Source organism: Asaia sp. VD9 (assembly GCF_037150015.1).
Classification (GTDB): domain Bacteria; phylum Pseudomonadota; class Alphaproteobacteria; order Acetobacterales; family Acetobacteraceae; genus Asaia.
Genome location: NZ_JBBCQM010000013.1, coordinates 56,104 through 100,278, shown reverse-complemented (window position 1 = coordinate 100,278; position 44,175 = coordinate 56,104). Strand labels below are relative to the sequence as shown.

Genomic DNA, 44,175 nt, shown 5'->3' with positions numbered 1-44,175 from the left:
CGATGGAGTTGCCGCCCAGGATCGTGACTGTATCCGAGGAATTCTCCACGCCATCGATGGTATCCTTGCCCTCGGAAGCGACGAAGTTCGCACCGGCTCCGAGCTGGATCAGGTTGCTGCCATCGCCCGCGCGAATGTTGTTGACACCGTCCGAACCGATGATGGTGTCGTCACCATCGCCGGTTGCGATCGTCCAGTCGCCCTTCTGACCCTGGGCGTTGAACAGGTTATTACCCATCGTCGAGACGAACTTGCCGTCATAGCTGCCAGCGTAGAAGCTGACACCCGCCGTATTGCCAGCGAGAATGGACAGGCTGCTGCCCGTCATGCCTGCGCCATTGACCGTAACCGGGGAGGAGAGCGGCGGGACAGGCGTGTCCTGAGCCGCACCGTCGACTGCGCCACCCTGGGCGCCAATCACGAGATTCGTGTAGTTGCCGCTCAGCGCAAAAGCGCCCCCAGTGGTGATGACACCCTGGACAAGCGAATTCGTGCCCGTAGGCTCGTTATTCCCGCCTGCAACAAGATCAACCGAAGAGAGGTCACCGGTCGCGACTGCACCCAGGATCTGCTGTGCATAACTCGAGGCAAGAGTCTGCATCCGGGCACCTTCAACGGTGACCTGCACAGTCATGCCAGACGTACCAACTATCGTTACGATCGCCATGCGACCAGCTCCTTAATTCCTGAAGGCTTCTGACACAAACCGTTACGCCGCACCTGCGGACGAGACTGATGTCCCGTCGCTTGGCCGTGCCGTCAACCAAAACCCCATTTGGGAATTCAACAATTTATAGATGTCTTAACCTTTTCTTGGAGTCAATAAATCAAAGGTATTGGAAATCATTCGATATCGTTCTGCCGCACAAGGACATCGATCCCACAGCAAAGGGAGTCAGAAATCCTTTGTCATGGAAGTTGTGGAAGAAAATGTCGGGATTCTCTCGCTTTGAGCGCCCCTGTATCTCATGATGTGGGTATTCTTCTCCTCACATTTCGGAGAGGTTTACTTTGCACCAACAATCCTTTGCGTCAAACATTGCTGTTTTTTCATGTTGGAGAGGCAAGTAAAGGGCTCGAATTATGGTCCTTCCAGTGCCGGGATCGGTTACGTAAGGATAAATATCCCGGAAAAGATCAGGTTTGTGTGAGAGGCGGACCGAAGGCGGCGCCTGATTCGTAGAGATAAATTCCTGCAGGATAAGCGATCATACGGGTCGAAAATCGCATTACCGAAAGTAATGACATTGCTTTGTTAAGGATATCACAGTAATTGTGTGTCACTAAGTTCACAAATCTGGAAGCGCCTCTTCTGGCTCTTTTCTCGCCAGCACGTAGCTTTTCGAGCCTTGGGTGGCATTCCGTCGCCGCCGTCTGGCGCTTAATGATCAGAACGGCACGCTGCGCCTGCCAGATCGCGCGCCCTTGAATTCATGCATGGCTGACTTGCAGCTGCGACATGTATGCCAGCCGTCTTCGCGGGGTTTTGCAGCGACGCATTGCGTGCCGGAAGCCGCCACGAGCTGGTTGGATCGGTAAGGCTGCATCGTCGATCGAGAGACTGCGCCGGTAGCACCGGTCCGGAACAGGGTCCGCCAGGGATACTGCAGCGAGATTCCCAAGTTGTGCAGAAAACGGCATCGAGCCTGTACTCGCAAGGGAGCATCAACTCGATTTTGTCATCGGTATCGGGCCGCGCTCCGTAAACTCCTCAGGGATGAGTCAGAAAACGAGCGCGTCGAGTTCCTGCAGCCATACATCGGCGGTGCCGTCTGAGGGCGCGCGCCATTCCCCCCTTGGGGACAGGCTGCCGCCCGGAGAAAGCTTGGGTCCGTTAGGCATCGCGGAGCGTTTGAACTGACTGAACCCGAAGAAGCGTCTCAGAAACACGCCAAGCCAGTGGCGGATCGTTTGCGCGTCATAGGCTTGCTTGCGGTCTTGCGGGTAGTGCGCAGGCCAGACGCCCTTCGTTTCATCTTCCCAGGCCATCAGGGCCAGGAAGAGGATCTTGCTGGGGCGAAACCCGTAGCGCAGCACATAAAACAAGGTGAAATCCTGAAGGGCATAAGGCCCGATCTTGTCCTCGGTCTTCTGTACCCCCGAGGAGTCGGCGGGAACCAGCTCCGGCGTGATTTCGGCAGAGACGATGCTCTCCAGAACCGGGGCGATACCCTCGCCAAGCTGCCCTTTCTGGGCGAGCCAGCGTATCAGATGCTGGATCAGGGTCTTGGGCATGCCAGCATTGACGTTGTAATGCGCCATCTGATCGCCAACGCCATAGGTGCACCATCCAAGGGCGAGTTCGGAAAGATCGCCGGTGCCGATCACGATCCCATCGCGCTGATTGGCGAGACGGAACAGAAAGTCCGTACGTAATCCGGCCTGCACGTTCTCGAATGTCACATCATGGACAGGAGTGCCGGAAGCAAAGGGATGCCCGATCGTCTCGAGCATCTGCATGGCTGTGGGGCGTATATCGAGCTCATGGGCAGCCACACCGAGTGTTCTCATCAGGTCATGGGCCAGGCCCAGACTGGTCTCCCCCGTGGCGAAACCCGGCATGGTATAAGCATCAACCTGGTCGCGTTGCCATCCCAGCTCATCGGCTGCCCGTGCGGCTACCAGCAAGGCAAGAGTCGAATCGAGTCCTCCGGAGACGCCGATCACGGCGCGTTTGACACCGCTGGTCTGGAGCCGCTGGGTGAGGGCCCGCACCTGAATGGTCCAGGCCTCGTAGCAATCGTGATCAAGTCGGGTCGCGTCGCCCGGAACGAAGGGAAAGCGCGGCACACTGCGGTGAAAGCCGATATCGCCCTGCGGGGGCGTGAGGGTGAACGCGATGCGGCGCCAGTCACCGGGATCATTGGCGCGAGCGCAGTCATGGAAGCTGCCCATGCGCATGCGCTCCTGCCGGAGCAGATCAAGATCGATGTCGGCCAAAGTCATCTGCGCCGTACGTGGAAAGCGCGCCGATTCCCCGAGCACCTGTCCCGCTTCGTAGACTGAAACCTGGCCGTCCCAGGCTACATCGGTTGTCGACTCTCCTGCGCCGGCCGCCGCGTAGACATAGGCGCAGAGTGCACGCTGAGACTGGGCGCGGCATAGGAGATGCCGATCTTCGGACTTGCCGATGGTGATGGTACTTGCCGAAGGATTGCCGATTACCGTGGCACCCGCCAACGCCAGGGTGGCGCTGGGTGGGTTCGGAACCCAGAGATCCTCGCAGATCTCGATACCAAGGCTGAATCCCGGTAAATCCTGCGCCTCGAAAATCAGATCCGTGCCGAAGGGCACAGAGCTGTCTCCTATCCGGATCGTCTCATGACGAACATCAATACCCGGCGCGAAATGCCTCGAATCATAGAACTCGCGATAATTGGGCAGGTAGGATTTGGGCACGACACCCAGCACGGACCCTCCATGGATCACCACCGCACAGTTGAAGAGACGCCCTCGCTGAACGAGGGGTGCTCCTACGACCACCACCGTTTTCCATGCAACGGAATCCGCAGTCAGCTTCTCGAGACAACTCACAACGCCTTCGAGCAAAGCATCCTGCTGCCGCAGGTCGTCGATGGCATAACCGGAGAGACAAAGCTCGGGGAACACGGCCAGCGCGGCGCCCGCCCTGTCGCATTCATGCGCAAGCCCACTGATCTGAGCGAGATTATGGCGTGGATCGGCAAGGCGTACCGGAACCGTGCAGGCAGCCACCCGCGCAAATCCATGACGATAGAGAGAGCGGAACGCACTCATGAGATCACCTCCTGCAGCCTCTTGCCCGTGACAGCCGCTCTGGTCTCACGTGCCGATATGCCCCCCAGAGACGTCTTTCCAGATTAAAAGACAAGGGTGGATTGCGTCGGGGCAAACCGTTGCGGCTTTTGTCCGTTCACGTTGAAGTGCCGGATCATGACGATTTTGTTATGTTCCCCTTTCGGAGTAACCGCCATGGACCTTTTGCGCTGGACTATTGTTTTCCTCATTCTCGCCCTTCTTGCCGGGCTTCTCGGCTTTGGCGGTATTTCAGCGGATTTCGCTTCGATCGGCAAAATCCTGTTCTTTATCTTTCTGGTCCTTTTCGTCCTCAGTTTCATCTTCGGGCGTGGGCGCACACGGTGATCTTCTGAACGTGCAGGCGGCGAGCAAGGTATTGCCGCCTGCTTCTCAGGCCTCGACGCATGGTTAAGACCCACGGCACGTCCGGTATGGAGGACCGTGTCGCCTCGAGCAGGGCTTTGTTCTTCCGCTGAGCGAAAGACCTAGGGGCGCACCCCGAAGCACAAAGCCGCTCGCATGGAAGCTGCAGGACGCAGCGCCCTGACAGCCAAGAGGGTCATTCGTTACGCCGACCCTGACGACGCGTGCGACGTAGCGCCATATCCTTCCTATTGCGTCATATACCCGGACAGCCCATCCGCCGCCCGGCTACACCGCTTTTTTGAGGCGATGACGCTCAGTCGGCAGGGCGGGCAACTGAAATCAAATCCAGGTTCAGTACCCGTTGGGGTCAGGATCGCCGGAATAAGGTGCCGGATAGGCGTAGCCCTCGGCAGGCGCGCAGTTCACATAGCCGCCGCAGGCGTAGGTCGGAGCGGGAACCGCATAGGGTTGGGCGTAATAAGGTTCAGCATAATAGGGCTGCGCAACTGCAGCGCCGATCACCGCGCCCGTGGCGAGACCAAGACCGAGGCCGCCCCAGCCTCCACCCCAGCCGCCCCAGCCCCATCCGCCGCCCCAGCCAGGCATTCCCCAGCCATAGCCTACCCATCCGGGACCGCCCCAGCCCCAGCCAGGACCGCGCCATCCGCCGCCCCACGGGCGACCCCAATAACCGCCTCCGTGCCAACCGCCCCCCCAACCGGGACCACCCCAGCCGCGTCCGCCCCAACCACGGCCACCCCAGTCTCGTCCTGGCCCGCCATACCCCGCGCCGCGATATCCACCGCCGCCCCATCCCGGGCCTCCACCATGAAAGCCCCCACCGGGATCGCCGCCGGGACCGCCACGAAAACCGCCACCCGGTGGTCCCCCATGGAATCCACCTCCGCCGTGGAAGCCCCCACGCTGCGCATGGGCTGCGGCTGGCATCAGCAGGGGCAGGGTAAGCAGCACGGCCTTCAAGCCAATCTTCTTGCGCATGATCGGAATCTTTCTACTGACGGCGGGCGGCACATGCCGTCTTGTCCGGTACTCAGGATATCGTGTCGCGAGACGGCGGAATAAAGACGAAAGCGTAACTGCGTGATTTCGTTTCGTGACAAACCATCGAATGTTGCGGAAACTCCGCTTGGCACGAGCCCCAGTGCCTTTCTGCCGCTTCAGCGACGGGGGCGTGACCGGATATAGCCCCCAAGACGCGCCAGCGTGTCCTGAAGTGCCCCTTCCTTCATATCGCTGATGCGGACAGGGGAGGGAGCGGGACGGGCAGCAGGCGTCACAGGGCGCATCACGCAGGGGTCCTGCACAATCCGGATCTTCCGCACCAGGATCGTCCCGTCGTCGAAGCGCAGGTCGCGCCCGCTTCGTAAGGGGCCGCAATGCGTGTTGATGCGCTCGATCAGCTGAGGCGCCAGATGCTGCAACTCGAGCGCAACCGGCCCCGTGCAGGCGATGGTCAGCGTCCCGGCGCTTACGCGTCGCGGTTCGGTCTGAGCCGCCAGGGCAGGCCCGACGATTTCCGCCCAGTCCATGATGAGCCTGACGGCGGGTGCCGCTTTCTTGTTGAAGGCTGGTCTCGTGACCTGGGGAAGGATTGCTCCCAGCGCACGGCCCGTCATGCTGCGCCGCTCGGGCGGGCCCTCCTTCTGAGCAGCCTCCATCCCCCGGCCTTTGCGTGTTCTGGTTGCAGGTGCGGAAGATGCAGGGGGCATGCGTGATATTCCCGATGCCAGGCCCTTGTCCGATGGGAAATCTCGCTTCATATCGCGCAGGTGACTCCTTCCGCTTCTGCTCTACTCGACTGGTATGCGCTCCAGAGGCGCGTCTTGCCGTGGCGCGCCCTGCCGGGCCAGAACGCCGACCCCTATTCGGTCTGGCTGAGCGAAATCATGCTGCAGCAGACCACGGTCGTGACCGTTATGCCGTATTATATGCGCTTCCTGAAGCGCTATCCCACGGTGCAGGACCTTGCAGCGGCTCCGTTGCAGGATGTCTTGGCGGCGTGGGCGGGACTCGGCTACTACAGCCGCGCCCGCAATCTGCATGCCTGCGCGACGGTCGTGGCTGAAATGGGTGCGTTTCCGCAGGACGTGGCCGGGCTTCAGGCGCTACCGGGGATCGGGGCCTATACCGCGCGCGCTGTGGCCGCCATCGCTTTCGGTCTGCCCGTCGTACCGGTCGATGGCAATGTCGAGCGCATCACGGCGCGACTGCATGCCGTCGATGATCCCCTGCCCAAAGCGCGACGTACACTCGATGCGCTGGCCACCAGGCTGAACGATGACCCTGCTGCGCATGAGGCGCCGAGTGATTTCGCCCAGGCCTTGTTCGATCTTGGGGCGACGCTTTGCACGCCCCGTCGCCCCTCCTGCCTCATGTGCCCTTGGCGCGATTGCTGCAAGGCTCATGCTCTGGGCATGGCCGAGCGCTTCCCCGTCAAGGCACCCCGCAAGATCAAGCCGCAGCGTTATGGCGCTGTGTTTCATCTCAGAGACGCTCAGGGGAGGGTTTGGCTGCGCCATCGCCCCGATACCGGGCTTCTGGCGGGCATGACGGAACTGCCTGGCACGCATTGGGGGGATGAGGCGCTTTCGATCGAATCAGCCCTCAACCAGGCTCCGATCGAGGCAAGCTGGGCAGTATCAGGGCAGATACGTCACATATTTACCCATTTTACGCTCACTTTGAGCGTTTTCGCGGCGCAGGTGCCGGATTTCGGATCGCTCCACAATCAGGCGGGATTTGCCTGTCCACCCGGCTTGCTGGTTAAACAGGCCTTGCCCAGTGTCATGCTCAAATGCCTGGCCCTGGCAGATCGATCATAAGAGGATTCCTCCATGTATTTTGCTTCCTCACGCTTCTGGCTGCTCGATTTCTTCGGGCATGTGGTCGATCACGACGCCCTCAGGGATTGCCTGTTTTCGGTATCTCCCCCGCCGGGGCGCTATCCGGGCCTGTTCTTCTTTGCCGACGACGTATCGACAGGCCAGTTTCCGGTGATCCTGCGCAAGATCGTTTCGCTGCCCATGCCGATCCCGCCGTTACAGGCTAGTCGCCTGAATACTGGTCTCGTGACCCTTCAGCGTAGCGACGGGACAGGTCGCTATCTGCGCAGTGTGGAGAATGACGGGATAGATTTTCAGGCAACCGAGGCGAAGGACTGGGAACATTTCTTCATTCTCTCCGAGCCGATGATGCATGCCTATGCCATCCTTAGCCAGGAAGCCGTGAGTACGATCACGGATGATGCGGGCGTGACGATGCCCTCGCTGGTACTTGCCCAAGGGCATAAGGGGCGTATCGGCGACTATTCTTTCTCTCTCGCGGCTAATCTCCCGGCGTTGGAAGCGCTTTCATCCCTCGAGCCCGGACACACCGTTCCCCTCACACTCAGGACCGATCAGGGGCGCAAGATCACCCTCACAATCACCCGGTCATGAGCCACGGGTCTGTCGATAGGCCTTCATCGCGCGATCGCGTCCCTCATCGAGTGAGACGATTGGTTCGGGATAGTCGCGCCCCAGCTTGATCCCGGCCTTCTCGAGTGCTCCCGGCTCTGCCGCCCAGGGGGCGGCTAGGGCATCATTGGGAAGTTTCGCCAGCTCGGGTACCCAGCGGCGGATATAGTCGCCCTCGGGATCGAATTTTGCGGCCTGACGCAGCGGGTTGAAGATGCGGAAGAAAGGCGATGCCTCAATACCGGTCCCTGCGACCCATTGCCAGTTGACGGCATTCGAGGCCGGATCAGCGTCGATCAGCGTGTCCCAGAACCAGGCTTCGCCCTCTCGCCAGTCGATCAGCAGGTGCTTGGCCAGAAACGATGCGACGATCATCCGCGCTCGGTTATGCATCCAGCCCGTTTCCCAGAGCTGACGCATGCCAGCATCCACCACCGGAATACCGGTTCTGCCGCGCTGCCAGGCCGCGAGTTGCTTTGGGCTGCGTCGCCAGGAGAGCTTGTCGAACTGCGCTTTCAGATTGCGCCTGGGCAGTTCCGGGTTATGGAAAAGCGTGTACCAGGAGAAATCGCGCCAGCCGAGTTCGGACAGATAGGTGTCGCGATCGGGCGCGCGTCCCTTGTCCTTGCAATAATGCCAGATCTGACGGGGTGAAAGCGTCCCCAGGCGCAGATAGGGCGACAGGCGCGAACTGTCTTCGGCGGCCATGTCGTTTCGGCCTGTGTCGTATCGTCCTAGCGCCGCATGGGCGAAATCATGCAACAGCTCGGTGGCCGCCTCCTCACCGTGCTCCCAGTATTCGCCCATCTTTTTCCCCCAGTCCGGCTTGCTCGGCAAGAGGACCTCGTCGATGGCGCAGGGTCGAAGCGCTTTCTTCCCCTTGATGGCGATATCACGGAACGTCAGATGCTGCGGGACAGGAAGCGGCGAGGGAGGCGTGCCAAGGGCCTGGAACCCTTTCCACCACGCCGAAAAGATTTTGTAGGGCGTGCCGGATTTGGTGGTAACGGATTCTGGATTGCGCAGCACCGTTCCATGGGATTGGTTGAAAGAGCAGTCGAGCGTGTCCAGTTTTTTTGCGACCGCCTCATCCTGTTCCCGCGCCTCCTTCTGGTAGCGATGATGGCAGAATACAGCGCTGGCGCCTGTGCACTGGACCAGTTCCGGAATGAGCGCGACCGGATCTCCCTGTACGATGAGACAGTCGCCGCCCATCTCCTTCAACGCCTCCTTCAGCGCCTCCAGCGCCCCGTGCAAAAACCATTGATAAGCGCCTCCTGGCGCACGCACGACACTCGTGTTGTCGAGCACATAGACACACAGGATCTTCCCGCCTCTGTCACCCGCAGCGGAGAGCGCCGGATGATCGGCCAGACGCAGATCATCACGAAACCAGACGAGGGAGAGTGGGGCATCGGACATGGGGCGGGTACTCGGATACGGAGAAGGCGAAAGAAGGCGTCGGATACCTTCACGGTGTCGTGTTTCAGCGTGTCAGTCGGGCTCAAGTTCGCCTCGTTGGGGTTTCTGTGGCCTGCGCACCACAGCGATGCCGATTCTCATTTGTAACGATGCAAACCCTTGCCGTGTCGAGACGTTCTGGGAGGCGAAACTCTTGATAGGAAATTCTTCCATGACTACGGCTTCCTTCCTCCGCACCGGTGCTCTCGCTGTCCTTCTGGCTCTGCCGGCCCTGGGCCTGTCGGCATGCAACACGGTTGACGGTGCCGGTCGCGATGTCAGCTCCATCGGCCATGACGTCAGCCGTGGCGCTGGCGCGACCCAGGGCGCGATCCATAATTCTGTGCCGCAGGCCGCCACGCACTGAGCGGGGCAAACCTGAGCCCGGCAGGCCCGCTTGGGTCTGCTTGGTAAGAAGTACCGTCCCTGTTTCATCGGGGTATCGGCAAGAAAGGCGGTGCCTCAGGCATCGCCTTTCTTTTATTGACGGCCTTCAAGTGCAGCAGGATGGCCATGGATAGTCCGGGCGCGACTTGCAAAATTGCCCGGACGCAGCACATAGTAGAGAACCGGCCGGTCAGGCCGGCTGATAATTTGACGTTCTCAGGGCGGGGTGGAACTCCCCACCGGCGGTAGGTGCCTTCGCACGAGCCCGCGAGCGCTTTCGGTCCCTGGGCCGAAGGGACAGCAGATCCGGTCCAAATCCGGAGCCGACGGTCATAGTCCGGATGGAAGAGAACAACATACGCTTTCGCAAGGGGCTCCCTCTTGTGAAGACGCCAGATGTTCGCGCCCGGGGACCGTCCAGACAGGATGGGACCGTATTACCGTGCCGGGAGATTTCTCCTCCAGCCCCGCCCCGCAGGCGAGGCATGCGCCGCAGAGTGTTTTAGCGTCGGAAAGTCGGGCCGTGCGCTTGGGTTTCGAGGCCGCGCTCGATGAGGCTGCACGCTATCTGGGCGCCACTTCTCCCAATCCTGCCGTGGGCTGTACCTTGCTCGACCGAGAGGGCGGTATCCTTGTGGTCGCCGCCCACCATCGTGCAGGCGCGCGCCATGCCGAAGCGCTGGCCCTGTATCAGGCGCGTGAGCGGGGGGTGATCGACCGCGTTGTGACTGCGCTTGTCACGCTCGAGCCGTGCAATCATGTCGGGCGCACGCCGCCCTGCAGCGAAGCGCTGCGCGACAGCCCGGTCGAGACCGTATGGGTGGGTGCGCGCGATCCCAACTCCGTGGCGGGTGGGGGGATTGCCCGGCTGCGGCAGATGCCAGAAGGGCGTCAGGTGCGCCTGCTGGAGGATGAACCCGGTTTTGCTGACCTTCATGAGGGCTGTCAGGCCCTGATTGCGCCCTTCGCAACGCGCATGGTCAAGCAGCGCCCCTGGATTACGGTCAAGCAGGCGCTGGATGCGCAGGGCTCCATGATACCGCCTGCAGGTCGGACGACTTTCACCTCGCAACAATCGCTCGAGATCGCCCATCGCCTGCGCCGCGCAAGCGATGCGATCATCACCGGCATCGGCACCATCCTGTCCGATAATCCGCGTTTCGATGTGCGTCATGTGCCGGACCATGAAGACAGGGCCCCCCGGCTTGTCGTGGTGTGCGACCGGCAGAATCGCCTGCCGGATTCCTGGCGTGAGAAAATGATCGGCAGCGGATTTCGCGTGCTCGTTTCACGTGATCTCGCCGAGATTCCGGCCCTGCTGGGTGATCATGGCGTGAACTGGGCCATGGTCGAGGCAGGCCCCTCCCTGCTTGACGAGATCAGGCGTCTCGGCCTGTGGGATGACTGGCTGGTTTTCCATGCCGGGGAGTCCGGGGCCGGGCACTCCGGACGCGCGCCCTCAGACAGGGATCGTGCCGTAATCACCTCTCATGGGCCTACGCCCCTGCGTTTCATTCTGGATGAAGGGGCGCATCCCCTTCCTGCTGACAAGGTTGCACTCTGATGTTTTCAGGCATTATCGAGCATATCGGCCGTATCAGAACTGTCGAGACACGCGATCAGGCCATTCTGCTGCAAGTCGAAACCGGCTTGTCGGACATGGATCTGGGAGAGAGCATTGCCGTCAATGGCGTCTGTCTGACGGTCGCCGCCTATGATTCGACCGGGCTTGCCGATTTCTTCGTCAGTGCCGAAACCCTGTCACGCACGGCACTCGGGCGTCTATCGGATGGGGCGCGGGTCAATCTTGAGCGTGCCAGCACACCGGCCACACGCCTGTCGGGACATATCGTGCAGGGTCATGTCGATGGTCTTGCGCATCTGGTGTCAGTCAGCCCTGTTGGTGAGTCGCGTCATATCGTCTTTCGTCTGCCCGCCGCCCTGCGTGGCTATGTGGTGGAAAAAGGGTCGATCGCGCTCGATGGCGTCAGCCTGACTGTCAATGAGGTGAGCGACGTCAAGGGCGAGGCCTTTACGATCGCCCTCATGATCATTCCCCATACCTGGGACCATACGGGGCTGTCCGAGATCAGTCCGGGTGATCCGGCCAATGTCGAGGTCGATGTTCTCGCCAAATATGTCGAGAGCCTGCTGAAATACGGGGTGCGCTCATGACTGTAATGCTGTCCTACCCGCTTGCGCGTGCCATCGCGGCGCTGCGCGAGGGGCGCATGGTGATGATGATCGACGATGAGGGGCGTGAAAACGAGGGCGATCTGGTGATTGCCGCCCAGTTTGCGACCCCCGACGCCGTCAATTTCATGGCCACCCATGCGCGCGGACTGATCTGCCTGCCGCTTGAGGCAGAGCAGATCGATCGGCTCGGTCTGCCCATGATGCCGCGCCGTGGCCATGATCCACGTGGAACGGCCTTCACGGTTTCCATCGAGGCGACCACCGGGATCACGACCGGCATCTCTGCGGCGGATCGCGCACGGACGATCCAGGTTGCGGGCCATCCTGAAGCGCGGCCCGACGAGATCAGCACGCCCGGGCATATCTTCCCGCTGCGTGCCCATCCGGAGGGCACGATCGCGCGTGACGGTCATACGGAGGGCGCGATCGATCTGGCGCGTCTGGCCGGGCTCCATCCGGCGGCGGTGATCTGCGAAGTCATGAGCGCGGATGGCACGATGGCGCGTCTGCCCGAACTGCGTGAGTTCTCGGCTCGTCACGATATCCCGGTGATCTCGATCGAGGAGATCGCGGCGTGGTGCCGGGTGCATGGTCGTGCCGCGCTGGGTGATCGTGTTGCGCCGGAACCCGTACCTCCTGCGGTCGAGCGTATTGCCGAGGCCGCCCTGCCGAGCGTTTATGGCGGGCATGATCTGCGTATCCAGGCCTTCCGCGCGCCAGATGGGATCGAGCATGTCGCCCTCATCAAGGGGGATCCATCGCAGGGTGTGCCGCTTGTGCGTCTGCATTCGGAATGTGTGACCGGTGACGCGCTCGGTTCTCTGCGCTGCGATTGCGGTCCCCAGCTTCGTGAGGCGCTGGAGCGTATCTCCGCCGCGCCGTCGGGAGTTCTGGTTTATCTGCGTGGTCATGAGGGCAGGGGGATCGGTCTTGGCAACAAGATACGTGCCTATGCGCTTCAGGATGACGGCAAGGACACGCTCGAAGCCAATCTGGAACTCGGCCTGCCCGGTGACGCGCGTGACTGGGTGACCGGCGCGGCCATTCTGCAATCGCTTGGCATCGAGGCGCTGACCCTGCTGACCAACAACCCGAGCAAGGTGTCGGGTCTCGAGGCAGCAGGACTGCGCGTTGTGAGCCAGGAACGTCTGGAGGCGGGGTACAACCCGTTCAACCGGGCCTATCTTCATGCCAAACGCACCCGGATGGGCCATCAGCTGAGTGATGCCTGGCCGGATCTCGTCGATTCCGTGATTGAGAAATAAGGAAGCCCCATGAGCAAATCCATTCCCGTCGCCCCCGATCTCACACTGGTGCCGACGCCCAAGCTCGCCCTTCTGGTCAGCCGTTTCAACACGGACGTCACCCATGGTCTGCGCGATGGCGCGCTCGAATGGCTGGAAGAACACGGCATTCGCGATGTCGACGTGTTTGACGCGCCGGGCGCCTTCGAACTGCCTCTCATGGCGCAGGCTCTGGCCAAGACAGGCACCTATGAAGGGGTCATCTGCCTTGGCTGCGTGATCAAGGGTGATACGGCGCATTTCGAGTTCATCAGCCTTGGCGCCACGATTGGCATCATGCAGGCGCAACTCGCCACCGAAACACCCATCTCCTTCGGCATCCTGACCACCTATACCGATGAGCAGGCCCAGGCGCGGTCGCGCAAGGACGTGCACAACAAGGGGCGCGAGGCTTCGGCTGCCTGTGTGGAGACGCTTGCTTTCCTGCGCAATACCCGTAGCTGAGTCATTTCGTGACAGCTCTGTGACATGGGCGGTTTCCCAATCAGGGGACAATGCTCTAAACCTGCCCGGACCATGGCGCTTTGGCGTCTCTCCGTGGCAGGGTTCAACAAACGTCAATGCTCGCAAATCTCATCGGATCGATCGTCGCGTTCTGCACAAGGCGCGCCCTTGTTGTTCTGGCGCTTTTCACGCTTCTGACGGCCGGAAGCCTGTATCTGACCGCCCAACGTCTTGGCGTCACAACCGATACCGATGAGATGTTCGCCTCCAGCCTGCCCTGGAAGAAACGCAATGCAGAGCTGAGCCAGCTTTTCCCGCAGAATGACGATCTGATGGTCGCCATCATCAAGGCGGACATGCCGGAGCAGGGTCGCGCCACGGCGCGCGAGCTGGCCAGAATCCTGAAGGCGGATCACAAGAATTTCCGCACCGTGCGTCTGCCCGATGATTCCCCGTTCCTCCAGAATCACGGCCTGCTTTATCTCGACAAGCCCGTTCTGGGGTCACTGCTCGACTCCATCGTGGCAGCCCAGCCTTTCCTTGGCACGCTCTCCGCCGACCCTTCGTCGCGCGGTATTTTCACGGCGCTCGGTCTGCTGGGTGAAGGGCTCTCGGCAGGTGAGGACATTCCCGCGAGCTTCGATCCCGAGCTCAGGGGCTTTGCTACCGCCCTGCAGGATGCGGCTGGGAATCATCCCAAGGACCTTTCCTGGCAGAATCTTCTGGCTGGACCGCTGGGCGATATGGCCGGGCGCTATCAGTTCGTGATGACCCAGCCGCATCAGGATTTCGGGTCCCTTCAGCCGGGGGGCGAGGCGAGCGCCGCCATGCGCAAGGCCATCGATTCCTTGCCTTTCGTCAAGAGCGGCAATGCCATCGCCATGATCACCGGCCCGGTCCAGCTGAGTGATGAGGAGTTCTCGACCGTTGCCCACGGCATGGGCTTTGGACTGCTGACCTCGCTCGTGCTTGTGGCTGCCTGGCTGGTTCTGGCCGTCCGTTCCATGCGGGTCATCGTGCCGATCCTGATCACGCTCGTGATCGGCCTGCTGCTCACAACGGGGTTCGCGGCTATTGCCGTGGGCAAGCTCAATCTGATCTCGGTGGCTTTTGCGGTACTGTTCGTGGGTATTGCCGTCGATTTTGCCATCCAGTTCTCCGTGCGTTTCAGAGGTCAGCGTCAGGTTTCGGGCGCCGCAATGACACCGGAAGATGCACTGGCCGAGACTGGGCGCGAGACAGGGCACCAGATCCTGGTTGCCGCTCTGGCCACAGCCGCTGGGTTTTTGGCCTTCGTCCCGACCAATTTCGTCGGTGTGGCGCAGCTCGGTCTGATTGCCGGTATCGGCATGATCATTGCTTTTCTGTGCACCATGACGCTTCTGCCGGCACTGCTGCATCTTTTCCGTGCGCGCCTGAGCCGTGGCATGCCGGGCTTCACGCGACTTGCTCCGGCAGATCACTTCCTGCGGCGCTACCGCAAGCCGGTTCTGGCCTTTTTCGGCATTCTGGCCGTAACGGGTCTCGCGCTCATCCCGCGCCTCAGCTTCGATGCCGACCCGCTGCATACCAAGAACCCGGACACGGAAGGTATGCGGGCCATCCATCTTCTGGAACAGGACCCGCGCGCTTCGCCTTATGACGGTGAGGTGGTGGTCCCCAATCTGAAGATCGCGGCAGATCGCGCCAAGCAGTTCGAAGCCCTGCCGAGCGTGTCTTCAGTCATGTGGCTGGGCATGTTCGTGCCGGAGAACCAGACCGAAAAACTGGCCATGATTCAGGATACGGCTTCTATCCTGCTGCCTACGCTGGTCGGGCAGGAGGTTCAGCCCGCGCCCGATGCGAATGCGCTGCGTGCCAGCGCGGCTTCTGCCGCGAGCAAGCTGGGCGCCGTGCTTGACAAGACTGCTCCTGACTCGCCGCTGCGCAGCATCCAGCGCTCCCTCGCTGAGCTCGCGAAGGCACCCGACGCCCAGATCCTGGCCGCCAATACGGCATTGACGCGCTTCCTGCCGGAGCAGCTTGCCCAGCTCGTCGATGTGCTGCAGCCCACGCCTGTTACCATCGAGAGCATTCCGCAGGACATCGCTCGTGACTACGTGGCTCCCGACGGGCGCGCGCTCCTCAAGATCCTGCCCAAGGGACGCATGTCGGACAGCAAGGTGCTGTACCGCTTCCTGCACGACATGCTCACCGTGGACAAGAATACGGCGGGCACAGCGCTCGAAGTGGTGGAGAGCGCGCATACGATGGTGCATGCCTTCTCCACAGCGGCGATTTCGGCCCTCGTGATGATCGCCATCATCCTGTTCGTGGCTTTGCGCCGCCTGCTGGACATGGTGCTGGTTCTGGCCCCGCTCCTGCTTTCCGCATTGCTGACCGTAATCCTCATCGTCACCGTGCCTGAGACGCTGAATTTCGCGAATATCATCGCGTTGCCTTTGCTGCTGGGCGTGGGGGTGTCGTTCAACATCTATTTCGTCATGAACTGGCGGGCAGGGATCAAGAGCCCGCTCACCTCGCCCACCGCGCGCGCCGTGCTGTTTTCGGCGCTGACCACAGGCACGGCTTTCGGCTCGCTCGCGGCATCCGAGCACCCCGGCACGGCCAGTATGGGCCGTCTGCTGCTGATGTCGCTGGCCTGCACCTTGCTCGCCACGCTGACCTTCATTCCTGCCCTGCTGCCCAAGCGTAAGATCGACGCGGAGTGATCTCTTCCGCATTCCGCTTCGCAACGCGCGGAGCAGGGATGCGGAAAATCGGACTGGTCAGACACGGTTTTCCGGTGTTAGGGACGAGCGATAACGTATCTGTGAGTTCGCCCCAATCGTGCCGAGTCAGTTCTTTCGCTGGAGCCTCGCCGTCGCCTGTCTGGCGGGGCTTTCAGGGCCGTTGCCCGCATGGGCGGCCGATGACGAGGATGAAGAAACCGGCTCGGAGCCGAGTTACCAGATCAATGATCCCTTTCCGGATCGACCCTTGCAGCCGACGAGCGTCCCGGCGTTTGGCCAACCCAAGGCCGTTTTCTACAATCCGTTCGGTCTGACGGATTGGCTGCGTCGCCGGGGGATCGGGCTGCTTTTCGATAATATCAACGAATATACGGCGGCTGTTACCACACCCACGAAGCATGTCGGTGATTACAGACAGGGCTCGAGCAATGCCGGGCAATATGCGCTCTCCCTTAATGTGGACTGGGAGCGCATTGCCGGGATCAAGGGGTTTGCGACCCATATGGTCGTGACAGGACGCTATGGCACGCCTGCCAATCGCATGTTCGGCGACTGGCTCAACCATTCCTCAGAAATTTATGGGGGAGGCGGCAATGTAGTGGTGCATCTCGTCATGGCCTATGGCGAGGAGACACTTTATGGCGGCAAGCTCTCCATCGCAGCCGGGCGCATGGCCGAACTGTCCGATTTTGCCGCAAGCCCCCTGTTCTGCACGTTCCAGATCAATGCAATCTGCGGTCGGCCCCGTGCGGCGGCCGATACTGGCTATGCCTCCACCTTCCCCGCGGGCAACTGGGGAATCAGGGTGCGCGGCAGGCCTTTGCCGCAATCCTATATCCAACTCGGGCTCTACGTGACCGAGGAGGGTATGTTTTCTTACACGAAGAACCGGAGCGGCTTCAAATTCGACGGCGCGTCGATCAATGGCGTGCGCCTGCCGCTCGAGCTCGGCTGGGAGCCCAGGATGCGCGGGCATTTGCCGGGCCATTACCGCGTGGGCGCCGCTCTGACCACCACGCCCCTCTCGGACATCCATGAAGATCAGTATGGCCAGCCTTATGCCCTGACCGGGCTGAACCAGCGCCAGCATCGCGCCAGTTACAACACTTGGGTGATGATGGATCAGAAATTCATGACCTATCGAAAGGATGAGGCAGGGCAGGACACGGATTCCGGCCTGACCGCGCTCTGGGGCTTTCTCTACAACGACAAGCGCGTGTCGCTGCGGAATTGGCAGGTCTATGGCGGTCTGATCAGTCGTGGCACCTGGAAGTCGCGTCCCGAGGACACGATCGCGATCGCTTTTAGCTATACGGCGATCTCGCCGGGTGTGCAGCGCACCGAGGAATTGCTCAGGGCGAGAAATGCAGTACTGCCCTATCGTGCCACCGGCATACAGCGCCATGCCATCGTCATGGAGGCGAATTATGGCTGGCACGCGTGGCGCGGGGTCTTGATGCAGCCGATGGTCGAGCTTTTCGTCAGACCCAACGGGCAGGGCAACCTCAAGGATGCCGTCCTGCTCGGCTTCAAGACCCACGTGGAGTTTCTCTGAAACCCGTTTCCCCTTGCGTATCGCGGCCAGGGTCGATGCACGGCAGAAACATGACGATCCGGCAAGCTTGCGTCTTTGTGGGTGAATGCCAGGACGCTCTCATGCCATGAATCATGTCTCAATGTTTCAGGAGGATGCTGCATGGAAGCCCAGATTGACGGGTCGCTCTTTCCCGTATTGCGTATCGCCCTCCAACCGGGCGAACGCCTGACCGCGGAAACCGGCGAATTGTCGTGGAAGAGCCCCCATGTTACGCTCACCACCAGTACCTCGGGTGCGGGGAAGAGCGGATTTCTCGGCTCGGTCTCACGCATGATCGCCGGAGGCGGGTTGTTCATGACCGAGTATCGGGCTGAGGGAGCCCCCGGTATCGTGGCCTTCGCGGCCAAGATACCCGGACACATCACCGAGCACGTGCTTGATGGATCGCGCGCCTATCTAGTGCATCGTCATGGCTTCGTTGCCGGGACCGAGGGGGTGCGCCTTGACATGGCCTTCCAGCGCAAACTCGGTGCGGGATTATTCGGGGGCGAGGGGTTCATCCTGCAACGTCTCTCCGGGTATGGCCGGTTCTGGGCAGAAATGGGTGGCGAGATCGTCACGCATGATCTGGCGCCAGGGGAGCAGATCGATGTGCATCCCGGCCATGTGGGCATGTTCGAGGAAAGCGTGCAGTTCGACATCACGACCCTGCCCGGCATACGCAACAAGATCTTCGGCGGCGATGGCGTGTTTCTGGCCCGTTTGACCGGGCCGGGACGCATCTGGCTGCAGACACTCACCTTGTCCAATCTCGCCGGAGCGCTCAGCCCCTATCTCGGGATGACGGAAGCGACAGGCGCAGCCGAAGGCACTCTGCTCGGCTCCTTGGTGCGCAAGGCGTTCGACTGATCCCGACGCCGCGCGATATGCCCTGTCTCAGGGCAGTCGCGCCTCGCGCAATCTGGCGAGGAGCTTTTTTTCGGCCGGAGGATGCGCGTAGAGCGTTTCAAGAGGAACAGCGTCATGGCCGAGCATCCAGGCGACTTCCAGATGATAGAGTCGATAGAGTCCGCTTCGGCGCACATCCATTGAGGGATCATGCGCCTGCAATCGTGCGAGATTGTCCCGCATATCGAAGTCACCGCCCTTGCCGACGAGATCGGCATATCCCTCATTGAGCCATGTGGGGCGGGTCAGGGCAAAGAAGCGTCCGAAGCTGCGGCCTTGCATCACATGCGTCGCCTCATGGGCAATGTAATAGGCGAGCGGGCGTTCCTTCGCATCTGCCATCGGTCCGGCATGGGGAGGAATGATCCTGTCATGAGGGATATCCGACTCACGAAGGTAGATATTGGATGTGAGCGGCGCGATCACGATGCCCCCGACGCCTGGGTGAAACAGCCCATAGAGCTGTAGCCGCCACCGCGCGTTGCAGAAAAAGACGTGGAAGCGCTGCTGTGGCGTGTAGAGGCTCGATGTCTGCAAGCGCCGGATCGCATCGTCCAGAACGACGGTGATGGAGCTGTCGATAGGGCGATCCGACCAGAGGTCGAATTGCCGATACTGTATCCGATAGGCAAATGCCGGTTCAGGATAAGCCAGGACACCTATATAGGTGGCGACCAGCCCAGCCAGAGCGAGCGCCCCACGGCGCAGCCGGGGCAACAGCGTTTTCGGTTGCGAAGGCGCTGTTGCCGGAGGCACTCCTGGAGGCCTCGATGTCAGATCACGTAATCCACGGGAGGCAGACGCTGATCCATCCCTAGTGCCGGCATGGAGGTGTGGCGCGTGCCAATCCGACGGGCCGGATTACCGACCACCGTGGTATAGGGTGGCACGCTTTCGAGAACGACCGAACCTGCCCCGACCTTGGCCCCCTCGCCGAGTTCGATATTGCCCAGAACGATGGCGCCTGCCCCAACCAGGACGCCGCGGCGCACCTTGGGATGACGATTACCGGTTTCCTTGCCCGTACCTCCCAGCGTGACACCCTGGAGCAGGGAAACGTCATCTTCGATGATGCAGGTTTCACCAATGACGATGCCTGCGCCGTGATCGAAGACAAGGCGTCGCCCAAGCTGGGCTGCGGGGTGGATATCCAGACCGAAGCGCTCGCTCACAAGGCTCTGGAGATGGCGGGCCAGATGCTGCCGATCATGACGCCATAGCCAGTGTGCAATCCGGTAGGCCTGTACGGCGTGATAGCCCTTGAAGAAGAGAAAAGGGGTCACGTAATCCGGGCATGCAGCGTCGCGCTCGCAAATGGCGATCATGTCTTCTGCGGCGGCCGCTGCAATTTCGGGCTGCTCGATGAGTGCCGAGGTGACGAGGGCCGAAAGTACAGGGGCGGAGAGCGCGCGATCAGCCAGTTTCGTACCCAGCAAGGCTGCCAGCGCACCCTGAAAATTGCGGTGATCGCTGATCCCTGTCGCGAAAACGCCCTGGATCAGAACGTCGCAACAGACATCGCTCTGTTTGAGCATTTCCTTCCAGATGGCCTCGAGATCGGGCGAGGGCTGGTCCGAAGGGGCACTCATAGTCCCATGGCCTTCTTCACGAAGGCGCGCCTGAGACCGGGAAGGCGGCTCATGGCCTCCAGACCCAGATCGCGACCAAAGCGCAAAATCGGGTTGTCATTGCCGAAAAGACGCTCCAGCCCGTCACAGGCGGCCATCATGGCCATGTTGCCCGGTCGGACACGGCGCTGGTAGCGGGCCAGGAGATCGCTGGCGCCAAGATCACCGCCCTGCCTGAAGCGCGTTTCCAGCAGATCGGTCAGGGCAATGATGTCCTTGAACCCGACATTGAGTCCCTGGCCCGCGATAGGGTGCAAGCCATGGGCGGAATCACCGGCGAGGGCGAGGCGTGTCGCCGTGTAGCGCTGGGCGTATTGCGCCGAAAGAGGATAGATCCAGCGCCGTCCGACGGGCATGGAAGCCCCCACATCATCGCCCAGACGCTCCATGATGGCACGGGCGAATGCTGTGTCATCCAGCGCATAGAAGCGTTCCGCTCTGCGGGTGGCTTCGGCCCAGACAATGGCCGAACGATGAGCATGGTCGCTGCTGGCAGGCAGGGGGAGGCGGGCAAATGGCCCCTGGGGCAGGAAGTGTTCGAGCGCCCGGCCGTCATGAGGACGTTCATGATGGATGATGCTGATCAGGCCGCACTGGTTATAGGGCAGCTTCGTCACCATGATGCCGGCCTGCTGGCGCAGTGGGCTCTGTCGACCCTCTGCCGCAATCACGAGCGACGCCCGATAGACGGCGCCCGAACTCAGCGTCACCTCGGCATGGGTGTCATGGAAGACGAATTGTCCGGTCTCAGGGGCAGCGAGTGTGAGCGGCCCCTCATGGGCGGTCAGAGCCCGGTTGAGCGCCGCACGCAGATCGCGTGCCTCGATCATCCAGCCAAAAGGGGTTGCGGCACCGTTTTCGACCGGCGCATCCTCAGGGCCAAAACGCAGCCCATGGGGGGAGGCGGGCTCGCCCGGTCGGCCATCGCTGACGGTGATGCTGTTGATGGGCTGCGAAGGAGCGGGCAGGTGCTGCCATATCCCCGCCGCGTCGAGCATGCGGCGCGAGCCCTCGGTGATGGCATAGGCGCGTCCGTCAAGCGATGGATGCTCCATGCCGGGCAGGGGCGCGCGGTCGATGAGCAGAACCCGAAGCCCCGATGCCGCGAGACGACAGGCCAGAGTCGCCCCGACAGGACCCGCGCCATTGATGCAGATATCGACCTGGTTCATGGGGCTTTCTTCTCCACAGCTCTTGTGACCGTGGCTTTTTTAATGCAGCCGCAGGAAATGGGAAGTGGAGCTCTCTAGGCTCTTGCCAATCTCGTTATGAAACTGGCACGATTTGGTCTTACGAGAACTGGCAGGACTGTTTGCAGAAACAGGGGCCTCTTGCGGTGCGGAGGAATGTAATGAAGCTCATTACGGCGATTATCAAGCCGTTCAAACTGGATGACGTTCGCGAAGCCCTGACCCCACTGGGGGTACAGGGCCTAACGGTTACCGAGATCAAGGGTTTCGGTCGTCAGAAAGGTCAGACGGAGATTTATCGAGGCGCGGAATATCAGGTCAGCTTCCTGCCCAAGGTCAAGATCGAGATCGCCGTTACCGACGATATCGTCGATGAGGTGGTCGATGCGATCCTGAATGCCGCCCGCACCGGCAAGATTGGCGACGGCAAGATCTTCGTCTCGCCGCTCGATACTGTCATCCGCATCCGCACCGGCGAAACGGGAGAAACCGCCATATGAGCCGTATCCTCAAGGCGATTGCACCTCTCACCGTCGCACTGATGCCTCTTCCCGCCCTTGCAGCGCCTCCGGCCATCGACACGGGCGATACCGCCTGGATGCTGGTCAGCACGGCGCTCGTCCTGCTGATGACCATTCCCGGCGTCGGCCTGTTCTACGCGGGCATGGTTCGCAAGAAGAACGTGCTGGCAACGCTGATCCAGTCGGTCGCCATCTGCTGTATTGCCAGCATCGTCTGGATGGTTGTCGGCTACAGCCTGGCCTTCGGTACGGGCACGCCCTGGATCGGCGACATGTCGCGCTTCATGCTGAACGGCGTGGCCGAGCATATCAGCAAGGGGGCCGATCAGGCCTTCGTCATGGGGGCGAACTCCGCCAATCCCGTGGCAATGACCATTCCCGAGAGCGTCTGGGTCATGTTCCAGATGACCTTCGCCATCATCACTCCGGCTCTGATCGCAGGCAGCTTTGCCGAGCGTATGAAGTTCTCGGCGCTCTGTGCCTTCACGGTGCTGTGGTCCATTCTCGTCTATGCGCCGATCGCGCATTGGGTCTGGAGCCCTCTCGGCTGGGTAGCCGGTATCGGTGCCGTCGATTTCGCCGGTGGTACGGTCGTGCATATCAATTCCGGTGTGGCCGGTCTGGTGGCCGCTCTGGTGCTCGGCAAGCGTCGCGGTCTTGGGCATGAGGATTTCTCGCCCTTCAACCTGACCTACGCCATCATCGGTGCCTCCCTGCTCTGGGTTGGCTGGTTCGGATTCAATGCAGGCTCGGCCGGTGGCGCCAATGGCCGTGCAGGCATGGCCATGCTGACTACGCAGGTAGCAACGGCAGGCGGTGCCATGGCTTGGATGGTTGCGGAGTGGATCCACTCGCGCAAGCCGACCGCACTCGGCATCATCTCCGGAGCCGTGGCCGGTCTCGTGGCCATTACGCCTGCCGCTGGTTTCGTGTTGGCGGGTCCGGCTCTGATCATTGGCCTCGTGGCGGGTGTTGTGTGCTTCTGGGCTTCCGCCATTCTGAAGCCGCGCCTTGGCTATGACGACAGTCTCGATGCTTTCGGCGTGCATGGTACGGGTGGTATCGTCGGCGCATTGCTGACGGGCGTATTCGCCTATGGTCCGCTTTCTGCCACCGATGCCAATCCGGCTGGTGTGGTGGGTTCCTTCGCACAGTTCGTCCGTCAGGCCGAAGCTGTGGGCGTGACCATCGTGTGGTGCGTGATCTTCACCTTCATCATCCTGAAGGTTGTGGACCTCACAATCGGCCTGCGTGTCACCCGTGACGAGGAACTCGAAGGTCTGGACATGGTTCTTCATGGCGAGCGGATCAACTGATCCGCAAGCTTCTTCACTTCGGGGACATACCCATGGCACTGAAACTCTCTCATGGCCGCGTCTTGATGGCCGGTCTTCTGCTTGGTGGGGTGGCTGTCGCCAGCCCTTCCGCCATGGCCCTGTCGGCCAAGGAATGCCATGCGAAGTTTCAGGCTGCCGAAAAGGCCGGCACGCTGAATGGGCAGAAATACAAGGATTTCAAGGCTGCCCAGTGCGGTGATGTCTCGACGGCTGCGGCTCAGCAGGCCATGCCCGCCCAGGAGAAGGAAGCTGCGACCGACAAGAAGGTGACCACAGAGGCTCCGGCATCGCCAGGCGCCGGGATCGCCTCGAAGCCCTCTACCACCGCTTCCGGGAATGTGGTCTTCCCGACCTCTGTCTCTACTGCCTATGCCAAGCTCTCGCCGGGCAAGGCGCGTATGAAGACCTGCCTCGACCAGTACCATGCCAACCAGCAATCAGGGGGGAATGGGGATCTCAAATGGATCCAGAAGGGCGGTGGCTATTACTCGCAGTGCAATGCAAAGCTGAAGTAAGAGCGCGCCTCAGCGCATTGTGCAAAAGCCGCCCGTCGCAAGACCGGGCGGCTTTTTTCATGGCCAGGATTCTTACGCCTGTGTGATGGCGGGGCAGGTCAGCAGCGCACGGGCCGCGCTCTCATCGGTCACCAATGTGTGGCATCCCAGTCCCTTGATGGCCGCGTAAATCGCCGGAGCACGCGCGACGCCACCCGAGGCAAACACGAGATGCCGTGTTGCGGCGAGAGTAGGGAGCGGCACCGACATGATGCGTTGACTCAACGCATGATCGATCTCCTTTCCGTCGCGATCCAGGGCGTGGCACATGATGTCGCAAATGGCCCCTTCCCGTTGGAGCATGGCGTATTCGTGCGGGTTGATGGCTCGGCGGGAGAGGGACAGGGAATCGGCACCGATATCGCCCACACCCAATACTGCCATATCAAGAGTGGCTGCCATCTTCTCGAGGCGATCGAGGCCGCAGCGTTCGCGCAGGATGCGGGCCGTCTCGGCAGAATCGACGAGCAGGGGGGCAGGATAGAGATAGCAGGCGGCGCCCATGCGACTGGCCAACTGCCAGGCATAGTCGGTCGTGTTCTCGGGGCCTGATTCAATCATACCGCCCAGAAGGGAAATCACCTGCGCTCCCGAAAGGCGCGATGGCCGGAAATGGGCGAGCGAAGCGGTCAGGGTACGTCCCCAACCAACCCCGACGCTCATATTGTCCGTGAGCGTTTCGGAGAGAAAACGCCCCAGTGCAGCGCCAACGCTCCGTGAGGCTTCGCTCTGGTCTCGCGCCTCGGGCACGATGATCGCTTCATCAAGCCCGAGATGCCGTTCGAGCGCCGCTCCGAGTTCGATCGCTGTCAGCGAGTCAGAATCGATCCATATCTGGACCTCGCCACGGCGCAGCGCCTCATCGAGCAGGCGAATGATGGTGGTGCGTGCAAGGCCGAGGGCTTCGGCAATCTCCTTCTGCGTCATGCGCCGGTCATAATACATCCAGGCGGCGCGCAGACGACTCTCCCGGTCGTCCATCATGCCCTTGCTCTGCTGTCGTTTGAGACGTGCCATCTGCCCGCTTTCCTGTGAGATGTCGCGGTCGCGTGGCGGCGGCGCGCGCGATGACGCATATGTGTCGGCGCTACCACGAACATATGTCCTGACAAAAGATCAAAAGTCCGTATCGTCTTTCCCTGAGATTGATGAGGAGAACGCAATGACCTCGAGAATCGCGCCGGGTGACTGTCCTGGGCTCAGATTATTCCTGGATACCGCTGATCGCGCGGCGCTCCGGCGCTGGCTGCCTACCGGGCTCTTCCACGGAGTAACCACCAATCCGACCATTCTGGATCGTTCGGGGCTGCACAGTTCGATCGAGGATATCGCACCGCTCATGCGTGAGATCCTGGGCTATGGTGTGCCCGAGGTCCAGGCGCAGTGCTGGGGTACCGAGACAGAAGCGCTCGTTGCAACGGGGCTTGCCTTGGCGGCCCTCGATCCACGTCTCGTGGTCAAGGTGCCGATCACCGAGAAAGGCATCAGGGCTGTGTCGATCCTGCATGGGCATGGCGTACGCACCACCCTGACAGCTGTTTACGCCGCTCATCAGGCGCTGACTGCCGCCGCCGCAGGAGCGGATTACGTCGCTCCGTATTTCGGGCGGATTGGCGATAGCGGGCAGGATGCGCCGGGTATCCTGAAGACGATGCATCAGATCCTCCTGGCTTCAGGGCGCGCCACAAGGCTGCTTGTAGCCAGTCTGCGCCGTGCTGATGATCTGGCCCTTCTGGCTACCATGGGCTGCGATACTTTCACCTTCAGTCCTGTCGTGGCCGAGCAGCTATTCAGCGAGAGCCTGACCATCGATGCTGCGGCGGTCTTCGAGAAGACGGCGGCACGGCACTGAAAGACGCTCAGCTCGGGTCCGCCCCCTGATAAGGCGAGGCCCGGCGGGTCCCAATGCGAAAGAACAGCCATGGGCGGTTCCATTCTCTGCCTCGGTGAGGCGGTCATCGATTTCATTCCTGTTCGCGCCGAAGGGGGAGCGGCTTACCGTCCGTGTCTCGGCGGTTCCTCTTACAACGTTGCGCGTGCGCTCGGCCGGCTCGGGGTGCCAACGGAGTATGGTTGTGCCGTATCCACCGATCTCTTCGGTGATCAATTCGTGGAAGGCCTGGCGCAAAGCAGGGTCGGGCGGCACTTCCTGACGCGGATCGATGCCCCTTCCACACTCGGTTTTGTCAGTCTCGATCAGGGGGAACCGGCTTATGCGTTTTTCGATCAGGGCGCGGCGGATCGGATCTGTTGTGACATGCCCTCCGTCGGAGCGCTTGCAGGGATCGACACGCTGCATTTTGGATCGATCGCCCTGATACGCGAGCCCGCAGCAACGGCGTATGAGACGTTGTTCCTGCGTGAAGCAGGTGGACGGCGACTGATCAGTTTCGACCCCAATATCCGCGCGTCGCACGTGAAAGATGCGCCCGCTTATCGCGCGCGCCTGGAGCGGCTGCTTTCGCGCGCCGATATCATCAAGATCAGCGGGGCGGATCTTGACTGGCTTCATCCGGGTCTTGCCCATGACGAGGCCGCGCGGAACTGGCTGGCGCATGGGGCGAAGCTTGTGGTGATCACCCATGGCAAGGCGGGGGTAAGCGGCTGGAGCCAAGGGAGCCACGCCCACGCTGCTGCCCTCAGCGTGGAGGTGATCGACACGGTCGGTGCCGGAGACAGTTTCATGGCGGGGTTGCTCGCCGGGCTCCATGAGCGCGATTGCCTGGAGAGGGAAACGTTGCTGCGTCTCAATTCCCAAGCCTTGCATGAAGTCCTGGCCTATGGTCAGCGCGTCGCCAGCCAGACCTGCACTCGACGCGGCGCAGACTCGCCCTGGCGGAAGGAGATCATGACATAATGGGAACCTGGATTATATCTCTGTGTTGTGGGTTGAGGCAGTCGGTTGCTTGCGTCCCATGACTTCCGAGAGGGTCTTCCCGCCTTCATTCTTCCACTCGGTCCAGCCGTTAGTGGCTCGGCCGTTCACCATGTCACCAGCGGCGCTAGGGGAAGAAAAACTCACATCCCTTCGGAAATAGAGGCGCTCTCCTACAATTTCCAGTTCACCTGACTCGATAAGATACTCGCGTTTCTTTCGTGCAGTCGGTGTTATCGATTGCGTCGACATTTGCGCTCGCCCCGAAGATCCCGCCAAAACCACGAGCCCAGTTTCCGTATAGCGCCCCGAGGCTTGGGCACGATCGTTCCGGAGGAATATCTCGATGTCATGGGAAGTGCTGGAAGCAGTCGCTCTGGTTTCTTCCTCGTCTTGCGCTGCCCGTGAGGGCGGCTGTTTGATCAGCGTTTCAAAGACCGGATAGCCCAGCGTCGTTAGAAGAATACCGATCGTTTCGAAAATTTCACGGCATTCTGCATCGAGCGCCGCCGGGGCGTGGGGCCTGCTTCCTGCCGTGCCGTTTATAAGCGCGTAACGATGTGCTTGAATAGCTCGGTTGATCGACTGCCACTCCAAATAATGGGCGTGAGTGACGGTCAGGCTGTGGGTGAGGGAGAGAGCTACCAGCGCTCGGTTCCAGAAATCTTTACCGTCGTGATGCTGCTTGAGGCGAGCACCGAGAGCACTGGTTTGTCCAATATAGGCTTTGGGCTGCCCGGTTTCCTCATCCTCGCCGAAGAGCCAATACACCCCCACATGGGTAGCTTCTTTCATAGCGAGGAAATCGCTCAGTCGTGCGCGTGGTATCTCGATGACTTGCACGATACGCGTGGTGATTGCGGCGATGCGTATACCTTGGGGATCTCCATCCGGAAGGAAGATCTGAATGGTCTGCGGATGCGCCATGGAGGGGTTTTTCTCACGATAAGAGAGCAGCGCCGTAGAAGCGGGCGCGCTAAGAGAAATACTCTGAGCCTTTATGTCCTATTCGGAAAGGGGCGATAGGAGGTGGAGGAAGCATGGCTCAACCTCTATTGAGGACAAGGTAAGGTTGATCATCCCAATTCTCGCAATGATAGGATACGATCCGTTAATAGTGAAGCATGCTTCACTATTAGATCGGCGAGGATGAGAATACTGCCAAACTGCTTTCCTCGTATGGGATGTCATCTTCGTTGAAATCCCGTATTATCTATCGAGAGACACTAGGTGTCAGCCCGCAAAAGGCCGAGCAGTTCCTCCCGAAAGCAGGCGATAAGGCGATTCCTGACCAGTCGACATCAGTGATTTGACCCCAGCGAGGCCGGAAAACATCCGGCCTGCCACCCTTCAGATCCTGAGAATCAGGGCAGTGGCTTGCCACTGAGGGGTTTTTGGGGAGCCGCTACGAGACGGTCCATCAGATCCTCGAACCGGGGGACGTCGATCTTCTGCACCACGATCGTCTTTCCTTCGCCCAGACCCGGTTGGTAGCCTGGCGTCCAGGAGAGGATATCGCCATAGGAGGGGCCGAACTGGCTGTTTACATCCACGTAGAGCTCAGCCTTCTGGGTGATCAGGCTTGGATCGAGCCAGACCGCCGCCGCAATTTCGTCCCAGAGGGGAAAGCCAGGCTCGCGTGTCTTGAGCGATTGCGCAACCGGGGTGCCAGAGCGTGACAGGCGCTTGAGCAGCGCAGGAGTCAACTCGGTGTCGGTCGAGGGATCCACCGGGATCATCGTGATCCTGGCCCAGGGAGCGCGCAGGGCAATACTTGCCCCCTCGGGATCGAAGCGGATGTTGAATTCGCGACGCGGGGCATTGAGGAATTCGCGCGCAAATTGATGGGCGACCTCGTCCGGGCGTGTCTGACGCGGGTTGAGGCTGCCCCCCATATAGACCAGTTCTTTCGCCAGGGAGGCGAATTCAGGGTCCAGACGCTGGGCCAGGGCCAGATTGGTGAGCGGCCCCGTGGCGATGATCGACACCTGGTGCGGGTAGCGATGCACCATGTCGATCATGAAATCGGCCGCGCGCTCATGCTGCGCCTTGATGGTCGGGTTGCCCTGCGGGAGGTCGGGAACCACGTCCGGGCCGTGATAAGGCGGGAGTTTCTGAAGGGTGGGTTCCACCCAGTGCTTCATCCATACGCCCTTCCAGACCAGCTTTCCATAAAGCGCCTCCCAGCGCTCGGTCTGAGCCTCCGTGTTGACCAGAGGATAGGTGGCTCCGGTATAGACGGGCAGGTCGGGGCGTCCCGCAATCTCGACACCACGCAAGGCGTCGGCGGTGGCTTCCTTCGTCCAGGCATCGCCCGTGACCGTCGTCACGCCCAGAACCTGCACATCCGGGGCCTTGATGACCATCCACTGCGCAAGGGCAAAGCCATCATCATCAAGGATCACCTTGCGAGGCTCGGCATGGGCGGTCGCAGCGCCAGTAAGCAGACCCACAAAGGCCAGAGCCAGACTCCATGACGGCGGACGTCTGAGTCCGGTCCGATTCAATCTCTCCGGGCAGCGGGCGTTACGAGGCATGGGCAAAGAATTTCATTATCTGGAGGCTCCAAAGATCGATATCGGCAGCCAGGGTGAGGCGCGCCCTGATTGCCTTGGCCGGGCGCGAATGAGATGCCCTGACGAAAAGAAGGGATCAGTTTGAAGCCTGAGACTCTAACCGGCAATCCGGTAAAATCGGGTGCAGTCTGACGATGAGGCGAGCAGGGGAAGAAGTCATCACCCGCTTAGCGCCGGGTTGCGCTTCTGAAAGATGCGTTCGCCGCATCGTCCGGATCGTCATGGGGTGCTCATGCCAGACTTGGCAGACAGCGCCCGCCAGATACGGCGGGGGGCTTCCGGATCATTTTGATCGGAAAATGTGTCGGGCCGGTGAGGGCGGATCGAGAGGGTTTTGGCTGGCGCAGAGCTTGGTACGAGAGGGGGCGTAGAACCCCTTGCAGTGTGCGGCGCTGCAGTCGGCAGGAGGCAGCGCCAAACAGGCCCTCAGGACCAGTTTTCGAGCGATCAACCTACCGGGAGAATATGTAATTTTCCGGAAAGGGGACCTGGTGGAGAGAGTTGGATTCGAACCAACGTAGGCGTACCCCAGCGGATTTACAGTCCGAAGATAGGCCATTGATAAGGCTAGGGATTTTGCACAAGTCACTGTTTTGTTTGGGTTTGACTCGGCAGCCTTCGGTCGGAATCGGTCAGTTTCGGTCGCCGATTGGCACAAATTGGCACAAATTGGCACAAGGATTGGCACAAGCTCCGACGTCCTCCCTCGCACACACTAGACCGTCCTCTCGGCACACCCCGGCATCTTTCGGTTGACATCGCAACGTCTCTTATGAGACATTACGTGAACGCCCCGACGTGTCGCCAGGGTGCAGGACGACAACGGCCAGCCATGAAGGATTTCAGCCTTATAGCATGACCTCTAACGCGTATGCGTTGCCGTTCAGCTATGCTTGCCGTTATCGCCAGCGCCTCGCGACGTTTCGTCGGGAGTGCCTACTGCCATGCCTACATCGTCGATTGAGCCGGTTCTGCTTTTTGAACCGGACGCCGCCGCTCGCTTCGGGCTGAGCCGCGACTACCTGTATCGCCTCCGCACAGACGGGCCGCGACGACGAAACAATCCCCAGAGCCCCCTGCCTCCTGGACCGCCCTACATCAGGATTGCGGGGCGCGTTGCATATCGCCCGGAAGACCTGACTGCTTGGCTTGCTGCCTTGGCATCTGGTGCCCTGTATGCACGCCAGTCTCGTGGCCGAGGTCGCCCCCGCAAGGTCGCTGCCTGATTTCCGAAAAATCAGGCAAGCACTCCCAATACTTCAACTAAAAAGACCCGCTCACATCGAGGCCCTGCCAGGCTGACGACATGTCGCGGGTCAAGTAACACTGGGATGAGCGAACAATACGGCTTCAATAGCCGCAATGCAAGCTCATCCCGTGTCCAGGGACCGGGATATGACGACAAGTGCATTGGCCATTGCCCCTCCGCCATATGACGACGGAATCGAGCCTCGCATCATGCCCCGCGCGAGCGGCCTGACATGGTCTCTCAACTGGCTGGAGAGCGGCCAGCTCCGGCAGCGCATGTATCGTGCTGATGAGATGGCCACCATTGTCGACAACGCCTAGGGTCGCCGGGACACCTATATGTCTCAGGCATTCTTTTCCCGTGGACGGCGACTGGCCGACCGGGTGGCCGCTTTCACACACGCCTGGATTGACTGTGATATCTACAAGTCACCCCACCCGCTTGACCCTGGGCCGGATGGCAGTGCCATCCTCCAGTTCTGCACGACGCAGGGCATCCCGGCACCCAGCCTCATCATCGACAGCGGTCGCGGCATCTACCTGAAATGGTTGTTCACAGCGGTCATCCCGGGCAAGACCGCCTCCAAGCTAGTGCGTCTCAACAAGGAGTTGGTCCGGAAATTCAGCACGTGGTGTTCTGACCCGGCCTCAGTGGACGCAGCTCGTATCCTGCGCGTTGTCGGCAGCATCAACGGCAAGTCGGGCAGGCCTGTCCGCATCGTCCGCGACACCGGCGCGCGTTACGATTTCGACCAGCTTGCAGACGCCGTGCTGCCCATGACGCGAGCCGCCCTTTAGCAGGCACGGGACGCCTTGGCTGCCGGAGCGGCAGCCAGAAATGAGGTTGCCTCCATCTCCCGAGAGCGTGCGCGTCGAGACGGAGATTGCGCCCAAGCCAAGAAATCTCCCCGGTCTTGGCACTGGGCCGTGCTGGACGACCTCCGGACACTTGCTCAGCTTCGGTGGGATGGTCTGGTCCCGGACGGTCATCGGGACATGTTCGGGCACATCGGGGCATCGATGCTCGGGCATATCTTCGAAAGCCAGCCGGACAGGCTATGGGCCGAAATCCAGACATTTGCCTCCCTCCTGTTGCCATCCGACTACCACCAGGGCCAGCTTGAGGGGCACAGCAGCACCCTGATGAAGCGCGTCCAGAATGGCGACGGCAGCTATCGCTACCGGACGGCCACCATCATCGACCGCCTGGACATTCAGGACACGGAGATGGTGCATCTGAAGGCCCTCATCTCCAAGGATGAGAAGGACCGCAGGCGCAACGTCCGACGACGCGACAAGGGACGTTCGGACCGGACCGCGACGACAGGTCAGGACCGGGACGAATGGCGGGTCCAGGTTGCAGCCGGGTCGGCGGAGCTGGAGAAACCGTGGGAGCACCACGGGATGTCGCGGGCGACGTGGTATCGCCACAAGGCTTCTGGAAGCGTGAAGAAGCTGCCGAAATCCAGGCGAGTAGTGAGCGACCGGGCGCGGGTTCTGGTCATGGGCCAAGCACAAGACAAGGCGGCCTTCCGGGCGTTCATGTCCTACAGGCGGGAATATTGGCGCATGAAGCGGACGGAGGCCGTGACCGCAGGATGGTCGGCGGACGCCCTCGACAATCAGGCACTCGCCATGCGCGCCGATTTCGCTCGACTGACCGAATATTACCGGGCTGGCGCGGAAGGCCGAGCTGTCAAGCGCCGCGAGCCGAGAGCACGTCGCCTTTCCCTGGTGGCAGCACAGGCCCCCCAGATGACGCCTACCGAGCGTCAGGCATGGCGGGAACAGATGGAGGACATGGACGCATTCATGTCCCTGTGGGCGGCATGAAAATGAGACACGGTGGGGCGCTTATATAATTAGCGAAGCTCTGGCCTAGGGCAGCTCTCCGTCTAACTGTCTCGCCCTGAACCAATCTCACAACTTTTGAGTAGTTGACTCCGCATTGCCCAGACATCATTATGCAAATGTAACGTCGAGTTGGGGTCAAAGAGAGGGAAGACGGCGAGTAGGAACCATCGTAGCGGCGGCAGCGTGCATGTTGCCAATTCGGCCCCACCTGTTACCGCAGATAAGCGGCAGCATAGAGATACACGCTCACGTGGACCTCGAAATGGGCATCGAAAAGGAAAACCATCATGAAACAACCGACGTTGACAAATGTCTTGTGGAAGCAATGGGCCGCTCTGGCGGGGTCGAATTGGTGTGCCGTTGCCGCTGCTAAATGATGGGAAATATTCTGCCTAATCCTTCTCTCCCAGAGAGCGGCTAGAGGTTCGAATCCTCACCCTGCCACCATTTCTTTGTTATGCGCCACTGACTCCAGCCAGTGGCGCATAACACCTTACGAGCTACGTCCCTGTATCCCGGTCAGTCTCCAGGAGATACCAAGCCAAGGTCGATGCGGCACCAACGACAAGACGCGCATGACGTGGCAATAATCCGCCCCTCAATGTTCCTTCGCGACCATGCCCACTGCCGTACAGGTTTCGAAGCTCGGCTAGGCACTGGACTATGGTTCTCAGGTTGCTGAGCATGGTCTTTATCGTCTTCGAGCCCTTCTTTGCGTCCGGGATATCGTCAGGTAGCTGCCGAAGGACACCAAAGGCTTTCTTGCCAAGCTCATTGAGGTCATCGTCTTTGGTGTAGGTGACGCCGGATGACGACCCTCTCTTATCCAGAATAGTCTTGCAGACCGTCTCAATCATCTCCTTTGCCGACCCGATGGCCAAAGCCGGGTCAGCCTCTATGGACGACTCGATGCGTCTGACATGGTCGGCAAGGTGTGGCAGGTCCAGCGTTGTTGCCAGCCGCTTGGTGTCAGCCAGACGGGCGGATTGAGATACGGCGACCATCGTGCCGTCATGCCACTCGAACCCGCACTTTTTCATCTGGTCGATGAAGCGTTGCAGAGGATGCGTGAGCTCAGCTACCGCACCCTAAGCCTGTTGCTGCTTTATCAGGGTGTCTCCCTTGGCGACGAAGTAAGAGGCAACGGTTACGAACTTGCTGATATCTTCGGGGTGGTCCCATCGAAGGCCCGCATAGAACTCTCTGACCAGTTTTCGTCTAAGCCCAAGTGAGGTGTCGTCAATCTCAACCCTCTCGATGTCCGCAGCCGAGAACTCAGTCTCAATCTCGCGCAGGGCACTGTTCGATGTCAGGTAGTCCTCAAGGAAGGTCCGCGCCAGGCGATTCACGATATCGGGCATTGGGCCTCTATAGCACAGGCGCTGACACGATGCCTGTCATCGCTGTCTTCAGACTCGATGCAGCCGTGCCTTTTGCGGTGCTGGCGCAAGCTCTGGGGCACCCGACCCTGCACGGATTGCCTGATGACCGCCTTGCGTGACGTTTAACGGGCGACTGGCTCAGGCTCATGTAATCTCTGAAACCGGGGCCACCTTCAGGATGTCCGCCCCCAGGGTCTGGGTGTTCTTTGGCCCACCCGCACCATTATCGAGCGGTATGCCCATGGCTTTCGCCAGTTCGCGGAGAGCCGGTTTTGTCGGTATGACCTCTTCGCCCCCTTCCATTACCGAGATGCTGCGCGTCTCATGCATTCGCACGACATAATGCCCTATAGTGGCCTGGGAGATGACCTCACCGCGTTGGTCACGTCCGCGACGGATGCCCCGGTCGGGGCCGCGAGTTCGCAAAACGTCGACACCTGAACTCTCAACCGCTATCGGTCGAGGTACGTGCCGCATATCTGGCTCCAGAACGTCTGACGAAAGCGGGGGCGTTTTGGTGTCGGTCGAATGGCCCGCTGGGAGGAGCGTGACGGCACCCAGAGCCGCCATGACGTCGTTCCCCAGGGTCCGTGTATTCTTCTTGTTCCCTGCACCGTTAAGAGGGGGCACCCCGACCTGCCTTGCTATCTCTTCTAGCACTGGTCGGGCTGACGCGACTTCCGTCCCACCACGCCAGACGGATACGGAGCCCATGCTATGGAGCTTCACGAGGGTGTCGCGATAAACCGCCTCGGCGATGGGCTCCCCCCTGTCAAACGTCTGCGACCGGGGCGTACCATTGCCCAGCGCATAGCTGAGCTTGGTCCCATTGGGACGGCATAGGGGAAGGATTTCGGACGCAGGTCTGTCAACGAGTGTCTTGATACTGACCTCCCCATCTTTGTAATCGATAAGCAAAATTCTGACGCGCTGAGCCTCGCTGAATGTTCCTTGGGAGAAAAGGGCCGTCTTCGACGTCGTGACTGTCTTGACGGAGATACGCTCAACAGCGCCCTCAGGCGTGCGAGCAATCACGTCATAGCCGCGCTGGTTCACGGCGGGAGCCATCTGCCCGTCCGTAATCATCGCAGTGTAAAGCTCACCGATTCGGCCAGTAAGGTGGTTCATGCTTGACGGGCGAACGCCCCATGCCAACTCTTTTTCGAACCACGTCAGAGCCTCGGCGAGAGCCTGAATTATCTGGACCTGAGAAAGGGACCCTATCGGAGGTGCAAGCTCCTGGCCTTCATCGTCATCCAACTCAAAATTCTCTTTGTCGTCCATTCGCGCGTCTCTCCTCAGGCCACCGACAATCGCGCCATTGTCTTGCTGTGCGACCATGGCACGCGCCAGCAATCTGTGAAAATCCACCGCAACTGTTGCTCTATCTCGACTTTCTTCGGGGTTTCTTGACCAAGGACGATGGTTTGACACCCAAATATTTCGTCCCCGCCTTCAGCTCGCCATTGCCCGGTCATCAACTCCCCAGTCAGACATCAGATGGAGGCATGAGTTAAGTACAAACTCTAATTTTGTACTTAACTGCCTCGACCAAGGCTTTGGCCCCGTGTGCGTAAACCATTTGGATAACGCACCCGCCCTCCACTACAATAGAACACAGGGCCGGAGCGTGTGCGAAACCCTGTATGCATAAGCATCAGGGGGAATTGTGTCAGATGCGCTACGGATACGTGCGAGTGAGTACCAAAGACCAGGACACGGGGAGCCAGCGCCACAAGCTGGATGCAGCAGGCATTCACGATGAGGCCATCTTCGAAGACATCGGTGTGTCTGGGTCAAAGTCCTCCAGGCCGGGACTGAACCAGCTTCTGCCCATCCTCCAACCCGGCGACGAGGTGGTCGTGTTCCGCCTGGACCGTCTGGGGCGCTCACTCCGCAATCTTGTCGAGCTTGCTGACGACCTCGACCGACGCGGCATCATCATCGAATCAATCTCGGAGGGCATCCGGACGGACACCCCCCAGGGCCGCATGATGTTACAGATTTTCGCCATGGTCGGGGAGTGGGAGCGTGCTTTCATTATTGAGCGTGTGAATGCGGGGGTGGCCAGGGCCAAAGTCTACGGCACGAAATCCGGCAAGCCCATCGGCAGGCCTCGGAAATCATCCCGTGCAGTCGCCCTTGCCTTGTCTCTCGTGGAGCAAGGGCACTCGCACCGAGAGGCTGCACAGATTGCTCGTATTGACCCATCGACGCTTACCCGCGCCCGCCAGCGCGACGGCATCGGGCCGCAGGCGACCTACGGCCAGATTGACTTAGAAGCGGCCATCCGCTCGACCAAGAAGGCGGCGTGAAATTCGACGGGAGAATTCACCTTGTTTGAACGCTTAATTACTCAGGCCTTCCAAGAAGACGACTATGGCAAGGCCCAAGCCCTCTACGGCAAGAACCCAGGTATCTATCGGGTCATTCTAATGGATGCGGCGTGCCAGGCACCTGCGCCCCTACCAAGATTGCTCGACACAGACAGCGAAGGTGTTCTTTACATCGGCACGGGAAAACACCTGCTTGGCCGTTTCGGCGGCCTAAGAACTGCCATCTACGCGGCATATGGGTTTAAAGGCGCTCAAGGACTACATGAAACAGTTTGGTGAACTTCCCCCCTTCAACTCATCGGTCGGACGGGGAGAAAAGCAGGCTGTCGCGATGGCCGTCGATGAAGAAGAAGTGCCGTGACGTCACGAAGCGCGTGAATTCTACAAACCGTGCCGCGTTGACCACGCTTACCACATACCCCCATCGGCTCCCCACTGCGCCATGCGTGGGGCGCTCTCCGCCGATGGGGATATGCTCCGCTTCGCTACGGCCTCCGGCTGGAAAGCATGGACAACGCTCAGTGTAGTGTCCGGATTACATCGAGCACGTCGCCTAAAAGTGTGAGATTGTACGTTTCCGGTCGGCTTGCCGCGTCTAGATATGCAGCAGCAAGCTTTACAAGGGCGCGTATTTCATGTCCGGCTAGCTTATTCAGAAATGGCCTGTCGTCCGGGAAATTCTGACATATTGTGAAGAACTGTCGTGATTCGAACGCTTTTGCGAACGAGTCGCCTCTGTCGTGTTTTAGGTTCACCCGCACTCCGGTTGCCATTCCAAACATGTCCGGCACCATCCGCGTATGAAATCCGCCCTCGCCATCGGTCTCGATGATATGAGTGCACCGCCCCTCAACTAGGAACTCCACGTCCTCAATACTGCGGGCACAAATGCGCTGCACGGCTGAAGCATAGTCCCTTTTACGGGGACCGGACCACGCATCGCTGATTGCTTCATGTGCGGCGCGCGTGACTTTGACCGTTCTCATGCCGTCAGTTCCAGCCCATCGACCGTGAAGCCCAGGCGCGTCCGTTGTCCATCATTGGTCGGGGCACATCCCCAAAGGCACGCACGCACCAGTGCAACGCGGGCGTGGTGCGTGGGGTATAACCAGCCTGCGAAAGGGAACAGTGATTTTTCGGCGTTTTCGAGACAGGAAATCGCCATCGGGTGGACTTGCTCTGGCGCACTATCGCGAATGGCAAGCAGGCTGGAAATCATGCTGTCGAGTTTGGTGCCATCATAATACAGATGGGTAACATTTGTGATACGGGGCTCGCCCCATGTCCCCCCGGGCACTCGGGTGGATAGGATGATTGCTTCACTCTCACGCACGCGCACCGGCGCAAGTCGTAAGTGCGTGTGTAGTGCCGCTTGGTCCGTGCTGCATTGATGCATCAGTTCAATCACGTCCATCACGCAGCACTCCCGGCCAACCATACTCGCAGTCCGGCCAGCTTCTGGGCTCCGGACCGCATCTCCTGCTCTTTGCGCCACAGGTAGTCGGCAAAGTCCTGCCGGAACGATAGTGAAGCATTGCCGCGCATAGCTTGGCGGATGCGGTATAGCGAGATGCCTGAGTCACGGTTTAGTGCGGTCAAGTTGACCGACCCGAACGCGCCCCTCATCACATACTCAAGCATATCTCGCATGCCGATTTCCCTCATATCCTGTTGATATTGTAGGGCACGACGTCGATATTCGGATGAGAAATCGCACGATATTTGTGAAGCATTCATACCGTCATGACGACGTCATAGTGACGGCATCATGACGTCATCGGCACGCCTGGCTGGGCCTGCGCCCCGCCCGCGTGCCTGGGGCGACGAGACCATCGGCCTCCGGCCTCGGCCTCGCCCCAACCGTCACCCCCTCTTCACAGCAGGCGATGGCTGGGGTTTGGGACGACGCTCTGGAACGGGGCTGAAATCCCCTGTGACTTCCGATGCTTCATTTTGCGCCGCCTGGATGCCGATGCGCCGTTTCATCAAGACATACGCGCCATCCGCATTCAGCTTCCCGCGCCCCGCAGTCATCATCAGGACGGCATACAATTCCGGGTCCAAAGCCTGCCCTTCGAGCGCTGCCCGCACGTCCGGCAGGCCCGCGAGGACGTCCCGCGCTCGACCAGCCTCCGCAGACGTATTGAACGCCAGGATTCTCTTATTCGCCCGCCTGACCCGCATCGACACCCGCCGCCTGGCCTCCCTCTCAGCAGCTTCCCAGCCGCCCTCCTGCCACGCCTTCAAGGCGGCCTCGGCAACATCGAGCGCGGCATTCCGGCGACGACGAGCAGAAGACAGCCACCAGCCCGGCGGCATCGCTTCCGCAGCCTGTGCGTCGGCAATCAGAGCATCGTGCTGACGAGATACATTAGCCCGTTCGACCCGCAGCTCCGCCCTCTCATCTACGGCCTTTGGAGCTTTCGATAAGACGAATTCAGCCGCTTTCTGCATGTCCTCTAGGCACTCTACCAGCGCCTGCATCAGCACCGTCCAGATTGCGGGCGACACTGATGTGAACGGCACCGAGTGCTGTAGAACCCCGGCAATCAGCCGGGCATTCGCAGACGACCGTGCCATCATGCAGCCCCCGCAGCAGCCCCAGCCCCGCCGCCCGAGACGGACCCGCCAGCCTCGCCCGAGGTCGCGCCGCCCGTGGGCTTCTCGGCAGGCTTCTTCCCGGATTGCCGGAGCCCTTGCTGGCCTCCTGCGACCCGCTCGATAAGGCCCGCAAGCATATGGGATGCGCCGTCCGGGGCCTGGCCGACGTCGGCATCGGCCCCCATCCACCGGGCTATCTGACGCGGCATCGTCCGCACGCACATTTCGAGGCTGTGCTTCACGAGGTGCCAGTGCAGCCACGCGGCAATCACCAGCATCGCGACCGCCCCGAACGCGCCAGGCCCGCCGTCAGAGGTCGCCGACAGCATGGCGGGGTAGAAGCTCCAGGACATCAGCACGAAGCCGATGTGGAGCAATTGCAACCATAGGAGGAAGCCAAAAACGGTGACCGGGATGCGTAGAAAAAGGTTGAAGATAATGACGGTGCCGGGCCGCTGGTGTTCATTGATGAGTTCTTGACCGTCCATCCTGATAAACATCAGAGCCCAGAGCGGCGCGGCAATGAAGGCTTCGAGGACGATAAGGAGAATCTGAACCGATGCGAAAAACACCTCGATGTAGGGCAGCATCGGCAACAGATACGCATGCTCGCAGCCAATCACGACTAAGCCGACGAGGATAATGCCAATCACCATGCCGCCGCCCGTGCTGATGGCCGTTGCCGAAAGCGGAGAGCTGGCTGATTTCGGACCCAGACTTCCCGGACACGTCGATGCCGGACAGGTCGCGGTCTATGATTTTGTAGATTGACCGGAACAACCATGCGTTGCCGGAGTGCAGCGAGGTCACCCGGTTGCCGTCCGCCCCAGCAGATGCGGCGTCGGACAGGTCAGGGGTTATCTGCGCTCCTGGCAAGCCAGGCGAATTGCTGTTGAATCCAGCATTCCAGGTGCCAGCCGCTGTGTTCAGGGCCGTCTGCCAGCTCGCTTCGTCTTTATTATAGTCGGGCCAGAGGCTCGATTCGTTAGGGTCAGATGAGGAAGTCACCTGAGCTTTCGAATAGCTGAGAGTCGGGACGTCTGCGGCCAGTCTCGATGCACGGGACTGGAGCATCGCGATGTTGCTGTAGTACATGCCCATCGTCATCCAGCCATATTGGCTAATGCTCGACTGCATGGCCGAGACACCCGACGAGCCCCCGGCACCGGTGCCGTTCACCAGGGTCTGACCAGCATTGTAAAATGCCTGGTCGAGGGCGACCTTCTCCGCATTGAACGATGCAACCAATGCCGCCGTGCCAGCCCATGCATAGTCCTGCGGCACATTTGGTCCATATTCTATCCAGGCAGCATACAGAGACGCCGACGCGGCGAGAGCTTTCCGCACTTGCTCGATTGCTGCCAGTCTGGCGCGGTCAAACTCCTGCACGGCTACGTCACCGTTGTTCCCGACTGCAAATGGCGCTGAAACTTGCCCGCACAGGCCATAATCCCAGGTCATCATGACCCTAGCCGCTGCCGAGGTCGAAAACGCGGAGCCGCCATCGATGCTCGCCCGAAATCCGTTCCACAGATTTCCGAGGCCGACGCTCACCGTATCGTATGTCGAGGACGAGGATGTCGCAGTCGGCCACTGCGCCGGAATGTCTGCATATGCCTGCCCGAACGCGGGCGCGTGCGGTGGCATTGGCCCTGGACTGCTTGCCAGGGCGACGTCCGTGCCATGCACCAAGGCCCAGCAGACTTCCGCTTGTGCGAAGTCACGCAGCATTGCCCCGGTCGCAGGGATAGCGGGTGCCGGAGCGGTCGGGGACACGATGTTTTGGACGTAGGTGGACCATATGACGTTGCCTAGGCTCGCGCTCCACAACGCGACCGTGACCACGAAAACCTGAGCCATACACACGCCGCCCTTGATGGTCGGGGCGAGCAAGCCCATGCCGAGAACGAGCCTGATTGGTGTCCAGGTCGTGTGCCAATCCTTGCCGAGCGGCTGCCCGTCATGGGCCGAGGCGACCATGGCGACGATGGTGTGCCATGCGGTCATAGACACGCCCAGCACCATCAGAATCGTTACCCACTCATATGCTGCCGCTATCAGTGCTTTTCCGCCTGCATAAGCTGGGTCATTGGGGTATTCGTCTAGGGGGCCGACGCCAGGCAGCGCCAAGGACAGCAAGTGCCGAAACCAGTCTGTCTGTGGAGGCGTAGACAAGACTTGCGTGACAATGTTGTCCTCCGCCCAGGCATGGCAGGGGAGCAGAAATGCGGCAGCGGCAAGGAGTAGAAGGCGCATCATCGCATGCCTCCCTTCGTGCGAGGGAAGCGATGTCCTGCTTTCCAGAATGCTCGGAAAGTCAGCAGACGGCGTGTGCGGAGTTGGGCATTGAACAGCGCCATCCGCAGTGCCTTCGTCGTGAACAGGACGGTCAGGGATAGGCCCAGCAGAATAGCAGGAACCGAATGCGACGTGTCGGCCTGATAGACCGCCAATCCGATGCCAACAGCCGCGCAGACAGCATTCATCCAGAACTGGTCGTGGCTTTGCGTGATACGGTCCGCGATGCCGGATTCCGACACGCCATAGTGTTGCATGGCGAAGCGGAACCGTTCCCCGTCATCCGTCGTGTCGGTCGGCAGGCGGTTCCGTTTCCCGGCCCCGGCCAGAGCGCGCACCATCGACCAGATTGAATCTGCCCCAGATGCGGCGGGGGTCAGCGTGGCGTCGAGAATCCGGGCCGCGTCGTGCCGGGGCGTGATGCCGATAAATCTACCAAAGCCCTTGAACATACCCCGTCTCCCTCGCGCGTTTCTGTTAGCCGACGACTTCGACGGGGATGTCCGGGGGCACGGTCAGGGCACTGATGAGGGCACGGTCAGAAAGCGTATCTTCAGCAGCCACGAGGTCGCTGTCGCGATTGAGGTATCGCGCAAGATATGACGCGACGGACGCACGGGCATCGGGCACGTCGTCATATAAGGAGAGCACCCCGCGCCCGAGCGCACACAGTGCCTGCGCTTCACGGCGGCGATGCTCCTTTGCGAGGGAGCGCTTCAAAGCAGCAATACGAGCCTTTGCCGCCTGTGCCGCCTTTCTCTTGGTCTCGATTTCTGATTCAATGCTTCGAACGGTTCTCATGCGATTTCTCCAAGTACGACTTGGAAAGCATGATAGTGAATCTGGATGCCTATAATCTAATGGGTCGCATGATTATTTGTACAAGCCAGCTTCGTCATGTGCTATGGTCAGCCCATAGGTTGTCGAGACGACAACCAACATGCTCGCCTATACGTTGCTGACGCAACGTGCTCGCCTGGAGGCAACAATGGGGCGTTTTGTCTATTACCTCGTGGGTTTCGGCCCCCTCGCTCTTGGACTGTGCTTCCTCGCCTGGTCTGCCTTCACCCCCCTCGACGACCAGACCCATTCCGACATGGTCCACCTGCTGTTCGGCGGCGTCCTGATGCTTGGCACGTCGGTTGGAATGCGGGCTTGGGTGAAGCGCCAGGGCCTTGCCCGCTGGTAATCAGGACGGCGCTCGATGTCAGCCGCACTCAGTCAGCATGGGGAAACAATCGGACGGCGGCTTGAGTGCGATTTCGGCATCGTTAAGAAATTCGACGAGCGCGGCGACGTGTTCAAGGTCGCCGCCTATAACGGCTGTCGTGTCGTCGCCGGACGTGAGCCGGACCAGACGTTCGACTTCACCCGGAAATCATCCGAGCACGTCACGCACTTCACCATGTCTCCCGATGGCATGCAGGCGCGGCCCTGGCACGCGGACCCTGCATCGTTCTGGCGCAAGGCCGACGAGGCCGAGAAGCGCCACGACGGTCAGGTGGCGAGGCAAATCCTCCTAGGAATCCCTCGCGGCATACCTCAGTCCGAGTATCGCCCTTTTATCGAGGCGGCCTGTGAGCCATGGCGCGCGGCGGGCATGTTTCTGCATGTCGATATCCACTGCCCGTTGGGTCGCGACGGCCTGCCGCAACCTCACGCCCATATCCTCGCGACCATGCGAGAGATGGAGCTGGACGGCAGCGGATTCCGGAAGAACAAGCAAGGCCGTCCTCGCACCTGGAACGCGACGTTTATGGACGCGGGCTCCCGAACTGAACGCGCACGGGTTGAGGCAGATATGAACCGCTGGCTGGAAGCCCACGTCTATGCCGACCGCGCCGAGCTTCGGTCGAACACGGAAATCCACGGCCCCGATGCGCTGCCGCCTGAGCCATCGCTTCCCCGCGCTGTCATCGAAGCGGCGAAGCGCACGCCGGACAATCCGCCTGCTGAAATCATTTCTCTCGAAAAGCGCCGTCGCTTGCATCAGTCCGCCAGACGCTTGCAGGACGAGGCGCGCGCTCTTCAAGCCGAGATTGTCGAGCTTGAGGAGGAGCGCGACCGCCTCGCTGCACGGGAGAGACGGGACATGGCGCATAGACCACAGGGACAGAGACGACAAGGCGGTCAGCCTTGGATGGCACAGGATGGCGGGTTTGATGCCTTGTCACCTGCACTCCAAGCCTCCGCCCGCCGGTCATACGAGCGATGGGCCAAGGGCAAAAACCGCGACGGTCAAAGCCGAGGCGACCTGCACAGCCTCGAAGATTACGTGGCGTATGTCCAAGGCCAACGCAGCACCGAGAAGGGCTGGCGGTTCGAGCGACCTGCCGATGACGCCAATGCTGTCTCCGCCCCGCCAGCGGAAATCATGGACTCCGATGCGCCTCCGTCCCCGGAAGTCGCGAACCAGGAGCGGGCACCGGCCACCCCACGGGGTGACAGCGAAGACGAGTTCCCGGAGGACGAGGGCTGGACCCGTGAAACCCGGTTCCGTGCCCGCCTCCTCGCAGGCCATTACAAGATTGCGGAATCGTCCCTGCCCCCTGACCAGGTGGCCGCCATCACGCGCATCCGCATTGACCGGAATCGAGGTGTGGCCACGATTGAACTCGCGACGGGCGACACATTTGAGGACTTCGGCGACCGCATCGTATCTCCTCGCGACCCGTCGCCTGAGACAGCGGCACAGATTGCCCAGGCCGCTCGCCTGCACGGGTGGAGCACCGTGCAGCTCACCGGCACCCCAGCGTATCGCGATGAAGTTGGCATCGCCTTGGGCCTCCTGGAGCCACCCGTGTCGCACGATTGGAAGATGTCTCGTGAAGCGAAAGCCCGCCTGGATGCTCTCTTGGCCGCGCGTGCCGCCGCTATTGCCAACACGAACACCATCACGGGCGTCCTGACCCCCGAGAACGTCGTGAAGCCTGATGCCCGCCCCACTCCAGAGCCCGCCCAGGCCCCCATCCTGGCCGTGGTCATGCGAGACGGGAAAGCCGTATCCTCGGACTGGTTAAGCGCAAATCGTGACGCGTATGCAGGCTGGTCCGCCGAGCAGTTCAAGGGCGCCTTTCCGGTATTCTCTTGGACGCCTCCAGCCAACTCGGACGGTGCCGACCGGGCCGAGGCGGCTTGGGATGAGGG

At 60.7% G+C, this 44,175-nt stretch carries 43 protein-coding genes, 1 tRNA gene, 1 pseudogene and 1 riboswitch (1 of these 46 only partly in view); of the genes and pseudogenes, 24 read left to right on the top strand and 21 right to left on the bottom strand.

The features are described 5' to 3' along the window. Together WFJ47_RS14345 and WFJ47_RS14340 are read right to left on the bottom strand one after the other, a co-directional pair. Window positions 1-667 (bottom strand): annotated as a pseudogene (locus WFJ47_RS14345) (calcium-binding protein); the annotation flags it as partial. 1,055 nt (window positions 668-1,722) lie between these two features. Next, window positions 1,723-3,756 carry an NAD(+) synthase gene (locus WFJ47_RS14340; protein WP_336763872.1) on the bottom strand — a complete coding sequence of 678 codons (2,034 nt, stop codon included), beginning with the start codon at window positions 3,754-3,756 and terminating at the stop codon, window positions 1,723-1,725. Between the two features lie 195 nt (window positions 3,757-3,951). Here WFJ47_RS14340 and WFJ47_RS14335 point away from each other — a divergent pair, with 195 nt between their 5' ends. Then, on the top strand, window positions 3,952-4,122 hold the full coding sequence (locus WFJ47_RS14335; protein WP_127103592.1) for a DUF1328 domain-containing protein: 171 nt from the start codon (window positions 3,952-3,954) through the stop codon (window positions 4,120-4,122). A 372-nt stretch (window positions 4,123-4,494) separates the two neighbouring features. On the opposite strand, the gene WFJ47_RS14330 is transcribed toward WFJ47_RS14335, so the two are convergent. Continuing rightward, the gene (locus WFJ47_RS14330; protein ID WP_336763869.1) at window positions 4,495-5,142 is read right to left on the bottom strand and encodes a hypothetical protein; all 648 of its coding nucleotides are present in this window, start codon (window positions 5,140-5,142) and stop codon (window positions 4,495-4,497) included. Window positions 5,143-5,321: 179 nt separating this feature from the next. Next, window positions 5,322-5,873, bottom strand: a complete 552-nt coding sequence (locus tag WFJ47_RS14325) for a DciA family protein (RefSeq protein WP_408868666.1) — start codon at window positions 5,871-5,873, stop codon at window positions 5,322-5,324. A 60-nt stretch (window positions 5,874-5,933) separates the two neighbouring features. Between WFJ47_RS14325 and WFJ47_RS14320 the strand changes: the two genes are divergently transcribed. After that, window positions 5,934-6,986 carry an A/G-specific adenine glycosylase gene (locus WFJ47_RS14320; RefSeq protein WP_336763868.1) on the top strand — a complete coding sequence of 351 codons (1,053 nt, stop codon included), beginning with the start codon at window positions 5,934-5,936 and terminating at the stop codon, window positions 6,984-6,986. A gap of 12 nt (window positions 6,987-6,998) precedes the next feature. Beyond that, complete coding sequence (locus WFJ47_RS14315) at window positions 6,999-7,601, top strand: hypothetical protein (protein WP_336763867.1); 603 nt, start codon at window positions 6,999-7,001, stop codon at window positions 7,599-7,601. Here the strand turns inward: WFJ47_RS14315 and WFJ47_RS14310 are convergent. Continuing rightward, window positions 7,596-9,041 (bottom strand): deoxyribodipyrimidine photo-lyase, encoded by a 1,446-nt coding sequence (locus WFJ47_RS14310; RefSeq protein WP_336763865.1) that lies wholly within the window; start codon window positions 9,039-9,041, stop codon window positions 7,596-7,598. The two genes, WFJ47_RS14315 and WFJ47_RS14310, sit on opposite strands and share 6 nt — an antisense overlap. 211 nt (window positions 9,042-9,252) lie before the next feature. Here WFJ47_RS14310 and WFJ47_RS14305 point away from each other — a divergent pair, with 211 nt between their 5' ends. From WFJ47_RS14305 to WFJ47_RS14270, 8 genes are all read left to right on the top strand, one after another. Further along, window positions 9,253-9,447: an entericidin gene (locus WFJ47_RS14305; RefSeq protein ID WP_127102941.1), complete on the top strand. Its 195-nt coding sequence runs from the start codon at window positions 9,253-9,255 to the stop codon at window positions 9,445-9,447. Between the two features lie 228 nt (window positions 9,448-9,675). Continuing rightward, window positions 9,676-9,824, top strand: a riboswitch (FMN riboswitch). Between the two features lie 166 nt (window positions 9,825-9,990). After that, window positions 9,991-11,031 (top strand): bifunctional diaminohydroxyphosphoribosylaminopyrimidine deaminase/5-amino-6-(5-phosphoribosylamino)uracil reductase RibD, encoded by a 1,041-nt coding sequence (ribD, locus tag WFJ47_RS14300; RefSeq protein WP_336763863.1) that lies wholly within the window; start codon window positions 9,991-9,993, stop codon window positions 11,029-11,031. Beyond that, entirely contained in the window at window positions 11,031-11,642 is a 612-nt protein-coding gene (locus tag WFJ47_RS14295) for a riboflavin synthase (protein ID WP_127102943.1), read from the top strand. The genes ribD and WFJ47_RS14295 overlap by 1 nt, the downstream gene beginning before the upstream one ends. Beyond that, on the top strand, window positions 11,639-12,928 hold the full coding sequence (ribB, locus tag WFJ47_RS14290; RefSeq protein WP_408868665.1) for a 3,4-dihydroxy-2-butanone-4-phosphate synthase: 1,290 nt from the start codon (window positions 11,639-11,641) through the stop codon (window positions 12,926-12,928). The genes WFJ47_RS14295 and ribB overlap by 4 nt, the downstream gene beginning before the upstream one ends. A gap of 9 nt (window positions 12,929-12,937) precedes the next feature. Next, the gene (ribH, locus tag WFJ47_RS14285; RefSeq protein WP_127102944.1) at window positions 12,938-13,411 is read left to right on the top strand and encodes a 6,7-dimethyl-8-ribityllumazine synthase; all 474 of its coding nucleotides are present in this window, start codon (window positions 12,938-12,940) and stop codon (window positions 13,409-13,411) included. Window positions 13,412-13,527: 116 nt separating this feature from the next. Next, complete coding sequence (locus WFJ47_RS14280; RefSeq protein ID WP_336763861.1) at window positions 13,528-16,122, top strand: MMPL family transporter; 2,595 nt, start codon at window positions 13,528-13,530, stop codon at window positions 16,120-16,122. Between the two features lie 118 nt (window positions 16,123-16,240). Then, window positions 16,241-17,698, top strand: coding sequence for a carbohydrate porin (locus WFJ47_RS14275; protein ID WP_336763860.1), 1,458 nt, complete (start codon window positions 16,241-16,243; stop codon window positions 17,696-17,698). A 141-nt stretch (window positions 17,699-17,839) separates the two neighbouring features. Continuing rightward, on the top strand, window positions 17,840-18,589 hold the full coding sequence (locus WFJ47_RS14270; protein ID WP_336763859.1) for a TIGR00266 family protein: 750 nt from the start codon (window positions 17,840-17,842) through the stop codon (window positions 18,587-18,589). 27 nt (window positions 18,590-18,616) lie between these two features. Here the strand turns inward: WFJ47_RS14270 and WFJ47_RS14265 are convergent, their stop codons facing one another. Genes WFJ47_RS14265 through WFJ47_RS14255 form a run of 3 tightly spaced genes read right to left on the bottom strand, consistent with a single transcriptional unit; the run spans window position 18,617 to window position 21,428 of the window. Continuing rightward, window positions 18,617-19,345 (bottom strand): hypothetical protein, encoded by a 729-nt coding sequence (locus tag WFJ47_RS14265; protein ID WP_336763858.1) that lies wholly within the window; start codon window positions 19,343-19,345, stop codon window positions 18,617-18,619. Between the two features lie 56 nt (window positions 19,346-19,401). After that, window positions 19,402-20,217 (bottom strand): serine O-acetyltransferase, encoded by an 816-nt coding sequence (cysE, locus tag WFJ47_RS14260; protein WP_127102949.1) that lies wholly within the window; start codon window positions 20,215-20,217, stop codon window positions 19,402-19,404. Further along, window positions 20,214-21,428 (bottom strand): UbiH/UbiF/VisC/COQ6 family ubiquinone biosynthesis hydroxylase, encoded by a 1,215-nt coding sequence (locus tag WFJ47_RS14255; protein ID WP_336763857.1) that lies wholly within the window; start codon window positions 21,426-21,428, stop codon window positions 20,214-20,216. Before WFJ47_RS14255 ends, cysE begins: the two co-directional genes overlap by 4 nt. A gap of 179 nt (window positions 21,429-21,607) precedes the next feature. Between WFJ47_RS14255 and glnK the strand changes: the two genes are divergently transcribed. From glnK to WFJ47_RS14240, 3 genes are read left to right on the top strand one after another with little or no spacing between them, the layout of a single operon-like run. Then, window positions 21,608-21,946, top strand: coding sequence for a P-II family nitrogen regulator (gene glnK / locus WFJ47_RS14250; protein WP_127102951.1), 339 nt, complete (start codon window positions 21,608-21,610; stop codon window positions 21,944-21,946). Next, window positions 21,943-23,283, top strand: a complete 1,341-nt coding sequence (locus WFJ47_RS14245) for an ammonium transporter (protein ID WP_127102952.1) — start codon at window positions 21,943-21,945, stop codon at window positions 23,281-23,283. Before glnK ends, WFJ47_RS14245 begins: the two co-directional genes overlap by 4 nt. Window positions 23,284-23,315: 32 nt before the next feature. Continuing rightward, window positions 23,316-23,819, top strand: a complete 504-nt coding sequence (locus WFJ47_RS14240; RefSeq protein WP_127102953.1) for a hypothetical protein — start codon at window positions 23,316-23,318, stop codon at window positions 23,817-23,819. Between the two features lie 72 nt (window positions 23,820-23,891). Here the strand turns inward: WFJ47_RS14240 and WFJ47_RS14235 are convergent, their stop codons facing one another. Continuing rightward, window positions 23,892-24,875: a sugar-binding transcriptional regulator gene (locus tag WFJ47_RS14235; RefSeq protein ID WP_336763856.1), complete on the bottom strand. Its 984-nt coding sequence runs from the start codon at window positions 24,873-24,875 to the stop codon at window positions 23,892-23,894. Window positions 24,876-25,020: 145 nt separating this feature from the next. On the opposite strand from WFJ47_RS14235, the gene WFJ47_RS14230 reads away from it, so the two are divergent. Further along, on the top strand, window positions 25,021-25,710 hold the full coding sequence (locus WFJ47_RS14230) for a transaldolase family protein (protein WP_336763855.1): 690 nt from the start codon (window positions 25,021-25,023) through the stop codon (window positions 25,708-25,710). A 69-nt stretch (window positions 25,711-25,779) separates the two neighbouring features. Beyond that, a complete protein-coding gene (locus WFJ47_RS14225) occupies window positions 25,780-26,715 on the top strand; it encodes a carbohydrate kinase (protein ID WP_336763854.1) in 936 nt (311 codons plus the stop codon). A 12-nt stretch (window positions 26,716-26,727) separates the two neighbouring features. Here the strand turns inward: WFJ47_RS14225 and WFJ47_RS14220 are convergent, their stop codons facing one another. Together WFJ47_RS14220 and WFJ47_RS14215 are read right to left on the bottom strand one after the other, a co-directional pair. Beyond that, complete coding sequence (locus WFJ47_RS14220) at window positions 26,728-27,660, bottom strand: GIY-YIG nuclease family protein (protein ID WP_336763853.1); 933 nt, start codon at window positions 27,658-27,660, stop codon at window positions 26,728-26,730. 437 nt (window positions 27,661-28,097) lie between these two features. Next, window positions 28,098-29,270 carry a nucleoside hydrolase gene (locus WFJ47_RS14215; RefSeq protein ID WP_336763852.1) on the bottom strand — a complete coding sequence of 391 codons (1,173 nt, stop codon included), beginning with the start codon at window positions 29,268-29,270 and terminating at the stop codon, window positions 28,098-28,100. A gap of 1,434 nt (window positions 29,271-30,704) precedes the next feature. Here WFJ47_RS14215 and WFJ47_RS14210 point away from each other — a divergent pair. The 4 genes from WFJ47_RS14210 to WFJ47_RS14195 all read left to right on the top strand — a co-directional run bounded on the left by WFJ47_RS14210 (window position 30,705) and on the right by WFJ47_RS14195 (window position 32,858). Next, window positions 30,705-30,878, top strand: a complete 174-nt coding sequence (locus WFJ47_RS14210) for a hypothetical protein (protein ID WP_336763851.1) — start codon at window positions 30,705-30,707, stop codon at window positions 30,876-30,878. Between the two features lie 18 nt (window positions 30,879-30,896). Then, the gene (locus WFJ47_RS14205) at window positions 30,897-31,355 is read left to right on the top strand and encodes a hypothetical protein (protein WP_336763850.1); all 459 of its coding nucleotides are present in this window, start codon (window positions 30,897-30,899) and stop codon (window positions 31,353-31,355) included. A 129-nt stretch (window positions 31,356-31,484) separates the two neighbouring features. Next, entirely contained in the window at window positions 31,485-32,390 is a 906-nt protein-coding gene (locus WFJ47_RS14200) for a hypothetical protein (protein WP_336763848.1), read from the top strand. Between the two features lie 358 nt (window positions 32,391-32,748). Continuing rightward, window positions 32,749-32,858: transfer RNA gene (locus WFJ47_RS14195), tRNA-Trp, on the top strand. A gap of 53 nt (window positions 32,859-32,911) precedes the next feature. Here WFJ47_RS14195 and WFJ47_RS14190 read toward each other — a convergent pair. From WFJ47_RS14190 to WFJ47_RS14180, 3 genes are all read right to left on the bottom strand, one after another. Further along, on the bottom strand, window positions 32,912-33,415 hold the full coding sequence (locus WFJ47_RS14190; protein ID WP_336763847.1) for an abortive infection family protein: 504 nt from the start codon (window positions 33,413-33,415) through the stop codon (window positions 32,912-32,914). 84 nt (window positions 33,416-33,499) lie between these two features. After that, a complete protein-coding gene (locus tag WFJ47_RS14185; RefSeq protein ID WP_336763846.1) occupies window positions 33,500-33,772 on the bottom strand; it encodes a hypothetical protein in 273 nt (90 codons plus the stop codon). A gap of 165 nt (window positions 33,773-33,937) precedes the next feature. Continuing rightward, entirely contained in the window at window positions 33,938-34,861 is a 924-nt protein-coding gene (locus tag WFJ47_RS14180; protein ID WP_336763844.1) for a hypothetical protein, read from the bottom strand. 578 nt (window positions 34,862-35,439) lie between these two features. Between WFJ47_RS14180 and WFJ47_RS14175 the strand changes: the two genes are divergently transcribed. After that, entirely contained in the window at window positions 35,440-36,108 is a 669-nt protein-coding gene (locus WFJ47_RS14175; RefSeq protein ID WP_336763842.1) for a recombinase family protein, read from the top strand. A 21-nt stretch (window positions 36,109-36,129) separates the two neighbouring features. After that, the gene (locus WFJ47_RS14170; protein ID WP_336763841.1) at window positions 36,130-36,408 is read left to right on the top strand and encodes a hypothetical protein; all 279 of its coding nucleotides are present in this window, start codon (window positions 36,130-36,132) and stop codon (window positions 36,406-36,408) included. A gap of 239 nt (window positions 36,409-36,647) precedes the next feature. On the opposite strand, the gene WFJ47_RS14165 is transcribed toward WFJ47_RS14170, so the two are convergent. The 7 genes from WFJ47_RS14165 to WFJ47_RS14135 all read right to left on the bottom strand — a co-directional run bounded on the left by WFJ47_RS14165 (window position 36,648) and on the right by WFJ47_RS14135 (window position 41,829). Further along, window positions 36,648-37,115 (bottom strand): hypothetical protein, encoded by a 468-nt coding sequence (locus tag WFJ47_RS14165; protein WP_336763840.1) that lies wholly within the window; start codon window positions 37,113-37,115, stop codon window positions 36,648-36,650. After that, window positions 37,112-37,546 carry a hypothetical protein gene (locus WFJ47_RS14160; RefSeq protein ID WP_336763838.1) on the bottom strand — a complete coding sequence of 145 codons (435 nt, stop codon included), beginning with the start codon at window positions 37,544-37,546 and terminating at the stop codon, window positions 37,112-37,114. Before WFJ47_RS14160 ends, WFJ47_RS14165 begins: the two co-directional genes overlap by 4 nt. Before the next feature lie 446 nt (window positions 37,547-37,992). Next, window positions 37,993-38,712, bottom strand: coding sequence for a hypothetical protein (locus WFJ47_RS14155; RefSeq protein WP_336763837.1), 720 nt, complete (start codon window positions 38,710-38,712; stop codon window positions 37,993-37,995). Further along, entirely contained in the window at window positions 38,709-39,218 is a 510-nt protein-coding gene (locus WFJ47_RS14150) for a hypothetical protein (protein ID WP_336763835.1), read from the bottom strand. The genes WFJ47_RS14155 and WFJ47_RS14150 overlap by 4 nt, the downstream gene beginning before the upstream one ends. Further along, window positions 39,193-40,989: a DotA/TraY family protein gene (locus WFJ47_RS14145; RefSeq protein ID WP_336763833.1), complete on the bottom strand. Its 1,797-nt coding sequence runs from the start codon at window positions 40,987-40,989 to the stop codon at window positions 39,193-39,195. Before WFJ47_RS14145 ends, WFJ47_RS14150 begins: the two co-directional genes overlap by 26 nt. Further along, window positions 40,986-41,480: a hypothetical protein gene (locus tag WFJ47_RS14140; RefSeq protein ID WP_336763831.1), complete on the bottom strand. Its 495-nt coding sequence runs from the start codon at window positions 41,478-41,480 to the stop codon at window positions 40,986-40,988. Before WFJ47_RS14140 ends, WFJ47_RS14145 begins: the two co-directional genes overlap by 4 nt. A 25-nt stretch (window positions 41,481-41,505) precedes the next feature. Next, window positions 41,506-41,829, bottom strand: coding sequence for a hypothetical protein (locus WFJ47_RS14135; protein WP_336763829.1), 324 nt, complete (start codon window positions 41,827-41,829; stop codon window positions 41,506-41,508). A 139-nt stretch (window positions 41,830-41,968) separates the two neighbouring features. Here WFJ47_RS14135 and WFJ47_RS14130 point away from each other — a divergent pair, with 139 nt between their 5' ends. Both WFJ47_RS14130 and WFJ47_RS14125 read left to right on the top strand, forming a co-directional pair. Beyond that, on the top strand, window positions 41,969-42,217 hold the full coding sequence (locus WFJ47_RS14130) for a hypothetical protein (RefSeq protein ID WP_336763828.1): 249 nt from the start codon (window positions 41,969-41,971) through the stop codon (window positions 42,215-42,217). Between the two features lie 15 nt (window positions 42,218-42,232). Next, window positions 42,233-44,175: the 5' portion of a MobA/MobL family protein gene (locus WFJ47_RS14125; protein ID WP_336763826.1), read on the top strand. The gene runs 613 nt beyond the window's last position; only the first 1,943 of its 2,556 coding nucleotides appear in the window; the start codon lies at window positions 42,233-42,235; its stop codon lies beyond the right edge, outside the window.

Excerpts from the sequence above, each read along its gene's own strand:
- WFJ47_RS14340 (WP_336763872.1), bottom strand. The coding sequence starts at position 3,756 with ATGAGTGCGTTCCGCTCTCTCTATCGTCATGGATTTGCGCGGGTGGCT.
- WFJ47_RS14335 (WP_127103592.1), top strand. The coding sequence starts at position 3,952 with ATGGACCTTTTGCGCTGGACTATTGTTTTCCTCATTCTCGCCCTTCTT.
- WFJ47_RS14330 (WP_336763869.1), bottom strand. The coding sequence starts at position 5,142 with ATGCGCAAGAAGATTGGCTTGAAGGCCGTGCTGCTTACCCTGCCCCTG.
- WFJ47_RS14325 (WP_408868666.1), bottom strand. The coding sequence starts at position 5,873 with ATGCCCCCTGCATCTTCCGCACCTGCAACCAGAACACGCAAAGGCCGG.
- WFJ47_RS14315 (WP_336763867.1), top strand. The coding sequence starts at position 6,999 with ATGTATTTTGCTTCCTCACGCTTCTGGCTGCTCGATTTCTTCGGGCAT.
- WFJ47_RS14310 (WP_336763865.1), bottom strand. The coding sequence starts at position 9,041 with ATGTCCGATGCCCCACTCTCCCTCGTCTGGTTTCGTGATGATCTGCGT.
- WFJ47_RS14305 (WP_127102941.1), top strand. The coding sequence starts at position 9,253 with ATGACTACGGCTTCCTTCCTCCGCACCGGTGCTCTCGCTGTCCTTCTG.
- WFJ47_RS14295 (WP_127102943.1), top strand. The coding sequence starts at position 11,031 with ATGTTTTCAGGCATTATCGAGCATATCGGCCGTATCAGAACTGTCGAG.
- ribB (WP_408868665.1), top strand. The coding sequence starts at position 11,639 with ATGACTGTAATGCTGTCCTACCCGCTTGCGCGTGCCATCGCGGCGCTG.
- ribH (WP_127102944.1), top strand. The coding sequence starts at position 12,938 with ATGAGCAAATCCATTCCCGTCGCCCCCGATCTCACACTGGTGCCGACG.
- WFJ47_RS14280 (WP_336763861.1), top strand. The coding sequence starts at position 13,528 with ATGCTCGCAAATCTCATCGGATCGATCGTCGCGTTCTGCACAAGGCGC.
- WFJ47_RS14270 (WP_336763859.1), top strand. The coding sequence starts at position 17,840 with ATGGAAGCCCAGATTGACGGGTCGCTCTTTCCCGTATTGCGTATCGCC.
- cysE (WP_127102949.1), bottom strand. The coding sequence starts at position 20,217 with ATGAGTGCCCCTTCGGACCAGCCCTCGCCCGATCTCGAGGCCATCTGG.
- WFJ47_RS14255 (WP_336763857.1), bottom strand. The coding sequence starts at position 21,428 with ATGAACCAGGTCGATATCTGCATCAATGGCGCGGGTCCTGTCGGGGCG.
- glnK (WP_127102951.1), top strand. The coding sequence starts at position 21,608 with ATGAAGCTCATTACGGCGATTATCAAGCCGTTCAAACTGGATGACGTT.
- WFJ47_RS14245 (WP_127102952.1), top strand. The coding sequence starts at position 21,943 with ATGAGCCGTATCCTCAAGGCGATTGCACCTCTCACCGTCGCACTGATG.
- WFJ47_RS14240 (WP_127102953.1), top strand. The coding sequence starts at position 23,316 with ATGGCACTGAAACTCTCTCATGGCCGCGTCTTGATGGCCGGTCTTCTG.
- WFJ47_RS14235 (WP_336763856.1), bottom strand. The coding sequence starts at position 24,875 with ATGGCACGTCTCAAACGACAGCAGAGCAAGGGCATGATGGACGACCGG.
- WFJ47_RS14230 (WP_336763855.1), top strand. The coding sequence starts at position 25,021 with ATGACCTCGAGAATCGCGCCGGGTGACTGTCCTGGGCTCAGATTATTC.
- WFJ47_RS14225 (WP_336763854.1), top strand. The coding sequence starts at position 25,780 with ATGGGCGGTTCCATTCTCTGCCTCGGTGAGGCGGTCATCGATTTCATT.
- WFJ47_RS14220 (WP_336763853.1), bottom strand. The coding sequence starts at position 27,660 with ATGGCGCATCCGCAGACCATTCAGATCTTCCTTCCGGATGGAGATCCC.
- WFJ47_RS14215 (WP_336763852.1), bottom strand. The coding sequence starts at position 29,270 with ATGCCTCGTAACGCCCGCTGCCCGGAGAGATTGAATCGGACCGGACTC.
- WFJ47_RS14210 (WP_336763851.1), top strand. The coding sequence starts at position 30,705 with ATGACGACAAGTGCATTGGCCATTGCCCCTCCGCCATATGACGACGGA.
- WFJ47_RS14205 (WP_336763850.1), top strand. The coding sequence starts at position 30,897 with ATGTCTCAGGCATTCTTTTCCCGTGGACGGCGACTGGCCGACCGGGTG.
- WFJ47_RS14190 (WP_336763847.1), bottom strand. The coding sequence starts at position 33,415 with ATGGTCGCCGTATCTCAATCCGCCCGTCTGGCTGACACCAAGCGGCTG.
- WFJ47_RS14185 (WP_336763846.1), bottom strand. The coding sequence starts at position 33,772 with ATGCCCGATATCGTGAATCGCCTGGCGCGGACCTTCCTTGAGGACTAC.
- WFJ47_RS14180 (WP_336763844.1), bottom strand. The coding sequence starts at position 34,861 with ATGGCTCCCGCCGTGAACCAGCGCGGCTATGACGTGATTGCTCGCACG.
- WFJ47_RS14175 (WP_336763842.1), top strand. The coding sequence starts at position 35,440 with ATGCATAAGCATCAGGGGGAATTGTGTCAGATGCGCTACGGATACGTG.
- WFJ47_RS14165 (WP_336763840.1), bottom strand. The coding sequence starts at position 37,115 with ATGAGAACGGTCAAAGTCACGCGCGCCGCACATGAAGCAATCAGCGAT.
- WFJ47_RS14155 (WP_336763837.1), bottom strand. The coding sequence starts at position 38,712 with ATGATGGCACGGTCGTCTGCGAATGCCCGGCTGATTGCCGGGGTTCTA.
- WFJ47_RS14150 (WP_336763835.1), bottom strand. The coding sequence starts at position 39,218 with ATGGACGGTCAAGAACTCATCAATGAACACCAGCGGCCCGGCACCGTC.
- WFJ47_RS14145 (WP_336763833.1), bottom strand. The coding sequence starts at position 40,989 with ATGATGCGCCTTCTACTCCTTGCCGCTGCCGCATTTCTGCTCCCCTGC.
- WFJ47_RS14140 (WP_336763831.1), bottom strand. The coding sequence starts at position 41,480 with ATGTTCAAGGGCTTTGGTAGATTTATCGGCATCACGCCCCGGCACGAC.
- WFJ47_RS14135 (WP_336763829.1), bottom strand. The coding sequence starts at position 41,829 with ATGAGAACCGTTCGAAGCATTGAATCAGAAATCGAGACCAAGAGAAAG.
- WFJ47_RS14130 (WP_336763828.1), top strand. The coding sequence starts at position 41,969 with ATGCTCGCCTATACGTTGCTGACGCAACGTGCTCGCCTGGAGGCAACA.